This window comes from Streptomyces sp. NPDC008137, assembly GCF_042957035.1.
Lineage (GTDB): Bacteria > Actinomycetota > Actinomycetes > Streptomycetales > Streptomycetaceae > Streptomyces.
Genome location: NZ_JBIBHN010000028.1, coordinates 1 through 55350, shown reverse-complemented (window position 1 = coordinate 55350; position 55350 = coordinate 1). Strand labels below are relative to the sequence as shown.

At 71.9% G+C, this 55350-nt stretch carries 53 protein-coding genes and 1 pseudogene; 22 read left to right on the top strand and 32 right to left on the bottom strand.

Annotated features, from left to right (window positions below; all coding sequences use genetic code 11):
- Positions 1-4 precede the first annotated feature (4 nt).
- Positions 5-790 carry an SDR family oxidoreductase gene (locus ACFZBT_RS32175; RefSeq protein ID WP_391111075.1) on the top strand — a complete coding sequence of 262 codons (786 nt, stop codon included), beginning with the start codon at positions 5-7 and terminating at the stop codon, positions 788-790.
- Positions 791-928: 138 nt separating this feature from the next.
- On the top strand, positions 929-2500 hold the full coding sequence (locus ACFZBT_RS32170) for a sodium:solute symporter family protein (RefSeq protein ID WP_391111072.1): 1572 nt from the start codon (positions 929-931) through the stop codon (positions 2498-2500).
- 9 nt (positions 2501-2509) lie between these two features.
- Here ACFZBT_RS32170 and ACFZBT_RS32165 read toward each other — a convergent pair whose 3' ends face one another.
- Complete coding sequence (locus tag ACFZBT_RS32165) at positions 2510-3625, bottom strand: ADP-ribosylglycohydrolase family protein (protein WP_391111069.1); 1116 nt, start codon at positions 3623-3625, stop codon at positions 2510-2512.
- A 155-nt stretch (positions 3626-3780) separates the two neighbouring features.
- On the opposite strand from ACFZBT_RS32165, the gene ACFZBT_RS32160 reads away from it, so the two are divergent.
- Positions 3781-4296, top strand: a complete 516-nt coding sequence (locus ACFZBT_RS32160; protein WP_391111067.1) for a GNAT family N-acetyltransferase — start codon at positions 3781-3783, stop codon at positions 4294-4296.
- Positions 4297-4311: 15 nt separating this feature from the next.
- On the opposite strand, the gene ACFZBT_RS32155 is transcribed toward ACFZBT_RS32160, so the two are convergent.
- The 3 genes from ACFZBT_RS32155 to ACFZBT_RS32145 all read right to left on the bottom strand — a co-directional run bounded on the left by ACFZBT_RS32155 (position 4312) and on the right by ACFZBT_RS32145 (position 6151).
- On the bottom strand, positions 4312-4617 hold the full coding sequence (locus ACFZBT_RS32155) for a hypothetical protein (RefSeq protein ID WP_391111064.1): 306 nt from the start codon (positions 4615-4617) through the stop codon (positions 4312-4314).
- Positions 4618-4636: 19 nt separating this feature from the next.
- Positions 4637-5431 carry a helix-turn-helix domain-containing protein gene (locus tag ACFZBT_RS32150; RefSeq protein ID WP_391111061.1) on the bottom strand — a complete coding sequence of 265 codons (795 nt, stop codon included), beginning with the start codon at positions 5429-5431 and terminating at the stop codon, positions 4637-4639.
- Positions 5432-5695: 264 nt separating this feature from the next.
- On the bottom strand, positions 5696-6151 hold the full coding sequence (locus tag ACFZBT_RS32145) for an ATP-binding protein (RefSeq protein WP_391111058.1): 456 nt from the start codon (positions 6149-6151) through the stop codon (positions 5696-5698).
- Between the two features lie 114 nt (positions 6152-6265).
- Here ACFZBT_RS32145 and ACFZBT_RS32140 point away from each other — a divergent pair, with 114 nt between their 5' ends.
- Genes ACFZBT_RS32140 through ACFZBT_RS32130 form a run of 3 tightly spaced genes read left to right on the top strand, consistent with a single transcriptional unit; the run spans position 6266 to position 7460 of the window.
- Positions 6266-7078 carry a Scr1 family TA system antitoxin-like transcriptional regulator gene (locus tag ACFZBT_RS32140; protein ID WP_391111056.1) on the top strand — a complete coding sequence of 271 codons (813 nt, stop codon included), beginning with the start codon at positions 6266-6268 and terminating at the stop codon, positions 7076-7078.
- Entirely contained in the window at positions 7075-7257 is a 183-nt protein-coding gene (locus tag ACFZBT_RS32135; RefSeq protein WP_391111053.1) for a DUF397 domain-containing protein, read from the top strand. Before ACFZBT_RS32140 ends, ACFZBT_RS32135 begins: the two co-directional genes overlap by 4 nt.
- A gap of 20 nt (positions 7258-7277) precedes the next feature.
- Complete coding sequence (locus ACFZBT_RS32130) at positions 7278-7460, top strand: DUF397 domain-containing protein (RefSeq protein WP_391111050.1); 183 nt, start codon at positions 7278-7280, stop codon at positions 7458-7460.
- Here ACFZBT_RS32130 and ACFZBT_RS32125 read toward each other — a convergent pair.
- Positions 7457-8296 (bottom strand): ABC transporter permease, encoded by an 840-nt coding sequence (locus ACFZBT_RS32125; RefSeq protein WP_391111047.1) that lies wholly within the window; start codon positions 8294-8296, stop codon positions 7457-7459. The genes ACFZBT_RS32130 and ACFZBT_RS32125 overlap by 4 nt on opposite strands.
- Before the next feature lie 7 nt (positions 8297-8303).
- The gene (locus ACFZBT_RS32120) at positions 8304-9242 is read right to left on the bottom strand and encodes an ATP-binding cassette domain-containing protein (RefSeq protein ID WP_391111043.1); all 939 of its coding nucleotides are present in this window, start codon (positions 9240-9242) and stop codon (positions 8304-8306) included.
- Between the two features lie 166 nt (positions 9243-9408).
- Between ACFZBT_RS32120 and ACFZBT_RS32115 the strand changes: the two genes are divergently transcribed.
- Positions 9409-9921 (top strand): DUF2165 family protein, encoded by a 513-nt coding sequence (locus ACFZBT_RS32115; protein WP_391111041.1) that lies wholly within the window; start codon positions 9409-9411, stop codon positions 9919-9921.
- A gap of 9 nt (positions 9922-9930) precedes the next feature.
- Here ACFZBT_RS32115 and ACFZBT_RS32110 read toward each other — a convergent pair whose 3' ends face one another.
- Positions 9931-10497 (bottom strand): hypothetical protein, encoded by a 567-nt coding sequence (locus tag ACFZBT_RS32110; RefSeq protein ID WP_391111038.1) that lies wholly within the window; start codon positions 10495-10497, stop codon positions 9931-9933.
- A gap of 87 nt (positions 10498-10584) precedes the next feature.
- Positions 10585-11568 (bottom strand): glycosyltransferase, encoded by a 984-nt coding sequence (locus ACFZBT_RS32105; protein ID WP_391111035.1) that lies wholly within the window; start codon positions 11566-11568, stop codon positions 10585-10587.
- Positions 11569-11663: 95 nt separating this feature from the next.
- On the opposite strand from ACFZBT_RS32105, the gene ACFZBT_RS32100 reads away from it, so the two are divergent.
- Together ACFZBT_RS32100 and ACFZBT_RS32095 are read left to right on the top strand one after the other, a co-directional pair.
- Positions 11664-12134 carry a GtrA family protein gene (locus ACFZBT_RS32100; protein WP_391111031.1) on the top strand — a complete coding sequence of 157 codons (471 nt, stop codon included), beginning with the start codon at positions 11664-11666 and terminating at the stop codon, positions 12132-12134.
- Between the two features lie 18 nt (positions 12135-12152).
- On the top strand, positions 12153-13568 hold the full coding sequence (locus tag ACFZBT_RS32095) for a hypothetical protein (protein WP_391111029.1): 1416 nt from the start codon (positions 12153-12155) through the stop codon (positions 13566-13568).
- A 4-nt stretch (positions 13569-13572) separates the two neighbouring features.
- Here the strand turns inward: ACFZBT_RS32095 and ACFZBT_RS32090 are convergent, their stop codons facing one another.
- The 3 genes from ACFZBT_RS32090 to ACFZBT_RS32080 form a co-directional block, all read right to left on the bottom strand.
- Complete coding sequence (locus ACFZBT_RS32090) at positions 13573-16158, bottom strand: bifunctional FO biosynthesis protein CofGH (protein ID WP_391111026.1); 2586 nt, start codon at positions 16156-16158, stop codon at positions 13573-13575.
- A 43-nt stretch (positions 16159-16201) separates the two neighbouring features.
- Positions 16202-16408: a hypothetical protein gene (locus ACFZBT_RS32085; protein WP_391111023.1), complete on the bottom strand. Its 207-nt coding sequence runs from the start codon at positions 16406-16408 to the stop codon at positions 16202-16204.
- A 234-nt stretch (positions 16409-16642) separates the two neighbouring features.
- Complete coding sequence (locus ACFZBT_RS32080) at positions 16643-17491, bottom strand: TIGR03619 family F420-dependent LLM class oxidoreductase (RefSeq protein WP_391111020.1); 849 nt, start codon at positions 17489-17491, stop codon at positions 16643-16645.
- A 198-nt stretch (positions 17492-17689) separates the two neighbouring features.
- Here ACFZBT_RS32080 and ACFZBT_RS32075 point away from each other — a divergent pair, with 198 nt between their 5' ends.
- Positions 17690-19219: a CehA/McbA family metallohydrolase gene (locus ACFZBT_RS32075; protein WP_391111017.1), complete on the top strand. Its 1530-nt coding sequence runs from the start codon at positions 17690-17692 to the stop codon at positions 19217-19219.
- On the opposite strand, the gene ACFZBT_RS32070 is transcribed toward ACFZBT_RS32075, so the two are convergent.
- Complete coding sequence (locus ACFZBT_RS32070) at positions 19216-20886, bottom strand: helix-turn-helix domain-containing protein (protein ID WP_391111220.1); 1671 nt, start codon at positions 20884-20886, stop codon at positions 19216-19218. The two genes, ACFZBT_RS32075 and ACFZBT_RS32070, sit on opposite strands and share 4 nt — an antisense overlap.
- A gap of 138 nt (positions 20887-21024) precedes the next feature.
- On the opposite strand from ACFZBT_RS32070, the gene ACFZBT_RS32065 reads away from it, so the two are divergent.
- Complete coding sequence (locus ACFZBT_RS32065; RefSeq protein WP_391111014.1) at positions 21025-21246, top strand: hypothetical protein; 222 nt, start codon at positions 21025-21027, stop codon at positions 21244-21246.
- Between the two features lie 51 nt (positions 21247-21297).
- Positions 21298-21690 carry a nitroreductase/quinone reductase family protein gene (locus tag ACFZBT_RS32060; RefSeq protein WP_391111011.1) on the top strand — a complete coding sequence of 131 codons (393 nt, stop codon included), beginning with the start codon at positions 21298-21300 and terminating at the stop codon, positions 21688-21690.
- Between the two features lie 83 nt (positions 21691-21773).
- Here the strand turns inward: ACFZBT_RS32060 and ACFZBT_RS32055 are convergent, their stop codons facing one another.
- The 9 genes from ACFZBT_RS32055 to ACFZBT_RS32015 all read right to left on the bottom strand — a co-directional run bounded on the left by ACFZBT_RS32055 (position 21774) and on the right by ACFZBT_RS32015 (position 33416).
- The gene (locus ACFZBT_RS32055; RefSeq protein WP_391111009.1) at positions 21774-23237 is read right to left on the bottom strand and encodes an aldehyde dehydrogenase family protein; all 1464 of its coding nucleotides are present in this window, start codon (positions 23235-23237) and stop codon (positions 21774-21776) included.
- 119 nt (positions 23238-23356) lie between these two features.
- Complete coding sequence (locus ACFZBT_RS32050; RefSeq protein WP_391111006.1) at positions 23357-25087, bottom strand: amidohydrolase family protein; 1731 nt, start codon at positions 25085-25087, stop codon at positions 23357-23359.
- An 89-nt stretch (positions 25088-25176) separates the two neighbouring features.
- A complete protein-coding gene (locus tag ACFZBT_RS32045) occupies positions 25177-26295 on the bottom strand; it encodes an LLM class flavin-dependent oxidoreductase (RefSeq protein WP_391111003.1) in 1119 nt (372 codons plus the stop codon).
- Positions 26296-26400: 105 nt separating this feature from the next.
- Positions 26401-27177, bottom strand: a complete 777-nt coding sequence (locus tag ACFZBT_RS32040) for an SDR family oxidoreductase (RefSeq protein WP_391111000.1) — start codon at positions 27175-27177, stop codon at positions 26401-26403.
- Positions 27178-27185: 8 nt separating this feature from the next.
- Positions 27186-28088 carry a TIGR03619 family F420-dependent LLM class oxidoreductase gene (locus tag ACFZBT_RS32035; protein WP_391110997.1) on the bottom strand — a complete coding sequence of 301 codons (903 nt, stop codon included), beginning with the start codon at positions 28086-28088 and terminating at the stop codon, positions 27186-27188.
- A 14-nt stretch (positions 28089-28102) separates the two neighbouring features.
- Positions 28103-29350, bottom strand: coding sequence for an amidohydrolase family protein (locus ACFZBT_RS32030; protein ID WP_391110993.1), 1248 nt, complete (start codon positions 29348-29350; stop codon positions 28103-28105).
- A gap of 131 nt (positions 29351-29481) precedes the next feature.
- Positions 29482-29667, bottom strand: a complete 186-nt coding sequence (locus tag ACFZBT_RS32025; protein ID WP_382580118.1) for a hypothetical protein — start codon at positions 29665-29667, stop codon at positions 29482-29484.
- 231 nt (positions 29668-29898) lie between these two features.
- Positions 29899-32928 carry a BTAD domain-containing putative transcriptional regulator gene (locus ACFZBT_RS32020; protein WP_391110989.1) on the bottom strand — a complete coding sequence of 1010 codons (3030 nt, stop codon included), beginning with the start codon at positions 32926-32928 and terminating at the stop codon, positions 29899-29901.
- A 305-nt stretch (positions 32929-33233) separates the two neighbouring features.
- On the bottom strand, positions 33234-33416 hold the full coding sequence (locus tag ACFZBT_RS32015; protein WP_391110987.1) for a hypothetical protein: 183 nt from the start codon (positions 33414-33416) through the stop codon (positions 33234-33236).
- Between the two features lie 151 nt (positions 33417-33567).
- Here ACFZBT_RS32015 and ACFZBT_RS32010 point away from each other — a divergent pair, with 151 nt between their 5' ends.
- Positions 33568-34497 (top strand): SMP-30/gluconolactonase/LRE family protein, encoded by a 930-nt coding sequence (locus ACFZBT_RS32010; RefSeq protein WP_391110984.1) that lies wholly within the window; start codon positions 33568-33570, stop codon positions 34495-34497.
- On the opposite strand, the gene ACFZBT_RS32005 is transcribed toward ACFZBT_RS32010, so the two are convergent.
- Entirely contained in the window at positions 34440-36089 is a 1650-nt protein-coding gene (locus tag ACFZBT_RS32005) for a FadD3 family acyl-CoA ligase (RefSeq protein ID WP_391110981.1), read from the bottom strand. The two genes, ACFZBT_RS32010 and ACFZBT_RS32005, sit on opposite strands and share 58 nt — an antisense overlap.
- Positions 36090-36185: 96 nt before the next feature.
- Between ACFZBT_RS32005 and ACFZBT_RS32000 the strand changes: the two genes are divergently transcribed.
- The 4 genes from ACFZBT_RS32000 to ACFZBT_RS31985 are packed head-to-tail and all read left to right on the top strand — an operon-like array spanning position 36186 to position 39546.
- Complete coding sequence (locus ACFZBT_RS32000) at positions 36186-37346, top strand: lipid-transfer protein (protein ID WP_391110978.1); 1161 nt, start codon at positions 36186-36188, stop codon at positions 37344-37346.
- A 10-nt stretch (positions 37347-37356) separates the two neighbouring features.
- On the top strand, positions 37357-37770 hold the full coding sequence (locus tag ACFZBT_RS31995; protein WP_391110975.1) for an OB-fold domain-containing protein: 414 nt from the start codon (positions 37357-37359) through the stop codon (positions 37768-37770).
- A complete protein-coding gene (locus tag ACFZBT_RS31990) occupies positions 37767-38540 on the top strand; it encodes an enoyl-CoA hydratase-related protein (RefSeq protein WP_391110972.1) in 774 nt (257 codons plus the stop codon). Before ACFZBT_RS31995 ends, ACFZBT_RS31990 begins: the two co-directional genes overlap by 4 nt.
- A gap of 52 nt (positions 38541-38592) precedes the next feature.
- Complete coding sequence (locus tag ACFZBT_RS31985; RefSeq protein WP_391111217.1) at positions 38593-39546, top strand: alpha/beta fold hydrolase; 954 nt, start codon at positions 38593-38595, stop codon at positions 39544-39546.
- Positions 39547-40311: 765 nt separating this feature from the next.
- Here ACFZBT_RS31985 and ACFZBT_RS31980 read toward each other — a convergent pair.
- Together ACFZBT_RS31980 and ACFZBT_RS31975 are read right to left on the bottom strand one after the other, a co-directional pair.
- A complete protein-coding gene (locus ACFZBT_RS31980) occupies positions 40312-42717 on the bottom strand; it encodes a PQQ-binding-like beta-propeller repeat protein (RefSeq protein ID WP_391110969.1) in 2406 nt (801 codons plus the stop codon).
- 192 nt (positions 42718-42909) lie between these two features.
- Positions 42910-43647 (bottom strand): VOC family protein, encoded by a 738-nt coding sequence (locus ACFZBT_RS31975; RefSeq protein ID WP_391110966.1) that lies wholly within the window; start codon positions 43645-43647, stop codon positions 42910-42912.
- 122 nt (positions 43648-43769) lie between these two features.
- Here ACFZBT_RS31975 and ACFZBT_RS31970 point away from each other — a divergent pair, with 122 nt between their 5' ends.
- Entirely contained in the window at positions 43770-44417 is a 648-nt protein-coding gene (locus ACFZBT_RS31970; protein WP_229873153.1) for a TetR family transcriptional regulator, read from the top strand.
- A gap of 93 nt (positions 44418-44510) precedes the next feature.
- Here the strand turns inward: ACFZBT_RS31970 and ACFZBT_RS31965 are convergent, their stop codons facing one another.
- Together ACFZBT_RS31965 and ACFZBT_RS31960 are read right to left on the bottom strand one after the other, a co-directional pair.
- Positions 44511-44981: a nitroreductase family deazaflavin-dependent oxidoreductase gene (locus ACFZBT_RS31965; RefSeq protein WP_391110963.1), complete on the bottom strand. Its 471-nt coding sequence runs from the start codon at positions 44979-44981 to the stop codon at positions 44511-44513.
- Positions 44978-46159 carry an acyl-CoA dehydrogenase family protein gene (locus ACFZBT_RS31960; protein ID WP_391110960.1) on the bottom strand — a complete coding sequence of 394 codons (1182 nt, stop codon included), beginning with the start codon at positions 46157-46159 and terminating at the stop codon, positions 44978-44980. Before ACFZBT_RS31960 ends, ACFZBT_RS31965 begins: the two co-directional genes overlap by 4 nt.
- Positions 46160-46268: 109 nt before the next feature.
- On the opposite strand from ACFZBT_RS31960, the gene ACFZBT_RS31955 reads away from it, so the two are divergent.
- The 3 genes from ACFZBT_RS31955 (at position 46269) to ACFZBT_RS31945 (ending at position 48649) form a co-directional block, all read left to right on the top strand.
- Positions 46269-47438, top strand: a complete 1170-nt coding sequence (locus tag ACFZBT_RS31955; protein ID WP_391110957.1) for an acetyl-CoA acetyltransferase — start codon at positions 46269-46271, stop codon at positions 47436-47438.
- Positions 47439-47514: 76 nt separating this feature from the next.
- Complete coding sequence (locus ACFZBT_RS31950; protein WP_391110954.1) at positions 47515-47940, top strand: pyridoxamine 5'-phosphate oxidase family protein; 426 nt, start codon at positions 47515-47517, stop codon at positions 47938-47940.
- A 37-nt stretch (positions 47941-47977) separates the two neighbouring features.
- The gene (locus tag ACFZBT_RS31945; protein WP_391110952.1) at positions 47978-48649 is read left to right on the top strand and encodes a pyridoxal 5'-phosphate synthase; all 672 of its coding nucleotides are present in this window, start codon (positions 47978-47980) and stop codon (positions 48647-48649) included.
- Between the two features lie 18 nt (positions 48650-48667).
- Here ACFZBT_RS31945 and ACFZBT_RS31940 read toward each other — a convergent pair whose 3' ends face one another.
- Positions 48668-49345 (bottom strand): hypothetical protein, encoded by a 678-nt coding sequence (locus tag ACFZBT_RS31940; protein WP_391110949.1) that lies wholly within the window; start codon positions 49343-49345, stop codon positions 48668-48670.
- A gap of 33 nt (positions 49346-49378) precedes the next feature.
- Between ACFZBT_RS31940 and ACFZBT_RS31935 the strand changes: the two genes are divergently transcribed.
- Positions 49379-50503: a hypothetical protein gene (locus ACFZBT_RS31935; protein ID WP_391110946.1), complete on the top strand. Its 1125-nt coding sequence runs from the start codon at positions 49379-49381 to the stop codon at positions 50501-50503.
- Between the two features lie 11 nt (positions 50504-50514).
- Here ACFZBT_RS31935 and ACFZBT_RS31930 read toward each other — a convergent pair whose 3' ends face one another.
- The 5 genes and pseudogenes from ACFZBT_RS31930 to ACFZBT_RS31910 form a co-directional block, all read right to left on the bottom strand.
- Complete coding sequence (locus ACFZBT_RS31930; RefSeq protein WP_391110944.1) at positions 50515-51372, bottom strand: GNAT family N-acetyltransferase; 858 nt, start codon at positions 51370-51372, stop codon at positions 50515-50517.
- A 40-nt stretch (positions 51373-51412) separates the two neighbouring features.
- Complete coding sequence (locus ACFZBT_RS31925) at positions 51413-52033, bottom strand: GNAT family N-acetyltransferase (protein WP_391110941.1); 621 nt, start codon at positions 52031-52033, stop codon at positions 51413-51415.
- 103 nt (positions 52034-52136) lie between these two features.
- On the bottom strand, positions 52137-54500 hold the full coding sequence (locus ACFZBT_RS31920; protein ID WP_391110938.1) for an FtsX-like permease family protein: 2364 nt from the start codon (positions 54498-54500) through the stop codon (positions 52137-52139).
- Positions 54497-55189, bottom strand: a complete 693-nt coding sequence (locus tag ACFZBT_RS31915; protein WP_391110935.1) for an ATP-binding cassette domain-containing protein — start codon at positions 55187-55189, stop codon at positions 54497-54499. The genes ACFZBT_RS31920 and ACFZBT_RS31915 overlap by 4 nt, the downstream gene beginning before the upstream one ends.
- Positions 55186-55350 (bottom strand): annotated as a pseudogene (locus tag ACFZBT_RS31910) (PadR family transcriptional regulator); the annotation flags it as partial. The gene ACFZBT_RS31915 and the pseudogene ACFZBT_RS31910, both read right to left, overlap by 4 nt.

Sequence of the window (55350 nt, the reverse complement as noted above, 5' to 3'; positions counted from 1 at the left end):
TTCGATGTCGCTGCTCGCGGGAAAGACGGTCGTGGTGTCGGGGGTCGGGGCCGGGCTGGGGCGGCAGGTCGCGGCGGCCGTCGTACGGGACGGCGGGCGGGCCGTGCTCGGCGCCCGGACGGAGGCGAACCTGGCGAAGACGGCGGCCGAGATCGATCCCGGCGGGGCGCACACCGCCTACCGGGCCGTCGACATCACCGACGAGGCGCGGTGCCAGGCGCTGGCGGGGCTGGCGGCGGAGCGGTTCGGGCGGATCGACGCGGTGGTGCATGTGGCCGCTCTGGACAGCTACTTCGGCGGCGTCGAGGACGCGGACCTCGAGACCTGGCGCTCTGTGCTGGACGTGAACCTGCTGGGCACGCTGCGGATGACCCGGGCCTGTCTGCCGGCACTCAAGCAGGGCGGCGGATCCGTCGTGTTCATCGGGACGCAGTCGGCGGTGGCGGCTCCGTCGCAGGTGCGGCAGGCGGCGTACGCGGCGTCGAAGGGTGCGCTGACGAGTGCGATGTACTCGCTGGCGCGGGAGCTGGGGCCGTACCGGATCCGGGTCAACACCGTACTGCCGGGCTGGATGTGGGGGCCGCCGGTGCAGGCGTACGTGCGGTTCACGGCGCAGACGGAGGGCGTGTCCGAGGCGACGGTCCTGAAGCGGCTGACCGGGCGGATGGCGCTGCCCGAGCTGGCCGCCGACTCGGATGTGGCCGACGCGGCGGTGTTCCTGGCGTCGGACCGGGCCCGGGCGATCACCGGGCAGTCATTGCTGGTCAACGCAGGGGAGTTGATGCGTTGAGTTCAGATAGCTGAACCAGGGCCACCACGCCGAACATTTTTACCCCTCCTTGACCTGACCGTCACTTGTCGTGTTCACGGGGCAGCGCCCACGATGAGCGCCGGGCTGATCGCTGGGCCGACCCCTGGGAGGGCGCGCATGAACGGTCTCGACTGGGCCGTGCTTTTAGGCTATTTCGCCGTGATGGTCGCGATCGGCGTCTGGTCGCACAAACGCGTGGACAACGTCAGCGACTTCTTCACCGCCGGCGGCAAGATGCCGTGGTGGCTCTCCGGCATCTCGCACCACATGTCGGGCTACAGCGCGGTGATGTTCACCGGGTACGCGGGCATCGCCTACACCTACGGCGTCACCTCCTTCGTCACCTGGTCCTTCCCGATCGCCCTCGGCATCGCCATCGGGTCCAAACTCTTCGCGCCGCGCATCAACCGGTTGCGCTCCCGCCTCCATGTGGCCTCCCCGCTGGAGTACCTGAAGAACCGCTACGACCTGAAGACCCAGCAGGCGCTGGCCTGGTCCGGCATGCTGCTGAAGATCGTGGACGTCGGCGCCAAGTGGGCGGCGATCGCGACGCTGCTCTCGGTCTTCACGGGGATCTCCCTGAACCAGGGCATCCTCATCACCGGCGGCATCACGGCGATCTACTGCACGATCGGCGGCCTGTGGGCGGACGCGCTGACCGAACTGGGCCAGTTCATCATCCAGTTGCTGGCCGGTATCGCGATGTTCGTGGCCGTCTTCGTACGGCTCGACGACCACGGCGGCTTCTTCGGCGTCTGGGACTCCCCCGAACTCCAGGGCCACGAGAAGCCGCTGGTCGGCCCGTACGGCACGGTCTTCCTGCTCGCGTTCCTCTTCATCAAGCTCTTCGAGTACAACGGCGGCATGCTCAACCAGGCCCAGCGCTACATGGCCACGCCGAACGCGAAGGAGGCCGAGCGCTCGGCGCGCCTCTCGGCGATCCTCTGGCTGGTCTGGCCCCTGGTCCTCTTCTTCCCCATGTGGATGTCGCCGCTGCTGGTCGAGTCGCAGAAGCCGGACGGCTCCGACTCCTACGCCCTGATGACCGAACAGCTCCTCCCACACGGTCTGCTGGGCCTGGTCATCGTCGGCTTCTTCTCGCACACGATGGCCATGTGCTCCTCGGACGCCAACGCCATCGCGGCGGTGTTCACGCGGGACTGCGCGCCGGTGATCTGGGCCAGGGCGCGGACGTGGAACCAGGGGCAGGGACTTCGGGTCGCCCGGATCGCGACGGTCGTCTTCCTCGGTCTGTCCATGGCGGCGGCGACGCAGGTCAACTCCCCCGCGTTCAAGGACATCATCACCGTCGTCATCAAGTGGGTGGCCGGACTGATGGGCCCGATGGCCATCCCGATGATGCTGGGCCTCCTGCGCGCGTTCCGCCGCTCCGGCCCGACAGCGGCCCTCATCAGCTGGTCGATGGGCCTGCTCGCGTTCTGGCTGGTCAACTACCCGATCAACTGGAACGTCGAGGGCGGCGTCCCGCTCCAGTACCAGGTCTCGATCCCGCTGGCGGTCTCCCTGGTCCTCTACATCCTCGTCGGCTACATCAAGCCGGAGGACACCCCGGAGCGGCTGGCACTGATCGAGAAGCTCAACACGGACGGGGACGGGGCGGCGGCAGCGGCGGTCCCGGCGCCGGCGGGGCCGGCGGACGAGGTGGTGCGGACGACGGTCAAGGACTGAAGCGCGGGCTCAGGCCCGGGGATAGCGGGCGAGCCACCCCGGCGACGACCCCCCGGGCCCGTGCAGGGCGGGTCCCTGGGTCATCTCCATGGCGAAGTCGTCGGCCAGTTCCAGGATGGTGGGGCGGCCCTCCAGCTCGACCAGCCAGGCCGGGGGGAGGGCCGTTTCCCCGTGCAGGGCGCCCAGCAGGCCGCCGGTCAGCGCGCCGGTGGCGGCGGACGGGCCGTCGTGGTTGACGGCGAGACACAGGCCGTGCCGGACGTCGGCGGCGACGAGGGCGCAGTACACGGCGGCGCCGACGAGGCTCTGAGCCGTACCGGCCCCGCACAGCTCGGTCACGCGCTCCGGGCCGGGCATGCCCTGCCGGACGGCGCCCAGCGCGTGCTGGAGGGCATCCGAGACGGGCTGGTGCCCTGGCCGGGCGGCCAGCATCGCGAAGGCGCGCTGCACGGCGGCGTCGAGGCTCTCGCCGAGGGCGAGGGCGTGCACGATCACGGCGTACGCGCCCGCCGCGAGCGAGGCCGCGGGGTGCCCGTGGGTCTGCGCCGCGCACTCGACGGCGAGCTGCGCGACGAGCTGCGGCTCCCATCCCACGAGCAGCCCGAAGGGGGCGGACCGGGTGGCGGCCTCGGGTCCTGCCTCACCGGGGTTCTTGGGTGTGTCCGGGGTGCCCATGATGTCGTCGCCGAGCCCCAGCAGCAGGGAGCGGTGCGGGTCCCGCCGCGCGTACAGCCACTCCTCCCGGGCGAGCCAGCCGTCGTCCTTGCGGCGCTCGTCGGGTCCCCAGTCCCGCTGGGTGGCGGCCCAGCGCAGATACGCCCGGTGCACATCGGTCGGCGGATGCCAGGCTCCGGTGTCTCGGCGCACCTGGGCCCGGATCAGTCCGTCCACGGAGAACAGGGTGAGCTGCGTGATGTGCGTGACAGCACCGCGTCTGCCGTAGGCCGGGGCCAGATCGACCAGCCCCTCGGCCCCGTGCGCCTCCCTGATCCCGTCGATCCCCAGCCCGTCCACGGGCGTGCCCAGCGCGTCCCCCACGGCCACGCCGAGCAGCGTCCCGCGCACCCGGCTGCGGAAGTCCTGCTGCTCCGTACGGCCCCAGACGGCGCCGGCAGTCGCACCCACCTTGACCTCCCAGGGACCGTCCATACGTACGACGCCCAGCACTGTAATCGAACGGGGACGGTGGGTTCAGCGGGCGGAACTCCGCCCTCACGGCAGGCTTACGGACCGTCGCTGTCAGCACTCGAGGCATCGGACAGGTGTGCGAGGATCCTGGCGTGAATGATCTCCACGCCCGCCCGGCGACCGAGGCCGATCTGTCCACCCTCGTACGCCTCCGCGACGACGCGGCCCGCTGGATGCTGACCCGTGGCATCACCGGGCAGTGGCAGCCGGGAGAACTCGACGAGTCCCACTTCCGCCAGGTCATGACCCACGGCGAGGTCTGGCTCGCGGAGACCGGCGGGCACGTCGTCGGCGCCTGGGAACTGTGGTGGGAGGACGAGGCCGCCTGGGGCCCGCAGCCGCCCGTGGCCGGGTACGTGCACCGGCTCATGGTGGATCGCGTCACCGCCCCGCCCGGGACGGGGCGGCGGCTGCTGCGCTCCGCGGAACACCGCGTGGCCGCGACCGGACGGACCCATGTACGCCTGGACTGCCTGGCGGGCAACGCCCCGCTCACCACCTACTACCGGGCCGCCGGGTACCGCGTGGTGGGCCACAAGGAGGGCAAGCCGCAGCCGGGCGGTACGCCCAAGTCGTTCACGCTGCTGGAGAAGGAGCTCGGGGCGTAGCCCCAGGACCAGACGTCACAGCCCTGCCTCCGTCGCTGCGGCCTCCCGGATGGCGCGGATCTCGGCGATGGCGTCGGAAGGGTCCTCTTCGCCGACGTCCACGATCCGCTCCAGCTCCCGCAGCCGCTCGGCCCGCGCCGGGTGTCGTTCGATCGCGACGAAGACCGCCCAGGAGTGCACGAAGGCGCGCAGGGGGGCGAGGCTCTGGGTCTGGTGTGCGTTGGTGCCGGCCTCGAAGAGGTGCTGCGTGAGCGCGGGCAGCCGACTCGGGGCGATCCGGGCGACGGCATCGCGCAGGGCGTCCGGGGTCAGCTGAGGCATGGGGTCGGCGTGCTCCCGCTCAGGCCGCGTCCCGCTCGGCAGGGCGGCAGTCGCGGCATCGGCCGCCGGGGTGCGCTGACCGGAAGGCTCGTTCGCAGCCGTCGCAGGTCTGGAGCGGGTCCGGGCGGAGGGCAGGTGTCGGGTGGGGTGGGGTCGTGGGGAGGGGTGGTGGGAGGAGGGTGGTCAGGCGGTGAGCCAGGAAGGCCGCCGGGTGCTTGATCGGGTCCTGGGGCAGGCCCGACGTCAGGGTCCGTTCCACCGCCGTGGCGGGGACGCCCCGCTCCAGCCAGGCCGACACCTGCGGGGCCAGACGGTGCACGTCGCGTTCGCTCAGCAGCAGGCGGGAGTCGGCCGCGCGCAGGCCGGTGAGGAGGTCGGCGGCGGTGCGGGCGGGCTTCGGGGCCGGGGGTTCCGTCCGGGACGGAGGGGAGGCCGGGCGGTGCTCGGGGATCGTCGTCCGGGGCGTCGTCCGGGGCTTGTTGTACGCGACCGTGCGGGTTACGACTCGGCCGGATTGAAGACGCTCCCTGGCACGCGTGAGGTAACCGTGGGTCTCCAGTTCCCGCAGGGCCGCGGCGATCCGGATCTCGCCCTCCTGGAACTTGGCCGTCAGCGCCTTGATGCCGATCGGGGTTCCGGCGGGCAGCGACTGGATGTGGACGGCCAGGCCGATCGCGGTGAGTGAGAGGTCCGGGTGCTGGGCCAGGTGGTTGCCGACCACCGTGAAGTTGTCCTCGTGGCGTTCCGTCACGTGCTGGACGCCGGAAGTGCCGGACTGCGCGCGGGCGGGCGCGCTAGGGTTCTTGTCAGTCATCGGGAAGGGTTCGCTTCCTAGGTGATCAGGCCCTCGCAGCGGGATGGCAGTCCCGGCGGGGGCCGTATGCGTTTGTGGGGTTGTCTGCGCTGACGCTGCACCATCGACTGCCCTCCACGCCAGCCGAGTTGGTGATGTTCACTCCTGCGGGTGAGCCGCGGGGGCGGTGGGGGTGGGTTGGTTCTTTCCCTGGTTCTTTGGTCTTTGGCGTCGGGACCCGCCGGGTCATGAGGGCCCGCGATCCGGGCCCCGACCTCCGCTGAGTCAGCCTGGATCGCGGTGTCCCGGCAAGCCCCATGCGTCCAGCGCCAGTTCCGCCCATACCGTCTTGCCGTGGGCAGGAGCCTCGGCCACGCCCCAGCGGTCCGCGTACGCCGAGACGATCCGCAGGCCACGCCCGCCCTCCGCGTCGTCCGCCGCCGGGTCCGGGACGCGCGGGATCCGGTCGCCCCGGGCGTCCGTGACCTCGATGCGGAGCATGCGGTCGGAGCGCAGCCTCAGGCCGAGCCGGAAGTCCCTCCCCCGGACGTGTCCGTGCAGCACCGCGTTGGACGCCAGCTCCGCCACCACCTGTGCGGCAGCCTCGTAGGGCTCGCCCCACTCGTCGAGTTGGCGTTCCGTGAGCAGGCGCGCCAGGCGAGCGCCTCTTCGCGTAGCGGACAGCTGGATCGTGAAGTGTCGGGTGAGGAGCGGGGTTTGCGCGCGGGATTTCTGGCTCATGTCACCCAGCGTGGTCGTCCGGTCTCTACTCTGAACAGCCATGACCCCGGTACGGAACGTGACCGTACGGACACCTCACGGGGTCGTACTGCTGGTACGTCAGGAGGGGAAGGCGTGGAGGACGAGGAAGCGGTGGCCGTGCTCAGGACGGTCGGGCGGCAGATCAGGATGTGGCGCGAGGCGGCCGGGCTGAAGCAGGCGGAGTTGGGATCGGCCATCGGGTACGGGGAGGAGATGGTCTCGTCCGTGGAGCGGGCGCGGCGCGTCCCGAAGCCGGACTTTCTCGACAAGGCCGATGAGGTGCTCGGTGCCGGCGGCAAGCTCTCCGTGATGAAGGAGGACGTGGAGAAGGCCCGGTATCCGAAGACCGTCCGGGACCTGACCAAGCTGGAGGACCAGGCTGTTGAGCTGGGGGCCTACTCCGCCCTGCACATCCATGGGCTGTTGCAGACCCCGGAGTACGCCCAAGCCCTGTACGCGATGAGACGCCCCGCGTACTCCGAGGAGGAGATCGAGCGCCATGTTGCCGCGCGCATGGCGCGAAAGGCCGTGTTCGATCGAATGCCCCGCCCCCTGGTCACCTTTGTCCAGGAAGAGATGACGCTGCGGCGGCCACTCGGCGGCAAGATGGTGATGCGCCGTCAGCTCGAGCACCTCATGCGGGTCGCCGAGTTGCGGCACGTCGAGATCCAAGTGATGCCCATGGACAGGGAGGATCACGCGGCGGTCATGGGCTCGTTCCGACTGCTGAAGCTCCAGGACGGCAAGGCACTCGGCCACACGGAGAGCCAGCTGTACGACCGGGTGATCAGTGAGCCGAAGGACGTACAGATCCTCGATATGCGTTATGGCATGATCCGGGCGCAAGCCCTCTCGCCCCGCGAGTCGTTGGCCTTCGTCGAGAAAGTGCTGGGAGAAGAGACATGAGCACCCAACTCGCCTGGTTCAAGAGCAGCTACAGCGGCAACGACGGCCCAGATTGCCTAGAGGCGGCCATATCCCACCCCACCATCCACATCCGCGACTCCAAGAACAGGGACGGCGCCCAGCTGGTCTTCACCAGAAGCAGCTGGGCCGAGTTCCTGGCACTCGCGGCGGAGTGCTGAGACAACCTGAGAGAGGCGGCATGACCACCGAACTCGACTGGTTCAAGAGCAGCTACAGCAGCAATGACGGCCCAGATTGCCTAGAGATCGCCATTTCCCACCCCACCGTCCACATCCGCGACTCCAAGAAGAAGGACGGCGCCCGCCTGGCAGTCGCAGACGGAGCCTGGTCCGAATTCCTGGAGTTCGCGGCGGGACGCTAGCCGACCCTCTGCATCGCCTTCCGCTGCCGTTCCGCCATCGCGGCCCCCGACTCTCGGCGGGCCATCCTGCGCAGGACGCTCGGGGCGAGGAGCAGACCGGCGAGCGTCCACGCGCCCAGTACACCCGCCGCCTCCAGGAGCCGCCAGGACGCGTCGATCTCGGCGGCGACCGCGTCGGCCGGAAGCAGTGCCGAGCGCAGAGCGAGACCGAGCCAGTACACCGGGAAGAGCTGCCCGACGGTCTGCAGCCACTCGGGCATTTCCGACAGGGGGAAGTAGATACCGGAGATCGCGACGAGCCCCATCACCGGGAACATCAACAGCCCGACGGTACGCGGGCTGTTGACGAGCGAGCCGATGACGGCTCCGATCGGCAGGGTCGCCAGGAGTCCCAGCGGGATCGCCCACAGCAGTGCCAGCAACGCTCCGCCGCCCTGCCCGGCGACTCCGTCCACCAGGAGCAGGCCGACGGCGAAGGGGAGTGCCATGGAGGCCAGGGCCGTACCCGACACCATGATGATCTTTCCGACCAGGTATCCGACCATGCCGTTGGGCACGGCCTTGGCCCGAAGCAGCGTGCCGTCCTCCCGCTCGGTGGCGAGCAGCTGCGCCGTGGTCATCATGCCGGTGAACGCGAGTGTCATCCCCAGCATGCTCGGCAGCATGAACGCGCCGGTCGAGATGCCGGCGCCCTTCAGCGGATCATCCCTGAGCAGGAACAGCGGCACCATGAGCAGGAGGGTCCAGAGCACGTAGCCGAACACGTCCTGGCCGGTGGTGAAGGTCTGCCGGAGTTCCGTCCAGCCGCGCCGGGCCCCGCTCCCGCCGCGTACCACACCGGGCTCATCGCGCTGCCTCCAGCTCCAGTTCGCGCACCATCGTCAGGTAGGTGTCCTCCAGGCTCGCCCGGCGCACTTCCAGCCCGCCGATCGCCTCGCCGTGCTCCTCGAACAGCTCACGGACGAACCGGGTGGGCTCTGCCGTGGCCTCCTCGAAAGGCCGCCCGTCCAGCGTCCAGCGCACCGTGGCCTCGGCCGACGCCTGCCGGGACAGCTCCTTGGCCGAACCGTCGGCCACGATCCGGCCACCGGCCAGAATCAGGATCCGGTCGGCGAGCTTCTCCGCCTCGGCGAGGTCGTGCGTGGTCATGAGGACGGTCGTGTTCTCGTCCGCAAGCCCGCGCACCAGGCCGTGGAACTCGTTCCGGGCCTCCGGGTCAAGACCGGCCGTCGGCTCGTCGAGGAACAGCAGCTCGGGTCGGCCGACGATGCCGATGGCCACGTCGAGACGCCTGCGCTGCCCGCCGGACAGAGTCCCGACCCGCTTGTTCGCTTGCTCGGTGAGCCCCACCGCGGCCAGGAGTTCGTCAGCGTCCCAGGGGCGCTGGATGGCGGCGGTGGAGTAGGGAACGTAGTACGAGCCGAGATGGGCCAGGAGTTCCCGCACGCGCCACTTGCCGTGGTCTCGCCAGGACTGCAACACGATGCCGAGGCGCGCCCGCCACCGTTCGTCCCCGCGAGCCGGATCGGTGCCGAGGACGGTCACGTCACCGTCCGATCGCATCCGGAAGCCTTCGAGGACCTCGATCGTGGTCGTCTTGCCGGCGCCGTTCGGGCCGAGCAGCACGATCACTTCACCTCGCCGGGCCCTGAAGCCGACGCCCTTCAGCACGTCATGGCTGCCGCGGTAGCGCATGCGCAGATCGCGTACGGCGATGACGGCGTCGCCGTCCGGTGGCGGGCTGCCGCTCCCGACCTCAGCTAAGGCGTGAGTGTTCGTCATCCGCGTTCCCCCCGTGCGACTTGTGTGCGCCGGGAGCAGCCCCGGTCTGCCTCTCGCTTGACGAACACATTACCGAGCGTTCGTGCGGCTGAGTAACCAAGTCGGCGCTGAGCAGGGCCGGTTATCGGTGTCGCGCCCGCCCCGGCCGCCGGGGAGAATGATCGACATGGCCACCTCCCCAACTTCACGCGGCACGCTGCCTCTTGCCGCCATGCTGCTCACCGCCACCATCGCCCTCTACATGACGCTCGTCGCCTTCGGGAACATCACCGACTTCGGCACCAACCAGCAGTTCGTCCGGCATGTGCTGGCCATGGACACCACGTTCAAGGACGAGGACCTGATGTGGCGGGCCATCACGAGCGAGACACTCCAGGACGCCGCCTACATCGCGATCATCGCGTGGGAGACGGTCGCCGCCTTCGCCCTGATAGCCGGGAGCTGGCTGTGGGCCAGGCGCGATCAGCGGCGCGCGCGGCAGCTGTCGACGTACGGGCTGCTGATGGTGATGCTGCTGTTCGGGGCCGGGTTCATCGGGATCGGCGGCGAGTGGTTCTCGATGTGGCAGTCCGAGAACTGGAACGGGCTGGACGCGGCGACCCGTGTCTTCCTGTTCAGCGGTGTCGTGCTGATCGTCAACCAGTTGTCGGACCGGGGGAATCAGACTCCCGCTACCTGACCACGACCTCTACTTGACGACCGCCACGGTCGTGCCGACCGTGCCGAACGCCCACAGTGCCGTGCCGTCCGCCTTCCGCATCCGGACTCCGCCCGTCTTGGTGCCGGAGGCGGCGGGCGGCGGTGAGGCGCCGTCGACCGCGTTGGAGAAGGCGACGGAGACGCCGTCCTTCGCGGCGAAGTACATGATGTGCTCGATCTGGACGCCGTCCGAGCCGGTCGTGCCCTCGTTGCGCGACGACACCGTGTACGAGCCGGGGTCGGGGCTGACCGTGCCCGGCCACACGGTGAACGTACGGCGGCTGCCCTCGCTCGCGTCGACCAGCCACACCCGCTTCTCGCCGAGGGAGTAGACGACGCGCCGGCCGGTGCCGGAGCCGTCGGGCACCCGGGTCGGGACGGACGCGGTGGGGGTGGGGGTGGGGTCAGCGCCCGCCGACGCCGTACTCCTCGGCTTGGCCGATGCGGCGGTGGGGTGCGGGCCCCGGTCCGCCTGCACGGCCAGGACCGTCACCGCGGCTATGGCTCCCACGGTCAGCCCGGTCGTCCAGGCCCACGAAGGAAGTCGGGCAGGCACGGGCACGCATCTCCTCAGTCACGGGACCCCGTACGGACATGGGGGTTCCGATCATCGTACTGCGCGCATGCCTCTCCCCCGGCGGCCTCAGGGGGTCTTGCGGACCGGTACCGGGCCGGTGCCCGCGCCATGGGCGGTGTGGAGCGGCGAGCGGGCGGGGGCCGGGTAGGAGAGGTGCACGAGGCGGGACTGCTCCTGCCGCATGTGCATGAGGGACTCGAGGATGTAGCCCACGAGCAGGACGAGGGCCGCGATGGTCATGATGGCGGCGGCCAGGATCGCCGTGGGGACGCGGGGCACGGTGCCCGTCTCGATGAAGTCGGCGATGACGGGGATGCCGAGGATGACCGAGACCAGGGCCAGCACGCCCGCGACCACGGTGTGGACGAGGGAGGGGCGCTCGCGCCGCGCCAGGTCGAGGATGACCCGCAGGATGCGCCAGCCGTCCCGGTAGGTGCGGAGTTTGCTCTCGCCGCCGGCGGGCCGTTCCCGGTAGTCCACGGCGACCTCGGCGGTGGGCAGGCGGAGGTGGAGGGCGTGGATCGTCATCTCGGTTTCCGTCTCGAACTCCCTCGCCAGCGCCGGGAAGGACTTCACGAAGCGCCGCGAGAACACCCGGTAGCCGCTGAGCATGTCGGTCACGTCGTTGCCGAACAGGGACCGCACGGCCCCCGTCAGCACTTTGTTGCCGGCCGCGTGTCCCGCCCGGTAGGCCCCGTCGGCCGTCACCCGGCGGGCGCCCACGACCTGGTCGTAGGGCCCCTCGAAGAGCAGGTCCACCAGGTCCCGGGCGCGGGAGGTGTCGTAGGTGTCGTCGCCGTCGACGATGAGCAGGGCGTCGGCGTCGACGTCGGCGAAGGCGCGCCGGATGACATTGCCCTTGCCCTTGCGGGTCTCCTCCCGGACGATCGCGCCCGCTGCCCGGGCGATCTCCACGGTGCGGTCGGTGGAGGCGTTGTCGTACACGTAGACGACGGCCTCCGGGAGGGCCGCGCGCAGGTCGCGGACCACCTTGCCGATGGCCGCCTCCTCGTTGTGACACGGCACGACACACGCGATCGTCGGTTCCACGGCTGCTCCTCCCGGACCGGTGCCGAATAGACGAAAATCATGCGATATGGGCGGGTCTGGGTGGTGAGGGCGCGCCGGGTCGTTACGCTCACCGTGTGCCGGTCCTCGCATCTGCCGCGCTGCGCGCGCGTGACGCCGTCAAGGGCATCTGGCAGGAGGCCGCCAAGTTCGGCGTCATCGGGGCCCTGGCCTTCGTCGTGGACAACGGCGGCTACAACCTGCTCGTCTTCGGCCTGCCCGGCGGCGCGCAGGGCGGGCCGATGCGGGCCGCCCCCGTGCAGGCGTCCGTCCTCGCGACGACTGCCGCCGCGCTCTTCAGCTGGGTCGGGAACCGCTACTGGACCTACCGCGGCCGGCACCGCGAGAAGGTGACCCACGAACTCGCGCTGTTCCTGGTGGCCAACGGCGTCGGGCTCGCCATCACCGCGGGCACGGTCTTCGCCTCCCGGCAGCTGCTCGGGCTCGACTCGGCGCTCAGCGACAACACGGCCCGTATCTTCGGCTGGGTGCTCGCGACGCTGTTCCGCTTCTACGCCTATCGGCGCTACGTCTTCGTCGCACCCTGAGCCGTTAACATCCGACTTATGGGACAAATGGGATGGGCGTCGCGTGCGCGGCGCTGGGTCTGGGTGCTGGCCGCCGTCGCCGCTGTCTGCTGCCTGGGCACGATCCTCGTCTTCGCCCCGGGGTATCTGAGCCCCGACAGCCTCGAACAGCTCCGTCAGGCCGAGGGCAAGCTGCCCCTGACGGACTGGCATCCGCCGGTGCTGAGCCTGGTGTGGCGTGCGCTGATCGCCGTGACCGGCTCGATCGCGTCGATGCTCGTCCTCCAGTGCCTCGTCTTCTGGGGCGCGCTGGGAGTGCTGTCGTGGTGTGTGTGGGGACTGACCGGGAGCCGTGGTGGCTCACTCGCCGTGCTCGGCCTCGGGCTGACGCCGTTCGTGCTGACGTTCGTCGGGGTGGTGTGGAAGGACGTCCACGCGGCGTTCGCGCTGCTCGCCGCGTGCGCGGTCGCGTTCACCGGGCTGCGGCTGCGGGACGAGGACCTTCGTCCTCCCGCCCTGCGGTGGGGGCTGCTCGGGCTGGGTGTGCTGTTCCTCGCGTACGCCATGCTGGTGCGCAAGAACGCCTTCTTCGCCGCGATCCCCGTCTTCGTCCTGCTGGTCCTCGCGCTGTGGCGCGCTCCCGGACGCCGTACGTGGGTGACGTGCACGGCGGCAATCGTGGCCGCCCTGGTCGTGCCGGCCGCCGCCATCTCCCTGTTCGCCCGGCCCCTGGAGACGAAGCAGGGCGCGCAGATCATGCTCGACGACCTGGTCCACGTCCTGAGGGTGGACGAACTCCGCTCGGCGGACGTGTCCCCCGGCCTGCGGGACCGGCTCGTGTCCTCCGCCGAGGAGTGCAGACGCGTCGGCGCCCTCTCGGACGCCTACTGGGCCTGCTACGACCGCCCCGTGGACGGACTGCGCGGGGACTCGGGCGAGATCACGTCCCTGTGGCTGGACGAGATGAGCGGGCACGTGCCCGGCTATCTCCAGTACCGGCTGCGGCTCTTCACGACTCTGCTGTTCGAGACCGGCTACGTCTACAAGGCCGGAATCACCCGCAACGACCTGGGCGTCGGGGTGGCGCATCCCCGTCTGGAGGACATGCTCGGCACGTACGTGCGCGGCATGGCGAGCGACCTGCCGTGGCTGTTCCGCGGCTGGTTCTGGCTCGCCGTGGCTCTGGTGCTGGCCGTCCGGCCGGGCGGGGGTTCGTTCTCGATGCCGGTCCGGGCACTGGGCATCAGCTCGGCGGCCTACATCCTCGGCTATCTGCCGATCATGCCCGCGACGGACTTCCGCTACATCTACTGGCCGGTGATCGCCTGCTCCCTCGGGCTGGTCCTGCTGTGGCTGGGGGGCCGGGGCGCGACGCCCCCGCCGCCGAAGGGCCCCGGCGCCGCCGCCGACCGTGCCGTGACGGCACATCAGCCAGTGGACGCCGGGGGCCAGTGAGGCGTCAGTCGAGCACCGGCAGCAGCTCCGGCAGATGGCCGTCCGAGGCCGCCGCCGCCCGCTGCCGCTCCTGGGGGACGTCCCCATAGAGGGTGTTGCGGGGCTTCGACGGGCGGCCCGCCGCGTCCGCCACCGCGATGAGGTCCTTGACCGACTTGTACGAGCCGTACGAGGAACCCGCCATGCGGGAGATCGTCTCCTCCATGAGCGTGCCGCCGAGGTCGTTCGCGCCGGAGCGGAGCATCTCGGCCGCGCCCTCGGTGCCGAGCTTCACCCAGCTGGTCTGGATGTTGGGGATGTGCGGGTGCAGCAGCAGCCGGGCCATGGCCGTGACCGCGCGGTTGTCCCGCATGGTCGGGCCCGGTCGGGCGATCCCCGCGAGGTACACCGGCGCGTTGGTGTGCACGAACGGCAGCGTCACGAACTCGGTGAAGCCGCCCGTGCGCTGCTGGATGCCCGCGAGGGTGCGCAGGTGCCCGAGCCAGTGGCGGGGCTGGTCGACATGGCCGTACATCATCGTCGAGGACGACCGGATGCCCAGCTCGTGGGCCGTCGTCACGACGTCGATCCAGTCGGCGGCGGGCAGCTTGCCCTTGGTGAGGATCCAGCGGACCTCGTCGTCGAGGATCTCGGCGGCCGTGCCCGGGATGGTGTCCAGGCCCGCCTCCTTGGCGGCGGTCAGCCACTCGCGGATCGACATGCCGGTGCGGGTCGCGCCGTTGACGACCTCCATCGGCGAGAAGGCGTGCACATGCATGCCGGGGACGCGTTCCTTCACCGCCTTCGCGATGTCGAAGTACGCCGTGCCGGGCAGGTCCGGGTGGATGCCGCCCTGCATGCAGACCTCCACCGCGCCGACGTCCCAGGCCTGCTGGGCCCGGTCGGCGACCTGGTCCAGGGAGAGGGTGTAGGCGTCGGCGTCCGTGCGGCGCTGGGCGAAGGCGCAGAAGCGGCAGCCGGTGTAGCAGACGTTGGTGAAGTTGATGTTGCGGGTGACGATGTAGGTCACGTCGTCGCCCACGGCCGACTTGCGTACGTCGTCGGCGACCCGGGCGAGGGCGTCCAGCGCCGGGCCGTCCGCGTGCAGCAGGGCCAGCGCCTCGTCGTCGGTGAGCTTCGTGGGGTCGTCGGCCGCGGTGCGCAGGGCCTCGCGTACGTCCGTGTCGATGCGCTGCGGTGCCATGCCCGGGGCGGCGGCCTCGCGCAGGGCGCCCCAGTCGCCGTACACCTCGTCGAAGTCGTCCCGCCGGTCGGAGGTACGGCCCTCGCTGTCGATCGTGGTGTGCAGGTCCGTGCGGCCGGACGCCGTGAAGACCTCCTCCGGCTCCTGCCACGGCAGGCCCTGCGGCAGCGCGTCGGGGCGGGCAAGACCGGTCTCCGGGTCGGCCAGCGCGGCCACGTGCGGGCGCAGCCGCGGGTCCAGCCAGGGCTCGCCGCGCCGCACGAACTCCGGGTACACGCAGAGCCGTTCCCGCAGCTCGAAACCGGCCGCCCGGGACTTCTCGGCGAGCTGCTCGATCTGCGGCCAGGGGCGTTCGGGGTTGACGTGGTCGATGGTCAGCGGGGAGACCCCACCCCAGTCGTCGATACCGGCGCCGATCAGCCGCTCGTACTCGTCGTCGACGAGGTTGGGCGGGGCCTGGATGCAGCCCGACGGGCCCATGAGCAGCCGGGCGACGGCGACCGTGGCGACCAGTTCGTCCAGTTCCGCGTCCGGCATGCCGCGCATCGCGGTGTCCGGCTTGGCGCGGAAGTTCTGGATGATGAGTTCCTGGACGCCGTGGTAGGCCCGGGTCACCTTGCGCAGCGCGAACAGCGACTCGGCGCGCTCCTCGTAGGTCTCCCCGATGCCTATCAGGACCCCTGAGGTGAAGGGGACGGACGAACGCCCCGCGTCCTCCAGCACCCGCAGCCGGACCGCCGGCTCCTTGTCGGGAGAGCCGTAGTGGGGACCGCCCGGCTCCGACCAGAGCCGGGTCGCGGTCGTCTCCAGCATCATGCCCATCGACGGGGCCACCGGCTTCAGACGCTGGAAGTCGGTCCAGCTCATGACGCCCGGGTTGAGGTGGGGCAGCAGGCCCGTCTCCTCCAGGATGCGGATGGAGATGGCGCGGACGTAGGCGAGCGTGTCGTCGTAGCCGTGCGCGTCGAGCCACTCGCGCGCCTCGGGCCAGCGGTCCTCGGGCTTGTCGCCGAGGGTGATGAGGGCTTCCTTGCAGCCGAGGGCGGCGCCCTTGCGGGCGATGTCCAGGACCTCGTCCGGGGACATGAACATCCCGTGGCCCTCGCGGCGCAGCTTGCCGGGGACGGTGACGAACGTGCAGTAGTGGCACTTGTCCCGGCACAGCCGGGTCAGGGGGATGAAGACGCTCTTCGAGTACGTGATGACACCGGGCCGGCCGGCCGCCTCCAGACCCGCGTCCCGGACCCGGGCGGCCGAGGCCGACATGTCCTCGAGCTGCCCGCCCCGGGCCTGGAGCAGCACCGCCGCCTCGGCGACATCGAGGGAGACGCCGTCCCTGGCCCGTTTCAGGGCGCGACGCATGGAGTTCTCGGTGGGGCCCGTTCCGGAGGTCGCGGAAGTCGTCATCCTTCGAGCATACGAGTGCGCTGATCAACCCGGGTGAGCCCCGTCAGTGGAAGGCCAGCCAGCCGATGCCCAGGGCGGACGTGAGACCCGCGGCGGTCACGGCGAGCGGCCTGTTGCGGTGCAGCGCGCACCAGACCAGCGCGGCGGTCACGAGCACGGCCAGCGTGCCGATCGCGGCGGGCAGCAGCCCTTTGCTGTAGCCGTACTCGTCGAAGTGGCTCGCGAGCCTCGCTAAGAAGGCGATCCTCATGAAGCTCCCCCCCCATGGGCGACATGAATCCGGCCCGCAGTTTAGCCAGCTGCGCCGGCGCGGGTGGGCGGTGGTTGCTCGCGCAGTTCCCCGCGCCCCTGAAGGGAGGCCTGCGGCCTCCTTCAGGAAAGCTCGGGGCGGAGCCCCGGGTTTCAGGGGCGCGGGGAACTGCGCGACCAGCCACGACGGAGCCGCGGTCGGCCACACACCCCCGCCCGGCAGACGAGACGCCGACTACCCCACAAACGCCCCGTACTGGTCCAGCGCCTTCAGCACCTCCCCCTCCCCCGCCGGAGGCAACTGCACCACGACCTCCTCGATGCCGAGGCCGGCGTAGTGGGCGAGCTTGCCCGGGGTCGGGTGGACGGCGTAGGGGACGACCTGGAGGGCCTCGGGGTCGCGGCCCGCCTCGGTCCAGGCGGTGCGCAGCCGGGGCAGGGATTCGGAGAGGCCGCGGCCGCCGATGGGCAGCCAGCCGTCGGCGTACTCGCAGATGTGGGCGAACAGCTTGGGCCCGGCGGCCCCGCCGAGCAGCGTGCGCGGACCGACGACCGGGCCGCGCGGCCTCCGCACGGGCTTGGGGTGCGCGTGACTGGCCCGGACACCGCCGAACTCCCCCTCGTACGCGACCGGCTCCTCCGACCACAGCGCCCGCATCAGCGCCATCCGGTCCCGGCCCAGCTCGCGCCGGGTGCGCCACCGTACGCCGTGGTCGGCGGCCTCCTCGACGTTCCAGCCGAAGCCGACCCCGAGGGTGAACCGGCCGCCGGAGAGGTGGTCCAGGGTCGCGACCTGCTTGGCCAGGTCGATCGGATCGTGCTGGGCGACGAGCGTGATGCCCGTGCCGAGACCCAGCCGCTCGGTGACGGCGGCGGCCTGGCCGAGCGCCACGAACGGGTCGAGGGTACGGCCGTACTCGCGCGGCAGCTCGCCGCCCGCCGGGTACGGGGTGGTCCGCTCGACGGGGATGTGCGTGTGCTCGGGCAGGTACAGCCCGGCGAAACCGCGGCCCTCCAGCTCCCGGGCGAGCCGGGTCGGGGTGATCGTCTCGTCGGTGAGGAAGATCGTTACGGCGATGCGCATGACGCATCACTACCCGGGGGACGGCCGACTGTACATACCGAGCGGTCGGCAATTCTCGGGTGCCGTATCGGCGAAAGCCGCCGATCCCCTTCCCGTGCCCGGGAGTTCACGGCTGAATACAAGGGTTGCACGGCACCACCCCCGCATCACCCATGCCACGTCACCGACGACACCTGACGACACCTGGGGAGCAGCAGCATGTGCGAGGACCATCAGGAGGACAGTCACGACGACGGCCACGGCGGGCTCGCCCGGCGGGCTCTGTTCGTGACGGGAGCGGCCGCCGCGCTTACGTTGGGAAGCGTGAGCTTCGCCGCAGCCGCCGAGGGCGGTCAGGAGAGCAGGACGCTGCGCGGCACCCTGCCGCCCGGCTCCCCCGACTTCGTGTACGTGCCCGTCGAGGTCCCGGCCGGGGTCCGGGAGATCAAGGTCGCCTACACCTACGACCGGCCGTCCGTCCCGGCGGGCACCACCGGCAACGCCCTCGACATCGGCGTCTTCGACGACCGGGGCACCGACCTCGGCGGCCGGGGCTTCCGGGGCTGGTCGGGCGGGGCGCGCACCGAGTTCTTCCTCCGCGCGGACGACGCGACGCCCGGCTACCTCCCGGGCCCGGTGCGCGAGGGCACCTGGCACATCGCGCTCGGCCCGTACACGGTCGCCCCGCAGGGCCTGTCGTACGAGATCACGGTCACGCTGACGTACGGCGAGCCGGGCGAGGCCGCCCGGCCGGTGTATCCGCCCGAGCGGGCCAAGGGGCGGGGGCGTGCCTGGTACCGGGGCGACTGCCATCTGCACTCCTGGTACTCCGACGGCCGCCGCACCCCCGCCGAGATCGGCGCCCTGGCCCGGGCGGCGGGGCTGGACTTCATCAACTCCTCCGAGCACAACACGCACTCGGCGCACGCGCACTGGGCGGATGTGGCCGGGGACGACCTGCTCGTCATGCTGGGCGAGGAGATCACCACCCGGAACGGGCACGTCGTGGCGCTCGGCACCGACCCGGGCACCTTCGTCGACTGGCGCTACCGTGCCCGCGACAACCGCTTCGGCCGGTTCGCCCGCCAGATCCGCCGCGCCGGCGGCCTGGTCGTCCCGGCCCACCCGCACGCGACGTGCGTCGGCTGCAACTGGAAGTTCGGCTTCGGCGAGGCGGACGCGGTGGAGGTGTGGAACGGCCCCTACACGCCCGACGACGAGGTGACGCTGGCCGACTGGGACAGCATGCTCGTGGCGTCCGTACGGGACGGGCGTGACTGGATCCCCGCGATGGGCAGCAGCGACGCCCACCGCGACCCGGACCCCGTGGGCAGCCCCCAGACGGTCGTCCTGGCCGACGACCTGACCCGCCGGGCGATCCAGGAGGGCATCCGGGCCGGGCGGTCGTACGTCGCCGAGTCCGCGAGGCTCGCGCTGTCGTTCCGGGCCTCCGGCGGGCGCGGCGAACACGCCGGCATCGGCGAGCGGTTGCGGGTGGACCGCGACACCCCGGTCACGGTCCGCCTGGAGGTCACCGGCGCACCGCGCTGCACGGTCCGCTTCGTCACCGACCAGGGCGTCCTGCACACGAGCCCACCGCTGCCGGTGGCGGGCGCCGGGGTCGTGGAGTGGCGCACGACGCCGTCCTACGCGGCGTACGTACGGGCCGAGGTGCGGCACGAGGCGGCGGCGGGGCCGCTGCCGGGGGCGTTGGCGGGGTTCACGAACCCGATCTTCCTCGGGCGTTAGGGGGCGTCGGGAGCGTCAACGGGCAGGGATTGCCCGGGCGGCAGCCCCCGCCCCCCGCTCCAGCGCGTCACGACGTACTCGAACAGGTCGGGGCTCCAGCGGCTCATCATCGCCGCGAGCAGGTCTTGGAGTCTGGCTCCCAGCTCGTTCAGCAGCCGGTCGAACAGGGAGCGGTCGCCGTCGGCCCCGAAGTACATCATCACGGCGACCGCTCCGACCAGCCTGTCGTCGGCCTCCTCGACGAGGAACGCGAACAGATCGCGCAGCGCCTGTTCGTCCAGTTCTCGCAAGCCGAGGTGGAACCGCTGGGCCACGGGGGCCGCGGGCCTGAGCTTCGGGCTGTCCTGGCGGCTGACCCGCACCATGACGGCCCCGGCCATGTCGTTCATACCGGCTTTGAGCAGCCCCGCCATCACATGGAACGGGAAGCCCGGGTCGACGGCGACGCGATAAGGCGCGGCCACCGCACCGATGGTGAGGGGGAGCGCGGCGCCGGACGGCTCCTCGCCCGCGAGGGCCGCGGTGATCAGTCCCAGGGCCTCGGAGGGTGTGGTCGCGCGCCGCACCGCGGCGTTCAGCATCCGGTCGCCCAGCGGCCCGCTGGGACCCTCGAGGGCCAACAGTTCGTGGTAGTAGCCGGCGACATTGCTCTCCGTGATGCGGGACGCCACCGCCATCACCCACGCGTCCTGGACCACGGTGTCGCCCAGCACCGCTCCCGGCGGGCCCGAGGCCCCGGCCAGCAGCTCCGCGGCGATCCGCAGGACGTCCCGGGCCGGTCGCAGGCGGCCGACGTCGGAGACGAGAGCGCTCACATGCTCCCGGTCCTTCCTCCGCGACAGCCACGTCATCAGGTCCAGCACCTCGTCCAGGGGCCGCGACCACGCCGCCTCCGTCAGATCCCGCGACGCCTCGGGAAAACTCTCCTCTTCCCACATCGTCAGCAACTGGCCCTTGAACACCTCCAGCGGGACCCCACCCGCCGACCCGCGCTCCGCCAGTTCCTCCTCCAGGCGCAGTACCCGCTCCCGCAGCTCGCGGCTGTGCTCCTCCGCCTCGGAACGGAGTCGCTCAGCTTCCAAGAGGTCCCTCTTCAACTGCTCGATCTCGCGCAGCAGCACCTCACGCGAGGCGGACAGGGACGCCTGCTCTCCGCCCGACGCGTCCCGCGCACCGGCGGCCTCGGCCCGCTCGGCACTCCAGTCCAGCTGGAGCTGGGCCAGCTCCCTGGCGGCGTCCTGGGCCTGCGCCTCCCGCTGCTGCAGCAGAAGGTGCAGCGCCTCGACATTGCGGTTCGCGCGCTCGGTGTCACGCCGGGACCTCGCCAACTCCACGCGCAGACTCTCCAGTCGGAACTCGGAGGGGTCGGTCTCCTTCAGCGCCGTAAGCCACTTGGCGTGGATCGCCTCTCTGGCCGCCGGAGTGACGGAACCACCGCGTTCGGCCTCGACCTCGGAGATGAGCTGCTCGATGAAGTGCTTGGTGGGCATCCGCCGGCCGCCGAAAGCGCGCGAGACCACCGACGGATCGACACCGATCCGCTTCGCGTACTGCCGCTGGCTGATGCCCAGCGTGTTGAACAGCTCCCTCAACGTGGTGCCGAGCTCGGCAAGTTCGGGCACCTCACCGCGTTCGAGCTCCGACGAGTTCCCGGAATTGCGGGCCACAACGGTCAAGGCGTCCCCCCGAAGTGTTGACTCGGTACTGGCACCATGGTGCGCCTTTCGCAACGTACCCGACCGGGCGGAGGGTTCCGTCATCGATCGCTCGCCGGCTTCTCGCCGCGACTCGAAGGGAACCCCCACATGCCTACCCGCTGGACCGGTCTCCTCGTCGGCGCCCGCTGGGCGCAGCGCGTCCTGCTCGTCCTGTTCGCGCTCGTGCCCGTCCTCGTCGTGACCCTGGCGCTCGTGCCCGCCCTGCTCGTCCTGCCCTTCCTCCGGTCGCGTACGGCCCACGCGCTCACACTGGTCGGCCGGCTGGCAGCCTGGACCCGGGCACTGCTGGTGGCGAGCCGGGAGCGGTGATCAGATGGACACCTGCCCTGCACGCAGCCTTGCGCGAAGGAGACCCCGCCCATGTCCCGACTCGCCGACGTCAGGTTCCGCGCCGCCACCGCCTTCCAGCGCCGCATCAATCCGCTCCTGCGCCGACTGCCCCTCCAGACGGTCGTCGAGACGAAGGGCCGCGTGTCCGGGTTGCCCCGGCAGACGCCGGTGGGCGGGCGGCGGGTCGGGGACTGCTTCTGGCTGGTGTCGGAGTTCGGCGAGCGGTCGCAGTACGTCCGCAACATCAAGGCCGATCCGCGGGTGCGGGTGCGGATCCGGGGGCGGTGGCACACGGGGACCGCCCGGCTGGTGCCGGACGACGACCCAGTGGCGCGGCTGCGGCGGCTGCCGCGCCTCAACGGGCTGGGGGTGCGGGCGTTCGGGACGAATCTGCTGACCGTGCGGGTGGACCTGGACGCGTGAGGGGCGCCGCACGGCTTCACGCCTCACCCCGGCGTGAGGGGCCTCACCCGGGCGTGAGGGGCTTCACCCGGGCGTGAGGGGCCTCACCCGGGCCACACGATCGCCTGCACCTCGCTGTAGGCGTGCAGGGCGTACGAGCCGACGTCCCTGCCGACCCCGCTCCTCTTGAACCCGCCGAAGGGAGCCTCCATGTTGCGGCCGACGGTGTTCACCCCGACCCCGCCGGCCCGCAGCCGCCGGGCCACCCGGAAGGCGCGGGCCACGTCGCCCGACCAGACGTAGTCGATGAGGCCGTAGTCGGTGTCGTTGGCCAGTTCCACACCCTCGTCCTCGTCGTCGAAGGGGATGACGACCACCACCGGGCCGAAGATCTCCTCGCGGGCCACGCGCATGTCGTTGGTGCAGTCGGCGAGGAGGGTGGGGGCGACGTAGAAGCCCGTCGGGAGGGCGGGGCGCTCGCCGCCCGCCACCACCACCGCGCCTTCCTTCCGGCCCAGTTCGACGTACGACTCCACACGGTCCCGGTGCGCCGCCGAGATGACCGGCCCGACCACCGTGTCCCGCTCCCTCGGGTCTGCCACCTTCAACCGGCCCGCGTAGACGGCCAGTTGCTCGACGAGACGGTCGTACACCCCGCGCTGCGCCAGCACCCGCGTCGGTGCCGTGCAGATCTGGCCGCTGTAGAAGGAGAAGGTGGTCCCGATCCCGGCCACGGCCGAGCCCAGGTCCGCGTCGTCGAAGACGAGCGCCGCACCCTTGCCGCCCAGCTCCATCAACTGCCGTTTCATACCGCGCCCGCACACCTCGGCGATGCGCTGCCCGACCGCCGTCGAGCCGGTGAAACTGACCATGTCGACGTCCGGCGACTCCACCGCCGCCTCGCCGACCTCCGTACGCGATCCGCTGACCACGTTCACCACGCCCGGCGGCACACCCGCCGCCTCCAGGGCCTCCGCCATCCGGTAGACCGACAGCGGGTCCTGCGGGGCGGGTTTGACCACCACCGTGTTGCCCATGGCCAGGGCCGGGGCGATCTTGCCGGCCGGGTTGGCCCAGGGGTTGTTGTACGAGGTGACGCAGGTGACGACCCCGACGGGCTGCCGGACGGCCAGCGCGCCCATGACCCCGGCCCTTCCCATGGGCCCGGCTTCGTTGATCTGCGGCGGGATCGCCCACTCGGCGGGCTCCACGCGCGCGTAGCGGCGGAAGCGGGCGGCGGCGACCCCGACCTGCATGGCGCGTGCGGTGCCTGTCGTCGCGCCTGTCTCGGCCTGGGCGATTTCCGCGTACTCCTCAAGACGGCCGCCGATGATCCGCGCCGCCCGGCCGAGGACCGCTGCCCTCTCCTCGGGGGACGTACGGCACCACGGCCCGAAGGCCTCGCGGGCCGCGGCACAGGCCGCGAGCACCTGATCCCGCGAGGCCTCCGGCGCCCACCCGACGGTCTCCTCGGTCGCCGGGTCGGTCACCGCGTAGTGCCCGCCGTCCGGCTCCACCCAGGAGCCGCCGACGAACAACGCCTGGCGTGCGGTGGCCCGTGCCGTCACCCCTGCCGCCCCCGCTCGCTCGCCTCTGTCGTCTCCCGTGCCGCCGCCTCGATCGCCCCCGGTGCGGCCTCCCGCGTCATCACCCGTACCGCCGCCCCAGTCGCCCCGGCCCCGTGCCGTCACCGCGTGCTCACCGTCTCCGTGTCCCGCCCCGAGCGCAGCACGCGTCCCGGCACCGCACCGGTCACCACGTCGTCCCGGATCGCCTCGACGCCGTTGACCCACACGGCCCGTACGCCGAGCGCCCGGGAGTCGAGCCGCGGGCTGTCGCCCGGCAGGTCGTGCACGAGGGTGGCCGGGCCCGCGTCGATCCGGTCCGGGTCGAACAGGACGAGGTCGGCGTGCCAGCCCTCCCGTATCCGCCCCCGCTCCCGCAGGCCGAAGAGCCGGGCCGGGTCGTCGGTCAGCATCCGCACGGCCTGCTCCAGACCCACCAGCCTCCGGCCCCGCAGACAGTCGCCGAGGAACCGGGTCGTGTACGGCGCCCCGCACATCCGGTCCAGGTGGGCGCCCGCGTCGGACCCGCCGAGCAGCACGTCCTCGTGCTGCCAGGTCTCCGCCCGCAGCGCCCAGGAGGCCGGGTCGTTGTCGGTCGGCATCGGCCACAGCACCGTGCGCAGCTCGTCGGCGGCGCAGATCTCCACCAGGCACTCGAAGGGCTCCTGGCCGCGCTCCTCGGCGATGTCCTTCACCACGCGCCCGGTCAGCCCGTCGTTCGCGTCGCTGTAGGTGTCGCCGATGACGTACCGCCCGAAGTTCGCCAGCCGCCGGAAGACACCCGCCTCCTTGGAGGTGGCCCGGCGCAGCAGCTCCGCCCGCACGGCCGGATCGCGCAGCTTCTCGATCCGCTCCGGCACGGGCAGCGCGAGCACCGGCCCCCACCCGGGGATGAGGTTGAGCGCGCAGAACGTACCCAGCGACATGTTCATCGGCGTGAGGATGGGCATGGTCAGCGCCACGACCCGGCCGCCCGCCTTCCGCGCCTGCTCGCTCGCGAGGAGCTGCCGGGGCACGCGCTCGGGGACGGACGCGTCGACCGTCAGCACGTTCCAGTTCAGCGGTCGCCCCGCCACCGCGCTCATCTCCGCGAACAGATCGATCTCGGCGTCGCTGAACTGATCCAGACAGCCCGCGACGATCGCCTCGATCTGCGTGCCCTCGTGCTCACCGACGGCCCGGGAGAGCGCCAGCAGTTCGGCCGGTCCGGCATGCCGGGAGGCGACCGGCTGCCCGTCCCCGTCGGAGTGGCTGGTCGACTGGGTGGTGGACAGCCCCCAGGCGCCGGCGTCCATGGCCTCCCGCAGCAACCGCACCATCTCGGCGAGCTGCCCCTCACTCGGCTGCCCGCCCACCGCCTCCGGCCCCATCACATACCGCCGCAGCGCACAGTGCCCCACCATGAACCCGGCGTTGACGGCGATCCGCCCCTCCAGGGCGTCCAGATACTCCCCGAACGAATGCCAGCTCCACGGCGCCCCCTCCTCCAACGCCACCAGCGCCATGCCCTCGACCTTGGACATCATCCGGCGGGTGTAGTCGGCGTCCTCGGGGCGTTCCGGGTTCAGCGGCGCGAGCGTGAATCCGCAGTTTCCGCCGGCGACGGTGGTGACGCCGTGGTTGAGGGAGGGGGTGGCGTACGGGTCCCAGAAGAGCTGGGCGTCGTAGTGGGTGTGGGGATCGACGAAGCCGGGCGCGAGGACGAGGCCGCTGGCGTCTTCGGTGGTGCGGGCTTCCTCGGTGACCCGACCGATGACGGCGATACGCCCGTCGTGAATGCCGACGTCGGCGGTGAAGCCGGGCGTACCGGTCCCGTCGACGACGGTCGCCCCTTTGATGACGTGATCGAGCATGACCACTCAACTCCTTGAGCTGCATGTCCCTTCAGGGGCGCGGGGAACTGCGCGACAAGCCACACACGGCCCGCACCCGCCAACGACGCTCAGGCCCCTCGACGGAACCGCGAAGTCCGATGCACAGGATCCGTATCGATCTTCGGAATCACGTACTCCCCGACCAGCCGGATCGTCTGCAACGTCTCCTCCTTCGGCACCCCCACCGGCAACCCGAAACTCAACTGATCCGCACCGGCCCGCTCCCACCGCTCACACTGCCGCAGCACCTCGTCCGGATCCCCGCAGATCAGCAGCTCCTCCTCGATGAGCACCTCCACGAACTCCTCGGTGTACTCCGGCAGCGTCTCGGGCCACACCGGGAACCCCTCCGGCCGGGGGAACGTGTCGTGGTACCGGAACACCAGCGAGGGCAGATAGTGCAGCCCCCCGCTCGCCGCGATCCGCACCGCCTCCGCGTGGGTGGGCGCGCAGATCGCCGTGGTCGTCACCATCACGTTGTCGTTGACGAAGTCGCCCACCGGCTCCGCGTCCACGATCGCCGACTTGTACTGCTCCAGCACCCACTCCATGTCGGAGACCTTCTGCACGCTGAAGCCGAGCACGCCGAGCCCCTTCTTCGCGGCCATGGCGTACGACGGCGGCGACCCGGCCGCGTACCACATCGCCGGGTGGGACTTCCCGTACGGCTTCGGCAGGATCTTGCGCGGCGGCAGCGACCAGTGCTTGCCCTGGAAGCCGGCGTACTCGTCCTGGAGCCACATCTTCGGGAACTCGGCGATGGTCTCTTCCCAGAGTTCCTTGGTGTGGTTCATGTCGGTGATCCCCGGCAGGAACCCGAGGATCTCGTGCGACCCGGCGCCCCGCCCACTGCCGAACTCGAACCGCCCCTCGCTGAGATGGTCGAGCATGGCGACCTTCTCGGCGACCTTCACCGGGTGGTTGACCGGCGCGAGCGGGTTGAAGATCCCCGAGCCGAGATGGATCCGCTCGGTCGCGTGCGCCAGGTACCCGAGGAAGACGTCGTTGGCGGAGAGGTGCGAGTACTCCTCCAGGAAGTGGTGCTCGGAGGCCCAGGCGTACTTGAAGCCGGACCTGTCCGCCTGGATGACGTACTCGGTCTCCTCCATCAGCGCCTTGTGCTCCGCGAGCGGGTCGGTCTCGGCCCGTTTGCCGACGTATCCCTGTACGAAGATGCCGAATTCCAAGGAGGTTCACCGCCCCTGTACCGATTCTGGCGATCTGACGCACCGTCAGATAGATGCCTCCGACTGTTCCATCCACCCCCGGGAGCGTCAATAGCTGATGGAGCGTCAGATAATGGTCACCCCGGCCAGCCACCCGCCGTCGATCACGAAGGGCTGCCCGGTGATGTACGACGAGTCCTCCGAGGTGAGGAACAGGGCGAGCCTGGCCACCTCCTCCGGCTGCCCGACCCGCCCCAGCGGCACGAGCTTGCGGTACAGCCGGTCGAGCCCCCGCGCAGCCTTCTCGGCGTCGGCGCCGGCGTCCGGGTCCAGCCGGGCCGGGTTGGACATCGCCGTGTCGATGGCGCCCGGGCAGACCGCGTTGACGCGTATCCCCCGCCCGGCCAGCTCCAGCGCGGCGACCCGGGTCAGCCCGAGCACGGCGTGCTTGCTCGCCGCGTACGCCCCCACCGCCGCCATCCCGGTCAGGCCGGTGTAGGAGGAGGTGTTGACGATCGTGCCCCCGTCGGCCATCTCCGGGGCGACCGTCCTGATGCCGAGGAAGCAGCCCACCTGGTTGACCTGGACGACCTGCATGAACTCGTCGAGGGGCGTGTCGAGGAGGGAGTTGAAGCGCAGGATGCCGGCGTTGTTGACGAGCCCGTCGACGTGCCCGTAGGCCTCCTTCGCCGCCGCGACAGCGGTCTGCCAGTCGTCCTCCCGGCCCACGTCCAGGTGGACGTACCGGGCGCCGATCTCCTTCGCGAGGGCCTCGCCCTGGTCGTCCAGTACATCGGCGACGACCACGCGTGCCCCCTCGGCGGTGAACAACCGGGCCTCCTGTTCGCCCTGGCCGCGCGCGGCGCCGGTGACGATGACGACCCGTCCGTCGAGCTTGCCCATGGCTCTCCTCACAGGTGGGGGGCGACCTCGGCGCCGAACGCCGTGATCTGGTCGGTGAGTTCGGCCCGGCTCCGGCTGCGGAACCGCACCTGGATCTGGTGCACGCCCATCGCCCGGTACGCCCGCAGCGACTCGGCGAGCTCCTCCGGGCCGCCGGTGAGGGTCCTGCGGCCCACGTCCCAGCGGGGCGTGCCGACGTACAGCGGCTCGGTGATGGCGCCGACGGTGAAGGCGCCCCGCCTGTGGGACTTCTCGCGCAACTCCCTGATCCGGGCGATCTGCGCGGGCAGCCGGTTCCTCGGATCCCCCTGCGGCAGCCAGCCGTCGCCCTTGAGCGCGGCCCGCCGTACGGCGGCGGGCGAGGAGCCGCCGACCCACACCGGCACCAGGTCCCGCGCCGGGCGGGGCCGCTGGCCGAGCCCCTCGAAGTCGTACAGCTTGCCGTGGTGCTCCGGGAACTCCTCCGGCCCCAGGGCGGCGCGCAGGGCGTCGATCGACTCGTCGAGCACGGCCCCGCGCTGCCGGAAGTCCACGCCCAGGGCCTCGAACTCCTCCTGGACGTGCCCGGCGCCGACCCCGAGCACCAGCCGGCCTCCGCTGAGGTGGTCGAGGGTGGCGTACTGCTTGGCGGTGAGCAGGGGGTGCCGCAGTCCGACGATCGCCACATGGCTGAGCAGCCGGACGCGTTCGGTGGCGGCGGCCAGGAAGGAGAGTGTGGCGACGGGGTCGTACCAGATGGTGCTCATGGCGGCGGCGAGCCTGCGCGGGATGCCGACGTGGTCGCAGCTCGCGAGGTAGTCGAAGCCGGACCGGTCGGCGGCGCGGGCGATCTCCAGCAGGTCGTCCGGTCCGGCCTCCGCCTCCCAGCCCTCCGCGTAGAGGGTGCTCTGCGACTGGACGGGAAGCTGCATCCCGTACCGCAGGCTCACCGCGCACCACCGCCGCCGCCCGGCCACAGCCCCTCGTCCGTCAGCCCGAGCAGTTCGATGGCGTTGCCGCGCACGATCCGCTCGACGACCTCCGGCTCCAGGTGTCCCATCTGCGCCTCGCCGACCTCACGGGACTTGGGCCAGGTGCTGTCGGAGTGCGGGTAGTCGGTCTCGTAGAGCACGTTGCCGACACCTATCGCGTCCAGGTTCCTCAGTCCGAAGGCATCGTCGAAGAAGCAGCCGTAGACGTGCTCGGCGAAGAGCTCCGACGGCGGCCGGTGCACCTTGTCGGCTACGCCGCCCCAGGCCCGGTTCTCCTCCCACACCACGTCCGCCCGCTCCAGGATGTAGGGGATCCAGCCGATCTGCCCCTCGGCGTACATGACCTTGAGGCCCGGGAACCGCTCGAACTTGCCGCTCATCAGCCAGTCGACCATCGAGAAGCAGCAGTTGGCGTAGGTGATGGTGGAGCCGACGGCGGGCGGGGCGTCGGCGGAGGTGGACGGCATACGGCTGGAGGAGCCGATGTGCATGGCGATGACCGTGCCGGTCTCGGCGCAGGCGGCGAGGAAGGGGTCCCAGGCGTCGGTGTGGATGGAGGGGAGCCCGAGGTGCGGGGGTATCTCGGAGAAGGCGACGGCACGGGCCCCGCGCGCGGCGTTGCGCCGGACCTCGGCCGCCGCGAGCTCGGCGTCCCACAGGGGGATGAGGGGCAGGGGGATGAGCCGCCCGTGCGCCTCCGGGCCGCACCACTCCTCCAGCATCCAGTCGTTGTAGGCGCGGACGCAGAGCAGGCCCAGTTCGTGGTCCTCGGCCTCGGTGAAGGTCTGGCCGCAGAAGCGCGGGAAGGTCGGGAAGCACAGGGCCGACTGGACGTGGTTGACATCCATGTCGGCGAGGCGGGCGGCGACGTCGTACGACCCCGGCCGCATCTGCTCGTAGGTGATGACCTCCAGCTTGATCTCGTCCCTGTCGTACCCGACGGCGGTGTCGAGGCGGGTCAGGGGCCGATGGAGGTCCTCGTAGACCCACCAGTCCCCGACCGGGCCGTCGTCGCCGGGCTGTCCCATCACCGGTTTGAAGCGCCCGCCGAGGAACGTCATCTCCTTCACGGGCGCCCGGACGATCCGGGGCCCGACGCCCCGGTACTTCTCCGGAAGCCGGTCCTGCCAGACGGTCGCGGGCTCCACGGTGTGGTCGTCCACGGAGATGATCAGCGGAAACGAGCTGTCGTGGGTGTCCATGGCGCTCACGGTAGCGCCGATCTGACGGATCGTCAGCTACGCGGAGGGCACCGACAACTGGTTGCGGACATGCATCGGCCGCGACGGCTCCCCCTCCGCGCCGCCGCGGCCGAACCCCGTGTGGGTGTGGCTTACTTCGTCGGCTTGAAGGGCTCCGACGTGGCGTGCAGGTCCTTCGTCTCGAGCGGCTCGTCGGTGGCGTGCAGGTCCTGCTTCTTCACCGCGCCCTCGTCCGTGGCGTGCAGGTCCTCCGTCGACAGCTCGCCGGCCTTCGCGTCCGTCGCGTGCAGGTCCTGTGGCTTGAGCTCGTCGCCCATGATCGTCAACTCTCCTTGGCGTGGGTCGAGTAGTGGGGTGCGCGGGGCCCGCCCGGTCACTCCCCCGAGTCCGACCGGACGGGCCCACCCGGGCCGCTCACCCTAGTCAGCCGGTGTGCGACCCAGTGCTGCGACCCGTCTGCCCCCCGACGCGACGGATCGACTACGTCCAGCTTGGCGTGCGGCGATAAACGAATGATGAACGCGTCGACCGGCCCCCAGGAGCCGTCGTCAGGCCGCCCGCACCGGGGACAGCAGCGCGCGCACCTCGGCGGCCTCGGGCGAGCCGAGTTCCTCGTAGATCCCGGCCGCTTCCTGCCAGCAGACCTGGGCCCTGCCCGTCTGCCCGATGCCGCTGAGCGCGCGGCCGAGGACGGTGAGGACGTTGCCGCGCCGCCACTCCCCGCCGATGCCGCGGAGCACGGTGAGCGCCATCTCGGCGTTCGAGGCGGCCTGCGCGGGACGCCGGGCGGCGAGGTCCAGCTCGGCCAGCCGGAACAGGCTCATGCCCTCCCAGAGGCGCTGCCTGCTGTCGCGGAACACCTCCAGCGCCTCCTGGAGCCGGCCGGCCGCGCCGCCCAGGTCGCCGCTCTGGGTGAGCGCGAGGCCAAGGGCGTAGCGGGCGTTGGCCCCGCGCAGGGAGTTGCCCATGGCGTCGTAGATGGCGAGGCCCTGCTGAGCCAGCGCGACCGCGCTCTGGGTCCGCCCGGTCGCGAGCTGGATCCGGGACAGGTTGCACAGAGCGGCGGCCTCGCCGGGCCGGTCGCCCAGGGCCCGGAAGTGCTCGATGGCCCGGGAGAGGTGTTCCTCGCCGTCCTGGTGCCGGTTCTGGTACAGCGCGATGATGCCCCGCGCGTTGCGGGCCCAGCACACGGGCAGCAGGTCGTCGGCCTCCTGTGCGAGGAGGATGACCCGTTCCGCCTCCTGGTCCGCCCGCTCGAAACGGCCGCTCACGTGGTGGACGGTGACGAGCGTCGTCAGCGCACGGGCCTCCGCCCGCCCGATGCCGTGCATCCGGGCCGCGTCCAGGAGAGCCGTGGCCGTCGCCTCGTACTCCCTGGAGTTGGCGCCCGACTCGGAGAGGTCGTGCGCGGCCCACAGCAGGTCGATCGCCCGGGGGAGCGTCTCCGGCTGCCCCGCGCACTGCCGTACGCAGGCGAGGACGCAGATGGCCTCCGCGTACAGCCAGTCCTGCGCCGCGTGCCGGTTGTCGAACCGCAGCCCCGGACGGGCGGTCGGCTCCAGATGGTCCACGAGCCGGTCACCGGGCCGCTCGATCGCGTACACCCCTGCCGCGGAGGAGAGGTAGAAGTCCAGCAGCCGCGACACCGCCGCCGTGCGCTCGCTCGGCGGCCACTCGTCGCGTTCGGCGCACGCACGCGCGTAGAGCCGTACGAGATCGTGGAAGCGGTAGCGGCCGGGGGCCGCCGACTCCAGCAGGGACGTGTCGACGAGGGACTCCAGCAGGTCCTCCGTGTCCTCCACGGGCAGGTCCAGGACCGCGGCAGCCGCCGGGAGGGACATGTCCGGGCCGTCGGCCAGGCCCAGCAGGCGGAAGGCGCGGGCCTGGGCGGGCTCCAGCTGGCCGTAGCCCAGCTCGAAGGTGGCCTTCACGGCCAGGTCACCGGCCTGGAGTTCGTCCAGGCGGCGGCGTTCGTCGGCGAGCTTCGCCGCGAGGACCGACACCGTCCAGGTACGGCGGGCCGCCAGGCGGGACGCCGCGATGCGGATCGCCAGCGGCAGGAAACCGCAGGCCGCGACCACGTCCAGGGCGGCCTTCCGCTCGGACGCCACCCGCTCCTCGCCGACGATCTTCGTGAACAGCGCCAGCGCCTCGTCCGGGGACATCACGTCCAGGTCGATGAGGTGGGCGCCCGCCAGGTCCACCATCCGCACCCGCGAGGTGACCAGCGCGGCGCAACCGTCCGTGCCGGGCAGCAGGGGGCGGACCTGGGCGGCGTCGCGGGCGTTGTCCAGCAGCACCAGGACACGGCGGCCGGCCAGCACCGAGCGGTAGAGCGCGGCCCGCTCCTCCAGGGAGTCGGGGATCGCCGAGTCGGCCGTGCCGAGCGCGCGCAGGAACGAACCGAGGACCGTCTCCGGCTCCGCCGAGCGGGCGCCCGCGCCCTGGAGGTCGACGTACAGCTGCCCGTCCGGGAACGCCGCGCGCGCCTGGTGGGCCACGTGCACGGCGAGGGTCGTCTTGCCCACGCCGCCGATCCCGGCCAGGGCCGAGACCGCCATGACACGGCCCTCGGCGGCGGTCAGGATGTCGCCCAGCTCGCGGACGAAGCCGGAGCGTCCGGTGAAGTCGGGCACCGTCGCCGGCAACTGGGCCGGGCGCACCGGGACGGAGGCGGGCTCGGCGGCCGGGGAGGAGGGCTCGGCGAGGCTCGGGTCGGCCTGGAGGATGCGCTGCTGCAGCTCGCTCAGGCCGGGGCGCGGGTCCACGCCCAGTTCGTCGGCGAGCAGGCGCCGCGTGTCGGCGTACACCGCGAGGGCCTCCGCCTGACGGCCGCTGCGGTACAGCGCCAGCATCAGCAGCTCGCGGAGCCGCTCGCGCAGGGGATGGTCGGCGGTGAGGGCCGTGAGCTCCGAGACGGCCTCCGCGTGGCAGCCCTGCTCCAGGTCCATGTCCAGGCGGGACTCGATGAGCTGGAGCCGCCACTCCTCCAGACGGACGCGCTGCGCCTCGGCGTACGGACCCGGTACGCCGGCCAGGGTCTCCCCGTCCCACAGGTCCAGGGCGCGCCGCAGGGTGTCGCGGGCGTGGCAGAGGTCGCCCGCCGATCTGGCCTTCTCCGCCTCGGTCGCGAGGTCCTGGGCGACGGCCAGGTCGAGGGCGCCCTCGGCGAGGCCGCGTACCGCGTAGCCGCCGGACTCGCTGACCAGGACGCCCGGGTCCAGCACCTTGCGCAGCCGGGAGGCGTACGTCCGCAGCGCCGCCAGGGCCTGCGAGGGCGGTTCCTCGCCCCACAGGGCGTCGATCAGCTCCGCCGCGGTGGCCGTACGGCCCTCGCGCAGCAACAGGGCTGCGAGCAGGGCGCGTTGCTGGGGGGAGCCGGTGGTGATCGGCTCGTCGCCGCGCGAGGCGCGCACCGGTCCGAGCACGCTGAAGCGCAGCGTCGTCGAGGTCACCGGTTCCGCCGACTCCGGTGACTTCGGTGACTTCGGTGACTTCGGTGACTTCGGTGATTTCGACGAGGCATCGGGACGCCGCTGCTCCGGTACGCGCGGCACACCGTCCGGTACACCGTCCATGCAGTCCCCCTAGACATCCTGAGCAACCACGCCAGTCTGCCTTGTGTACGGGGATACGTCAGCTGTGGGGGACACCGATCACAGCCCGACGCACGGGAGTCCACAAGGTCCGCACACTCTCTCCGCACGTGAAGGAGCAGGGGCCGTTTCTGAAGGGGAGTTGGAGCCTTTGGGCGCGCCGGCCAAGCGCCGTGCCCAGGTCAGGAACGGGCAGGAGTGCCCAGATGCTCCAGTTGGCGTTCTCGTCGTCCGGCCCGGTGTCCTGGAGCAGGCAGCGCGCTCTTCGGAGCTGATCGCGGGCCTGCTCACTCCTGCTCCGTGAAGTGGCGCTCGAACTCTCCACGCTCAGCCTCAGCCGCCGCGCGTTCCTCTCCGGTGACGGGGCCGTACTCCTCCTCCAGCCAAGCCACCAGCTCACCGAGCCCGCCCTGTTCAGCCTCACGATCCAGCTCCCCAGGCGGCGTGATGGTGCACTTCCTCGTTGCCATACCGCAATCATGTCCGCCCTGGGCATCTCCGTCCTGGCGGAGATCCGCGCCGCTTCAGCCGTCGGGTGTCAGTACGGACATGGACCGCCGCCGCGCGCGATAGTGGGTCCGGCAGATCAGCCCCAGCCCGCTCAACCCCGAAGGCGGCCGCATGCCCGGCGAGCAACCCCACCTCTACGAGACCCTCGACGAGCGGTTCCGGACAGGCCGGTGTCAGGCCGGGGACTCGCGGCTGGAGGTGTTGTACGAGGGGTGCCGGTGGGCCGAGGGGCCCGTGTACGTGCCCGCCGGGCGGTATCTGCTGTGGAGCGACATTCCCAACGACCGGCTGCTGCGGTGGGACGAGACCACCGGGGCCGTCGGCGTCTTCCGCTCCCCGGCCGGGTATCCGAACGGCAACACGCTGGACGGGCAGGGCCGGCTCATCACCTGTGAGCAGGGCAATCGGCGGGTGACCCGGACCGAGCACGACGGGTCGGTCACCGTGATCGCCGAGCGGTTCCGGGGGCAGCGGCTCAACAGCCCGAACGACGCGGTGGTGAAGTCCGACGGGTCGGTGTGGTTCTCCGACCCCGAGTTCGGGATCTCGTCCGACTACGAGGGCCATCGGGGCGAGAGCGAGATCGGCGCCCGGAACGTCTACCGCGTCGATCCGGGCAGCGGGGAGGTGCGGCTGGTGGCCGACGGGTTCCAGGGGCCCAACGGGCTCGTGTTCGGCCCCGGCGAGCGGCGGCTGTACGTGTCGGACAGCCTCGCCAACCACATCCGCGTCTTCGACGTCCAGGACGAGGGGACCGGCCTGACCGGCGGCGAGGTCTTCGCCGAGTGCGCCAACGGCAGCTTCGACAACATCCGGTTCGACGACGCGGGGCGGCTCTGGGCCGGTGCCATGCACGGGGGCGTGCACTGCTACGACCCCGACGGCACCCTCCTCGGCCGCGTCCTGGTACCCGGCACCGTCGCCAACATCCGCTTCGGCGGCGCCCGGCGGAACCGGATGTTCATCGCCGCCGACACCACCCTCTACTCCCTCGTCATGTCCGTGACCGGGACCCCGGCCCTGCCGCCGGCCGGCCCCTGAGCCCGCAGCACCCCCTTCACCACCTTCCCGCTCGCGTTCCTCGGCAGTTCCGCCACGAACTCCACCGACCGCGGGACCTTGTAGTTCGCCATCTCCCGGCGTGACCAGGCGATCAGGTCGTCGGCCGTGACCAACGCCCCCGGGCGCCTGACGACATACGCCTTGCCGACCTCCCCGAGCCGGGCGTCCGGTACGCCGATCACGGCCACGTCCGCCACGTCCGGGTGGAGGCCCAGGAGCTGCTCTATCTCGGCGGGGTAGGCGTTGAAGCCGCCGACGATGAACATGTCCTTGAGGCGGTCGGTGATGCGCAGGTTGCCCTCGACGTCCAGGACGCCGATGTCGCCCGTGCGCAGCCAGCCGTCCTCGGACACGACCTCGGCGGTGGCGGACGCGTCCTCGTAGTAGCCGGTCATGACGTTGAAGCCGCGGACCAGGACCTCGCCCGGGACATCGGGTCCCAGCGACCCGCCCCCGGGGTCCACGACCCGTACCTCCGTGCCGGGGATGGCCCGGCCCGACGTCGAGGCGATCACCGTCGGGTCGTCGCCGCGCCGGCACATCGTGACGACGCCGCCCGCCTCGGAGAGGCCGTACGCGGTCAGGACCGTGCCGATGCCGAGTTCGGCGCGCAGGCGCTCGACCAGCCGCAGCGGGACCACCGCCGCCCCGGTCACCACCAGGCGCAGGGCGGAGAGGTCGTGCGCGTCGCGTGCCGGGTGGTCCAGGAGGGACTGGAGGAGGGTCGGCGGGCCGGGGAGCACGGAGACGCGTTCCGCGGCGATGTTGGCCAGGACCGTGTTCACGCCGAACACCGGCTGGGGGATCATCGTCGCGCCCCGCATCAGGCAGGCGATGACCCCGGCCTTGTAGCCGAAGGTGTGGAAGAAGGGGTTGACGATGAGGTACCGGTCGCCCTCGGCCAGGCCGGCCAGCTCGCTCCAGATGTCGTACGCCCGCAGCGTCTGGGCGTGGGTGATGACCGCGCCCTTGGGGCGGCCCGTCGTGCCCGAGGTGAAGATGATGTCGGAGGAGTCCGTCCCCTGGACCGACTCCGCCCTCGCGCGCACCTCCGCCGACCCCACCCCCTCCCCGCTCGCCAGGAAGTCCTTCCAGGTGAGGAAGGAGGCCGGGGCGTCCTCGGCGAACACGACCACGCGCTCCAGGGCCGGCAGGCCGGGCAGCGGGCCGGTGCCCGGGCCCTCCCCCGCCGCTCGCCGCAGCGACGCCACGTACGACGTGCCGAGGAACGTGCCCGTCACGAACAGCAGCCGTGCCCCGCCGCGCCGCAGGACGTCCGCCGCCTCGGCGCCCTTGAAGCGGGTGTTGAGCGGCACGAGGACCGCGCCCGCCGAGACGGCGCCCAGGGCGCTCAGGATCCAGTCGAGGGTGTTCGGCGCCCAGACGCCGACCCGGTCACCGGGCCGCACGCCGTTCGCCAGGCAGGCCGCGGCCGCGCGCTCCACGCGGGCGCCCAGCTCGGCGTAGGTGATCCGGGTGCGGCCCTCGACGACCGCCTCGGTGTCCGCGTACCGCTCGGCCGCAGTCCTGACCAGGTCCGGAACGCTTCCCCATGCCGTATCCGCTCGCACCGCACGCCTCCCGAGGACATAGGAGCTGACTACCCGTCAGATTATCGGTAATCTGACGCTCTGTCAGCGACGGCTCGGCCCGGAGGTGCGCGCAGCATGGCAGCAGGATCGGGTGGCCTCAAGGACGCCACCGCCATCGTCGGGATCGGCCAGACCCCCTTCGCCAAGCGACTCCCCGAGGACGAACGCACCCTGGCCTGCCGGGCCGTGCTGGCCGCCCTCGACGACGCCGGGATCGCCCCCGGCGAGGTCGACGCCCTCGCCTCCTACACCATGGAGGAGACGGACGAGGTCGAGCTGGCCAAGGCCTGCGGCTTCGGGGACCTCACCTTCTTCAGCAAGGTCGGGTTCGGAGGCGGCGGTTCGTGCGCGACCGTCGCCCATCTCGCCGCCGCGATCGCGGCCGGGCAGGCGAGCGTCGGGGTCGCCTGGCGGTCGCGCAAGCGGGGCAGCGGGCCCCGGCCGTGGACCAACACCACCGTCCAGCTGCCGACCCCGGCCCAGTGGACCCGGCCGTACGGGCTGCTCAGGCCCGTCGACGAGATCGCCATGCTCGCCCGGCGCTACCTGCACGAGTACGGGGCCACCCGCGACCATCTGTTCAACGTCGCCCTGGCCTGCCGCAACCGCGCCAACCAGAACCCCGACGCGATCATGTACGACCGCCCCCTCACCCGCGAGATGTACATGACGTCCCGCTGGGTCAGCGAGCCGCTCTGCCTCTTCGACAACTGCCTGGAGACGGACGGGGCGCTGGCCTGTGTGGTCGTCTCCGCCGAGCGGGCCCGGGACTGCCGCCGCGAACCCGTCTACGTCCACTCCGTCGCCCAGTCGCTCCCCGCCCAGCACCACGGCATGGTCAACTACTGGAACGACGACCCCCTCACCGGCCCCGCCTGGAGCGCCGCCCGGCATCTGTGGAAGCACTCCGACCTGGCCCCCGAGGACGTGGACGTCGCCCAGATCTACGACGCCTTCACGCCCCTGGTGCTGCTCTCCCTGGAGGGCTACGGCTTCTGCGGGCGCGGCGAGGGCGGGGCGTTCACCGAGGGCGGCGCGCTGGAGACCGGCGGGCCGCTGCCCGTGAACACCGGCGGGGGCGGTCTGTCCGAGGCCTATGTGCACGGCTTCAACCTCATCAACGAAGGGGTGAAGCAGCTGCGCGGGACCAGTACCGCTCAGGTGCCGGGGGCCTCCACCTGTCTGGTCACCGCGGGTGAAGGGGTGCCGACCTCCGCCCTTCTGCTGAGGAGTTGAGAAGCCACCGATGCTGCGTCCTGTCACCGACCCCGACGGCGCCCCCTTCTGGGAGTACGCCGCCCGGGGCGAGCTGCGCGTCCAGGCCTGCGCCGGCTGCGGCGAACTCCGCTTCCCGCCCCGGCCGTGCTGCCCGCACTGCCAGTCCTTCGCGTCCGAGTGGCGCCCGGTCTCGGGCGGCGGCCGGATCTGGTCGTACGTCGTTCCGCATCCGCCGCTGCTGCCCGGCTACGCGGAGCTGGCGCCGTACAACGTGGTCGTCGTCGAGCTGGACGAGGCGCCGCGCGTCCGGCTCGTCGGCAATCTGGTCGCGGAGCCCGGCGCGGCGATCGACTCCGTGCCCGCCGGGCGGCTCCGTATCGGTGCCCGGGTGCGGGTCGTCTTCGACGACGGCCTGCCGCGGTGGGTCCTGGAGCGGTCATGAGCAGTGTGCTCGTCAGCGCGGACAAGGACAGCGGGGTCGCCGTCGTCACCCTGAACCGGCCCGGCCGGCTCAACGCGATCGACCTGGAGATGGCGGACCGACTCGCCGACGTCTGGCGGGAGTTGCGGTTCGACGACACCGTACGGGCCGTGGTGCTCACGGGGGCCGGGGAGCGCGCGTTCTGCACCGGCATCGACCGGGACGCCGTGGTGCCGCAGCCGAACTCGCCGTTCGCGCAGGACGATCCGCTGCTCGGGATCGGACCGAAGGCGAACGACCTGTGGAAGCCGGTCGTCGCCGCCGTACGCGGGATGGCCTGCGGGGGCGCCTTCTACCTGCTCGGCGAGGCGGAGTTCATCGTCGCCGACACCACCGCCTCCTTCTTCGACCCGCACACCGCCTACGGCATGGTCAGCGCCTACGAGTCCGTCCTCATGGCGCAGCGCATGCCGTACGGGGAGGTCGCGCGGATGGTGCTGACAGGGACGGCGGAGCGGATCTCGGCACGGCGGGCGTACGAGGTCGGGCTGGTGTCCGAACTCGCCCCGGAAGGCGGGGCACCGGCGGCGGCGATCGCGTGTGCGGCCGTGATCGCCGGGCATCCGACGGAGGCCGTGCAGGGCACGGTGCGGGCGTTGTGGGCGGCGAGCGCGGCGGGGCGGGAGCAGGGGTTCGCGCAGGCGCCGCATCTCATCGCGCTCGGGAACGCGACGGGTGAGCGGCAGGCCCGGCTGTTCGCCGGGCGGGGGCGTGCGCACCGGTTGCGGTAGTAAAAGTCGTTTACTCATACACGCGTATGCTCGACCCGTGGTTGAGCATCGGATGATCGACGTGAACGGCATACAACTGCACATCGCGGAGCAGGGCGAGGGCCCGCTCGTGGTGCTGCTGCACGGTTTCCCGGAGTCCTGGCACTCCTGGCGGCACCAGTTCGGTCCGCTGGCCGAGGCCGGTTTCCGGGTGGTCGCGCCCGACCAGCGCGGTTACGGCGGCAGTGACCGGCCCGAGGACGTGTCCGCGTACAGCATCTTCCACCTGGTGGGCGATGTGGTCGGGCTGATCCACGCGCTGGGCGAGGAGCGGGCGTTCGTCGTCGGGCACGACTGGGGGGCGCCGGTGGCCTGGCACACCGCGCTGCTGCGGCCCGACGTGGTGCGCGGGGTGGCGGGGCTGAGCGTGCCGCCGCCCTTCCGTGGTGCGCAGCCGCCGCTCAAGACCATGCGGGAGCGGTTCGGCGGGCACTTCTACTGGAACTACTTCGAGGAGCCCGGCGTCGCGGACGCCGAGTTCGCCGCCGACACCCGCACCGCCCTGCGCAAGCTGCTGTACTCCGCCTCCGGTGACGCGCCGGACGCCGGCCGTCCCGAGCAGGCCCTGGTCGAGGACCTGGGGCGCGGCTGGCTCGCGGACGCCCCGAACCCCGAGGTGCTGCCCGACTGGCTCACCGAGCAGGACCTCGACACCCTCACCGAGAGCTTCGAGCCGGGCTTCACGGGCGCCCTGAACTGGTACCGCAACCTGGACGTCAACTGGGAGCTGACGGCCCCGTGGCAGGGCGCGGTCGTGTCCCCGCCCGCGCTGTACGTGTACGGCGACCGCGACCTGGTCCCGGCCTTCCCGGGCACGCCCGAACTGATCGAGGCCCTGCCCCGGTTGATGCCCAATCTGCGGCGCGAGCCGGTCGTGCTGCCGGGCTGCGGCCACTGGACGCAGCAGGAGCGGCCCGCCGAGGTGAACAAGGTACTGATCGACTTCCTGACGGAACTGCGGGGCTGAGAGCCCGGGGCGCGGGTCAGGCGGCCGGCCTCGTCGTGGCCGACCGCCGGGCCCGAACAGCCGGAGCCAGGGCCCGGACCGCCGGGGCGACCGCCACCTCCGGAGCCGGGGCCCGAACCGCCAGGGCAAACGCCACCTCCGGACCGCGGCATCCCGACCGCCGGGGCAAACGCCACCTCCGGAGCCAAGGCCCGGACCGCCAGGGCAACCGCCACCTCCGGAGCCAGGACCCGGACCGCCAGGGCTCCACGTCCGGACCGCGGCATCCCGACCGCCGGGGCAACCGCCACCTCCGAACCGCACTGCCCGAACCGCCAGGGCGACCGCCACCTCCGGAGCCAGGGCCCGAACCGCCGGGGCTCCACCTCCGAACCGCGGCATCCCGACCGCCGGGGCAACCGCCACCTCCGGAGCCAGGGCCCGGACCGCCGGGGCAAACGCCACCTCCGGACCGCGGCACCCCGACCGCCAGGGCAACCGCCACCTCCGGAGCCAGGGCCCGGACCGCCAGGGCGACCGCCACCTCCGGACCGCGGCATCCCGACCGCCGGGGCGACCGCCGGCGCCCGGACCGCACGGCCCGGACCAGCGGGCCCGGACCGTCCGTCACGGGCGGCCACCGCGTGGCGACCGTTGCGCACCCGGCGTAACGTCTTGGGTGAGAGCGGTGATCGGGCCGCCTTCCCGAAGCGAACCGCTCCCCGTAGCGACGGCCGCCGTCTGGAACCCTTCCGTGCGCCGGTACGACGGCCGTCCCGGGCGTGTTCACGCGGTGCGTGCCGTGCCCGTGCCCTTCTCCGCGTCCAGCGCGTACACACAGCGGTCCTTGCTGCACGCGTACACCACCCCGTCCCGCACGACCGGTGAGCCGGTGATCTCGCCGCCGGTGGCGAGCTTCCAGCGCAGCCGGCCGTCGTCGGTCTTGAGGGTGTAGAGGAGATGGTCGGTGGAGCCGAAGTGGATGCGGCCCTCGGCCACCGAGGGGGCGCCCACGATGTCGCCGCCCGCCTGGAAGCGCCACTTGGGCGTGCCGGTGACCGCGTCGAGGGTGTAGAGGCCCTTGCCGCTGCCCACATGGACATGGCCGGCGGCGACCAGGACGGGCTCCACGGAGGCGCGGGACTCGGTGGCGATGCGCCAGCGGTCGCGGCCGTCGGTGGCGTCGAGGGCGTAGACCGTGCCGAGGTAGTCGGCGAGGTAGACGCCGCCGCCGGTGACGGCCGGGCCGGGGACGAAGGTGGGCGGGGAGAGGAAGGCCGCCGGGGCCTCGAAGTGCCACTTCACATGTCCGGCTGCCGCGTCGAGGGCCAGGACACGGGTGCCGGCGCAGACGTACACGTAGCCGTCGGCCGCCGGGGTGACCCTGACCGGGACTCCGCCGCAGGAGGCCGCGTCGCCGATCGGGTACGACCAGCGCTCGTCGCCGGTGCGGGCGTCCAGGGCGCGCAGCCGGGCGTCCTGCCACACGTAGACCGTGCCGTCGTGCAGGGCGGGTCCGGCCTCGGGGGACTCGAAGTCGGTCTGGCAGCCGGTGATCTCCCAGAGCTTCTGTCCGGCCGAGGCCTCCCAGCCCTGGACGCCGCCGCCCCGGGTGCCGGTGACGACGGTGCCGCGGCCGGCCTGGAGCGCGTAGACCCAGGCGTCCGTCTGCAGGCGCCACAGGTCGGCGCCCTCGCGGGCGTCCAGGGCGAACAGCGTGGGCCCGTCGGAGGCGTGGATGCGGCCGTCGGCGACCGCCATGGACCAGGCGACGTCGCGGGTCTTGAAGCGGCGGCGGCCGGTGCCGACGTCCAGGGCGTGCACCTCGAAGGAGGTGACGTAGACGAGGTCGCCGTCGACGGCGGGGGTGCCCCAGACGTCGTTGGACATGCGGAAGCGCCAGGGCCGCCAGCCGCTCGCCTCGGGCGGCGCGACGGGGGCCGGGGGCGCTGCGACGGCGGGGCCCACGGCGGGGTCGGTGCCGTTGACGCCGGGGCGGGGCTTGGACCAGGAGGCGGTGAGGGCGGCCTCCGGAGGGGGTGCCTTGACGGCGGCGGCACGGACGTCGGCGACGCGCGGGCCGGGGCCGATGGGCACCTGGGCGCCGGCCAGCCGGACGGGGCCGGTGTCGGGGCCGCCGCCCGCGGGAGCCGCCACGGACGCGGCCACGGAGGCGGGCGCCGGGACGACGGGGTCGTGCGAGGGCGGGGGCGGGATGGGCGCGGGACCGGGGGCCGGGACCGGGGCGGGGCGGCCGCCGCCGCTGCGGCCGGCGGGGGCGGGCTTGCCGGCCGGGCGGCCGTTGCGGCGGGACTCGATCAGGCCCACGGCCCGCTCGGGCAGCCACGCGGAGGCGGTGCCGCTGTCGTCGGAGCCGGAGCCGAAGAGGTGGGGGGCCAGCTGGGCCTGGAGGTCGGCCGGGTTGGGGCGGCCCGTCGCCTCCATCTGCATACAGGACTCGATGAGCGGACGCAGCTCGTCCGGGAGTCCCTCCAGGTCCGGGCCCTCGCGCAGCAGCATGAAGACCGTCTCGACCGGGTTGGCGCCGTGGAAGGGCGGGTGTCCGGTGGCGGCGAAGACCAGCATGGAGCCGAGGGAGAAGACGTCGGAGGCGCCGGTGACGCTGCGGGAGTCCTTGGCCTGCTCGGGGGACATGTAGGCGGGCGTGCCGACGGCGACGTTCGTCATAGTCAAACGTGTGTTCGATACGCCAGAGGCGATACCGAAGTCGATCACCCGGGGGCCGTCCTCGACGACGAGGACGTTGGAGGGCTTGAGGTCACGGTGGACGAGCCCGGCGCCGTGGATGGACTGGAGCGCCTCGGCCACGCCCGCCGCGAGCCAGCGCACCGCCTGGGCCGGGAGCGGCCCGCAGTCGTTCACTATCTCCTCGAGGGAGGGCGCGGGGACGTAGGCGGTGGCCAGCCAGGGCACGGCGGCGCGCGGGTCGGCGTCCACGACCGCGGCCGTGTAGAAGCCGGAGACGGCGCGGGCCGCCTCCACCTCACGCGTGAAGCGGACCCGGAACAGCTGGTCCTCGGCCAGCTCCGTGCGGACGGTCTTGATCGCCACACGCCGGCCCGACGCCGAACGCGCGAGATAGACCAGCCCCATGCCGCCGGCACCCAGCCGTCCCAGCACCTCGAACGGCCCGATCCGCCGCGGATCGTGCTGCGTCAGCTGATCCACCACTCTGCCTGCCACCTCCCCGTACGAGCCGCGCCAAGCCACATGTTCCACGCGACCCCGTGCAGCGTCTCACCACCGCACCGCCATGGCGGCACGCACCCCGATTCTTCCTGGCCAAAGCCGTGGTGGCGAACCCGGCGACGAATGGGGTGTCTCCCTGCATACAGGGGCAAAAGATGACCATAGGGCGCCTGGTCAGGCGCCTGTTCGGCGGCGCAGCAGCGCGAAGGACGCCCCCTGATCGTCCGTGACGACGGCGACCGTGCCGTACGAGGTCTCGAACGGCGGGACCTGGACGCGCCCGCCGAGCCGGGTGACGTCCTCCAGCGCGGCGGTCACGTCCTCGACGGCGAAGTGGACGAGGAAGTGGGGCGGCATCTCGGCCGGGAAACGGTCGGAGACGGGGGCGCGGCCGAAGTCGGGCTCGGCGTCCGGCCCGAACAGGGCCTCCTGGAAGAGAGCGCCGTAGAAGTCGTTGGCCGCCTCGGTGTCCCGCGTGTACAGCTCGGCCCAGGCGAAGGTGCCCGGCTCGTGCCGCGCGCCGAAGCCGGGGTGCTCGTCCGGCTGCCACAGGGCGAAGACGGCCCCCTCAGGGTCGGTGACCAGGGCGGTGACGCCCAGGTCACCGGCCGGCACCGGCGCCGACACGATCTGCCCGCCCGCGTCCCGGATGCGCCGGGCCAGGGCCGGGGCATCCGGGGTCGCGAAGTACACGGTCCAGACGGTGGGCAGCCGGCCGTCCACCTTGCGGACCAGGGCGGCCACGGGTTCGCCGTCCTTCAGCGCCTCGGTGAAGGAGCCGAACCACTCGTCCTCGAAGGTCCACCCGAAAAGCTCACCGTAGAACCGCTTGCCCGCCTCGACGTCGCGAAGCTGCGCGTCCACCCAGCAGGGGACGCCCTCTGCGTACACCGATGCCCTGTTTTCGGCCATGCCGCCAACGTAACCGCGACGGCCGCAGCCCGCAGACCAGGCACACCAGCCTCCGCGCTCCCTCACACCCCATTTGCAGTCGGCCGAATCGCGCCTCGATCCCGCCTCGGTAAGCTGACGTCATGACAGGACAAGTGCGTACCGTCGACGGCCGTGTGGCCGGCCGGCGTGGGCAGGCGACCCGGCAGAAGCTGCTCGACTGCCTCAGCGAGATGCTCAGCTCCTCCCCGTACCGGGATGTCAAAGTCATCGATGTCGCCCGGAAGGCGGGCACTTCGCCCGCGACCTTCTACCAGTACTTCCCGGACGTCGAGGGCGCCGTCCTGGAGATCGCCGAGCAAATGGCGACCGAGGGCGCCGCGTTGACCGAACTCCTGGAGGGCCGCTCCTGGGCCGGCAAGGCCGGCTGGCAGACGGCGCAGGAACTCGTCGACGGGTTCCTGGAGTTCTGGCGCAAGAACGACGCGATCCTCCGGGTCGTCGATCTCGGCGCCGCCGAGGGCGACAAGCGCTTCTACAAGCTCCGGATGAAGATCCTCAACTCGGTGAACAACTCCCTCGCGGACGCCGTCGCCGAGCTCCAGGCCAAGGGCCGGGTCGACAAGGACGTCAACCCGGCGGCCGTCGCGGGCTCGCTGGTCGCGATGCTCGCGGCCGTGGCCTCGCACCAGAAGGGTTTCACCTCCTGGGGCGTGAAGCAGGCCGAACTGAAGCCGAACCTGGCGCTGTTGGTGCACCTGGGTGTCACCGGCAGAAAGCCGACGAAGTAGCCGCCCCAGGCGGCCCTCTTTCCTTCTTCCCTTTCGCGAGTCCTGTCTTGCGGGCGGTGGTCCACTCTCGTGGGCCGCCGCCTGTCGCGCTTTCTAACGCCGCACGATCCGGAACAGCCGGATCTCCCGGTCCACCCGCGCCTGGTACGCCGCGTACGGCGGCCAGAACGCCAGCACCGCGTTCCAGGCGGCCGTCCGCTCCTCGCCCTCCAGCAGCCGGGCCGTGACCGGGATGTCCTCGCCCTTCCAGCTGATCTCGGCGTCGGGAAGGGCGAGCAGGTTGTGGCTCCAGGCGGGATGGCCGGGCCGCCCGAAGTTGGACCCGACGAGGATCCAGCCGCGCCCGTCCCGCTCCGGCATACAGGCCAGCGGCGTACGACGGGGCAGCCCGCTCCTCGCCCCGGTCGAGGTCAGCACCACCCCCGGGAGCAGTCGCGCGCTGAGCAGCACCTTCCCCCGGGTGGCCCGGTGGACGAGCCGGTCCAGAGCGGGTACGACGTACGGCGCCACCCGGGCGAAGCCCCTGGTCGACGACACCTTCTGCACCACGCGCACGCCCCTCATCGGCCGGCCTCCTCGAAGACATGCGCCGCGTCGGCGGCCCGCGCCCGCAGCCGGTGCACCGGCCCGAACAGCAGCTCGTCGCCCGCGGCGCGCTTGAAGTACAGCTGCGTGTCGTGCTCCCAGGTGAAGCCGATGCCGCCGTGCAGCTGGATCCCCTCGGCGGCGGCCCCGCGCAGGGCTTCGAGCGCCTGGGCGAGGGCCAGGCCACCGGCGGTCTCCTCGTGGGTGGCGGCCCAGGCCGCGTAGTACGCCGCCGAGCGGGCCGCCTGCACCTGGACGTACGCGTCGGCCAGCCGGTGCTTGACCGCCTGGAAGGAGCCGACCGGCCGCCCGAACTGCTCGCGCTGCCCGACGTACTCCACGGTCCGCTCCAGCACCCGGTCGGCGGCCCCCACGGCCTCGGCGGCGAGACAGACGGCGGCGGTGTCGCCGAGCCGGGCGAGGGCGGCGGGGACGTCGTCGCCCTCACTCCCCAGCAACTCGGCTTCCACATCACGGAGTTGAACGCGCGCCTGCGGGCGGGTCGCGTCCAGCGCGGTCTGCCGTGTGCGGGTGAGACCGTCGGCGTCCGCCCGTACGAGGAAGAGCAGGACGCGGGAACGGGCGAACCCCCCGGTGTGCGCGGCGACCAGGAGCAGCCCCGCGCTGTGCCCGTCGAGGACCTGCCCGGCCTCCCCGTACAGCCGCCAGCCGCCGTCCGCCCGCCGGGCCTGCACTCCCCCGGCGCGTCCGCCGCCGGCCCACGTCCCGTGCGGGTCGTGGCCGGTGAGCGCGAGGGCGGTGGTGAGGACGCGCCCCGGTACGGCGAGGGCCGCGGTGAGGGCGCCGGAGGCGATGCGCGGGAGGAGGCCGGCCCGCTGGGCGTCGGTGCCGAGGGCGAGGAGCAGCGGGGCCGCGAGGACGGCCGTGGCGAGCAGGGGCGAGGGGGCGAGGACCCGGCCTGTCTCCTCGCAGGCGAGTGCCAGCTCGGTGACCGAGCAGCCGACCCCGCCGTAAGCCTCGGGGAGGGCCAGCCCGGGGAGGCCGAGCTGCTCGGCGAGGGCGGTCCACAGGGCCGGGTCGTGTCCGGCCGGGGTGTCGAGCGCGGCCCGCAGTTCCACGGGTCCGCACCGCTTGCGGAGGAGTTCGCGCAGGGTGCGGCGGATCTCGTCCTGTTCGGGGGTGAAGCGGGCGTCCATGAGGGAACCACCTCCGCATCTGACGGTGCGTCATATTAGGGCGCTGGAGCGGGGATGCCCAGAGCCCCGGCGCTCCCCCGCGCGGATTATCTGATGTACCGTCAGATTCATGGTTGCCCGGAGGAAAGTGGCCGTCGTCGGCGTGGCCCTCTCGGACTGCGGCCGCGTGGACGACGCGACCCCGTACGCCCTGCACGCCCAGGCGGCCCGCCGCGCCCTGGCCGACGCGGGCCTGGACCGCTCGCTGGTCGACGGCTTCGCCTCGGCGGGCCTGGGCACACTGGCCCCCGTCGAGGTCGCCGAGTACCTGGGGCTGCGGCCGACCTGGGTCGACTCCACCTCCGTCGGCGGCTCCACCTGGGAGGTCATGGCGGCCCACGCGGCCGACGCGATTGCGGCCGGGCACGCGCGCGTGGTGCTGCTCGCCTACGGCTCGACGGCCCGCGCGGATGTGAGGGCGGGCCGCCGCACCGGGACGCTGTCCTTCGGCACCCGCGGCCCCCTGCAGTTCGAGGCCCCCTACGGCCACACCCTGATCGCCAAGTACGCCATGGCGGCCCGCCGCCACATGATCGAGTACGGCACGACGATCGAGCAGCTCGCGGAGGTGGCGGTTCAGGCCCGGGCCAACGCGGCACTGAACCCGGAGGCGATGTTCCGCACCCCGGTCACGGTGGACGAGGTCGCTTCCGGCCCGATGATCGCGGACCCCTTCACCAAGCTGCACTGCTGCCTCCGTTCCGACGGCGGGGCGGCGGTGCTGCTGGCGGCGGAGGAGTACGTACGGGACTGCCGTACGGCGCCGGTGTGGGTGCTGGGGAGCGGGGAGTCCGTGTCGCACTCCGCGATGTCCGAGTGGCCGGACTTCACGGTGTCCCCGGCGGCGGTGAGCGGACGGCTGGCCTTCGAACGCGCGGGCGTACGTCCGTCGGAGATCGACTTCGCCGAGATCTACGACGCGTTCACCTACATGACCCTGGTGACCCTGGAGGACCTCGGCTTCTGCGCCAAGGGCGAGGGCGGGGCGTTCGTGGAGAAGGGTCGGCTGCGGGTCGAGCGCGGCGAGCTGCCGGTGAACACCGACGGGGGCGGTCTTTCGGCCCAGCACCCCGGGATGCGGGGTCTGTTCCTGCTGGTGGAGGCGGTACGGCAGCTACGGGGCGAGTGCGGCGACCGCCAGGTCCGGCGCCCCGACGGCTCCCTGCCACGGCTGACGGTGGCGTCGGGGACGGGGGGCTGGTTCTGCTCGTCGGGGACGGTTGTGCTGGGGACGGGGTGAGGGAAGGGAACACGTGCGCCGGGGCCGGTGTTGGGTTCGTCATAAGGATCTGAGCGAGCCGCTGGAGGAGACCGGAATGGCCCTGACCCGCGAAGAGCGCGAACAGTTCCTGGCCGAGCCGCATGTCGCCGCGCTCGCGGTCGACGCGGGGGCGGGCCGCGCCCCGCTCACGGTGCCGATCTGGTACCAGTACGAGCCCGGCGGCGACATCTGGATCATGACCGGCCTCGATTCCCGCAAGAACGAGCTGATCGGCGCGGCGGGCCGGTTCTCGCTGATGGTGGACCGGCTCGAACCCACGATCCGGTACGTGTCGGTCGAGGGCCCGGTCGTCGACACGGCCCCCGCGACCCTCGACCTGCTCCGGGAACTCTCGGCCCGCTACCTCCCGGCCGACAAGGTCGACGGCTACGTCGACTTCGCCTGGAAGAACCACGGGGAACAGCTGGTGCTGCGGATGCGGCCGGAGCGGTGGGTGTCGTCGGACCTCGGACAGGTATGACGACACCCACGAGCACCCCCGGGTGACAATCAAGCCCATGGCACCCGATCTTCACGAGCTGCTGAGGTCACTTCGCGTCTGGGACCCGCAGTCCACGCACCTGCCCCCCTTCGACCCGACGGCCGCCCCCGCGACCCCGCTGCCGCTCTTCACCGAGTGGTTCGCGGCGGCGGTGGCGGCCGGGCAGAGCGAGCCGCACACCATGTCCCTGGCGACCTCGGACGAGTCGGGCCTGCCCGACGTACGGATCGTCATGCTGCACGGCGCGGACGAGACCGGCTGGTCCTTCGCGTCCCACGCCGGCAGCCGCAAGGGCCGGCACCTCGCCGCCCGCCCCTACGCCGCCCTCGGCTTCTACTGGCCCGTGCTGGGCCGCCAGGTCCGGGTCCGCGGCCCGGTGACGGCCGCCCCCTCCACCGACGCCCAGGGCGACCTGCACGCCCGCTCGACGGGCGCCCTGGCCGCCGCGCTGACCGGCCGCCAGAGCGAGATCCTGGGCTCGGTGGAGGAGCTGGCCCGGGCATCCGAGACGGCCTGGGAACGGGCCCGGACCGAGCCGGAGGCTCCCGTACCGTCCTGGACGCTGTACCGGCTGCGGGCCGAGGAGGTCGAGTTCTTCCAGGGGGACGAGCGGCGGCGGCACGTACGGCTGCGCTACCGGCGCGGGGAGGAGCAGGAGGAGTGGGTGCGGGAGCTGCTCTGGCCGTGAGGGCGGCCGGGTTCTCCGTCAGACCGTGCCCAGGGCGGAGAACAGGAAGTAGACGGAGAACGCCATGGCCGTCACGAACAGTGTGACGCCCGTCCAGATGTACCGGTCGAGGAGACGCAGCCGCCGGTCGCGGAACTCGCGGAAGCCCCTCTCGTCGCTCACGGTGGCGAGGGTGGGCACCAGTGCCAGGATGAACGCCACGCTGGCGAGCAGGAAGAGGATCATGGGCAGCACGCTCAGCCGACCGCTGAGGGAACCCGAGATCCCCTTGATTCCCACGTAGTTGAGCACGGCCGTGTAGACGGGGATGGCGCCACTGCTGGTGGCCAGCATGGTCCGGCAGAAGTCGAGTGCCGTCGTACGTGACCCCTTCTGCCACTCGGCCCGTTCGCCACCGCCGTCCTGAGCCACCGCTTCCCCCGCGGCCGCCGGCTCGGGGAGTGCGACGGCCCCGGTGGCACCCGCCGAAGGGTCGACAGGACCCAAGTAGGTCTCGTTCTCGCGGAGTTCCAGCTCGACGACGATCGGCCCACCCGTCGTCGGGCAGGTCAGGCCGGCGCCGGCCGCGGCACCTCCGAAGGTGAGAACGGCACGTCGGCCGAAGCCCAGCGCGAACCGGTGCCGCTCGGCGCAGTGGGGGCACCGCTCCACGGTGTACTGCTGAACGCGGGAGATGGGAATCGTCGGATCTGACACCCTTTCATGCTATCTGCTGGGTAACGTATTTCGATGGAAGAAATTCTGTTCTCCGGCGCCGGACCGGGCCGACAGGAGCCGGGTCAGCGCGACTTGATCCAGCCGGACGAGACCCGTGCCCGGGCCGTGGCCCGGCCGCCGGAAGTCGAGATCCTGGAAGCGGCGTTCGCGCAACTGACCAGCACCCCGGAGGGGCGGGAACTGTACGGCGACCCGCACCGGGGCGCCACCCTGGAACAGAACTGGCGCACTTTCGGTCTGTTCTCCGGCATGCATCCGGTCTGCCTTCTCGCGACCGGGCGACCCGAGGTGCCGACCTCCGCGATCGACCGCGTGATCGCCTTCTCCCCGACCGCTCTGGTCGACCTCCTGGCCAGGGGCCTCATCACAGGGAACGTCAAGGGGACGGCCGTCCAGGTGTACGACGGCCGCTCCGGACACTGCGTCAACCTGCTGGCCGCCGACGACGATTCAGTCCTCTTCCACGACCCCTGGCCGGGTCGCTCCCTGCTGTGCCGCGAGCACAACGCCGCGGGCGTGGACGCGGTGGAGCACGGGAACGGCTGGATCATCTCCAGGGCCGATCTCGCCAAGGTCGTCTTCTCGGCCTTCCTGTGGCCGTCGGAGTGGGGCGACCTCTCCGGGGAGCCCACCCTCGTGCCGTACGCGGACCTGCGGGGCGGCGACTTCTTCGGCTTCTTCCACGTGGAGGAGACGGCGGGCGGCCGTACGGCCGAGGCGGACAGGACGACGGTGCGCCTCAAGACCGGCGGCTTTCAGGAACACGTGGACCTCACGCTCGACCTGGACCCGCGTGAGCGGGTGAGACGTGCGGAGTTGTGGCTGCGCAGGGAGTGGATGGCGGACCTCAACCCGTTCGCGAGGGACATCGCCAAGAGCTTCGTGGGCGGTTTCGTCACCGAGCGCGGTGGCGAGCGGGCCGCCCCGATCGTCGAGCTGCTCTGGAATCTGGGCGGACTCGACGAGGCCACCGCCGATCGCGTACTCAGGGACGACGCCCCAAAGTACGCGATCGTACGGGCCTACCTCGGACTCCAGGAGCGGGCTTTCGCCGTACTGGCGACCGAGACGCTGGACGCCGAGAACACCGACCGGGAGGGCGCCGCCTGGTTCAAGCTGACGCTCACCTTCTGGTGAGACCCGTGGCGCTATCCGAAGTCGTACACCGCGAAGTCCGCCACGGGCCGGTAGCCGATGCGCTGGTACAGGCCGTTGCTGGTCGGGTTCGCCAGGTCGGTGAAGAGCAGCACCTCCTGCGCCCCGGAGACGAGGGCGGTGCGGCTGATCTCGGCCGTGGCCGCGCCCGCGTACCCGCGGCCGCGGAGGTGGGGCGGGGTGTAGACGGAGGCGACGCGGATCTGGCCGGCGATCCGCGGGGTCACGCCGGCCATGGCGACGGGCGTGCCGTCCGGGGTCTCCCAGAAGGTGACGCCGCCCTGTTCGATACGGGTATCCGCCCACTCGTCGGCCTCGTGGACGGTGCCCATGCCGATCGCGGCGCTGAACTCCGTGTGCCAGCGGACGAGCAGGGCGCGGTCCGCCTCGACGGCGATCCGGGGGCCGCCGGGCGGTGCGGGGCCGGGCGCGGTCAGGGCGCCGAGCCGGTAGAGCCGCTGGCGCTGGCGGAGCGTGGCCGTGGCGCCGGTGTGCCGCTGCCAGGCCTCGGTGAAGGCGGCGGCGGTGTCGCGGTCGGCGTTCACTCCGGGCGGCCGCTGCCCGAGGGCGGCCAGCCGCGCCGCGAGGGTGTCGGCTTCCTCGGGGGTGAGGGCGGTGAGGTTCAGCCAGTGGGGCGGAGTGCGGAAGAACGACGCCCGGACGGCGCCGTCCCGCTCCAGTACACCGAACTCCGGCAGCCCGGCGCCGTAGACGTGCGCTCCGCGGGTGCGCAGCGTCTCCGTGACGGTCAACGGGACGGTGTGCAGGGCAGGTTGGGAGCGGAGGAACGACCCCGCGCGAGCCAGGAAGTCGTCGAGGTCCTGGGTGAAGTACCAGTCGTCGGTGCGCATGCCCCATGGTGCCGCCCGCGCCCCCTCCGGCACCTCCGAATTACGCCCGGGCCCCTCGGCCCGCGTCCGCCTCCGGTTCCGGATCCGTCGCCAGCCGCGCGTGCAGATGGGCGTCCCGGAACGCGTCGTGCCGGTCCTCCTGGAAGATCGCCCCGCGCAGGGTTCCCTCGTACGCGAAACCGCATCTCCCGGCTATCCGGCAGGACACGTCGTGGCCGACCGCGTGGTCCAGCTCCAGCCGGTGCAGGCCGAGTTCGGCGAAGGCCCAGCGGGTGGCGAGCAGCAGGGCCCGGGTGGCGACGCCCCGGCCGCGGGCCTCGGGGAGCACCCAGTAGCCGACGCGGGCGGTCTTCAGGTGGTACTTGATCTCGTTGACGCCGATGTGCCCGAGGGCCGTGTCGCTGCGCGCGTCCGCGACCCGGAACGACATCGACGTGCCCTCCGCCGCGCTGTGCGCCCGCGCGAGCAGCGACTCCCGGGCGGTCGTAAGGTCCGTGACCGGCCTCACCGGGGTGTTCCAGCGCCGGAACTCCGGGTCCCGCAGGCCGCACAGCCATGTCTCGACGTCGGCACCGGACGTGGCGTCCCAGGGGCGGAGACGGAGGCCGTGGCCGTGGAGTTCGGGGAGAGCAGCCGAGGACTGGTCGCGTATGGGGGCCATGGGGGTATTCAAGCCGGTGGGGCGGAAGGGGTCACCTCTCTTTGTGATGCCGAAGTGGGCTCCTCCTGGCTGGAGGAGCCCACTTCGGGGGACGGGTGAGGGACTATTCCGTGCGCAGGCCCTCCGGGCGCATCATCCGCAGCAGCGGCGGCAGGCTGAGCAGCGTGACCACGCCGACCACGGCCGCGCCCACGCCGGTCATGGTCAGGACGCTCTCCCAGTCCATGGCCACCGGTGTATCGGTCATCTTCAGCAGCACCGAGCCGAGAGTGACACCCACCGTCGTGGCCAGTAGGAGGCCGAGTCCGACCGGGAGGGCCGTCTGCCACAGCACCGACAGACTCAGGGTGCGGCGCCGGGTGCCGAAGGCGACCAGCGCGGAGAGCAGCTTCCTGCGCTCGCGCAGCTGCTCCAGCTGGGAGACCAGCAGACTCGCGCCGATCAGTGCCAGCACGAAGACGGAGCCGACGAACAGGCCGGTGCGGATGGAGGCGTACTTGGTGTCCTCCTCGGTCGCCACCCAGGTGTAGGTGCTTGCCAGGGGGTCGATCCGGGCGGCGACGTTGCGTATGTACTCCCGTGAGTCCGGCACCGACGGGTCCAGACGCAGGTAGACCCCGTCCGAGGCCAACGCGGGCGCGGCCTCGGCGGGCAGGGCCGCGGGGGTGACCAGCACGCTGTGGGACTCCACCAGTGAGTCCTTGCGCGCGTCCACCACCCGCACGTTCGCCGGAACGGTCCAGGGCGCCTCCATGCCGCGATCGGTCGTCGCTTCGCCGTACGACGGGTCGAGGTAGAGCGTCCGTCCGGGCTTGAACAGGGCGATTTCGTCCGCGTTGCCGGGGTCTTCGTAGTGGCTCCTCGTCCGCGTGACGAACACGTCGCCGTCCTTGCAGGAGGGCAGCGTGGCGAGTTCGCGCAGGGCGGTGCAGTTGCCCACGGTCATGCCGCCGCTGTGCTCCGGGTCGCGACGGGTCTGCCCGTACTCCAGGTCGGCCAGGGACACCGCGGCCCGTACCCCCTTGGTGCCGGTGAACTCGCGCTCGACACCGGACAGCGGCTCGCGGTCGCTGAACTCGACCTGGATCCCGACCCGGCCGGGGTCCTGGCCGGTGGCCTTGGTGTACTGGCTCTCCGTTCCCGTGAACAGCATCTGCAGGGCGATGGCTCCGGCCACGGCGACGGCGATGCCGTTGACCATGCGTGCGGCGGTTCCGCTGCTCAGCTGCAGCCGTCGTACCGCGAGCTGCCAGGACAGCGCGCCCTTGCCGAGGCGGACGACGACCGCCTCCACGGCCCAGGGGAGCAGCGCGGTGATGCCGATCAGCAGCAGCAGCACGCCGCCGATGACGTAGTACTGGTTGAAGTCGCCGTTCTCACGCCCCTTGCCGATCATCGGGTAGAGCATCGCGAGGCCGGCCAGCGGCGGCAGCAGCCGCCACCACAGCCGGCGGCGGCGCTGCTTGGCCGCGCGCACGACGCCGAGCGGTTCCACCACCACGCCGCGCATCGCGAGCAGCGTGACGAGTACGGCGGCGACCGGGACCGCCACCGCGACCAGAGCGGCGAGCGCGGGGGAGGGATCGAGGTAACCGGGCCAGACGCTCACGCCCAGCAGCTCGGTGGAGCCCAGCGTCTGACGGCCGAGGAGGAAGAAGCCGGTGCCGACGACCAGGCCGAGCAGGGCTCCGGCGAGTGCTTCGCCCGCCGCGATCCGCCGGGTCATGTGGCTGTCGGAGCCGACCAGGCGCAGCGCGGCCAGCCGGCGGTCGCGGCGCTCGCCGCCGAAGCGGACGGCGGCGGCGATGAACACGGCGACCGGGGTCAGCAGCACCACGAAGACGACCAGGATCATGAGCAGCAGCACCGGGTCGGTCTTCTCGGGTGCCACGTCCGCGTCCGGTCTGCCGTATCCGGTCAGCCGGTGCACGGGGGAGAACTCCATGACCTTCAGCCCCGAGGCGCCCGCGTAGTAGGCCAGTTCGTGGGAGCCGATGAGTCCGCTCTCGCCGATCGTGCCGGTGATCCTGTAGGGCAGCCGCTCCCGCAGCAGCTCGGCGCCGTCCGAGGCGAGCAGGTCCTTGAGCGCGGGGGAGACGACCATCTCGCCGTCGCCGGGGAAGCTGTCGACTCCTGGGGGCAGCGGCGCCCGCTCGCCCTCGGGCTCGACGAGCCGCCCGCGGATGTCGTCGTCGTGCCAGGTGGTGTCGGTGCCGGCGATCAGGAAGGTGTTGTCGGCCTTCGGCGGGGCCTTGTCGGAGTACACGAACGTGTGGTCGTAGCGGGCGTCCTCCACCTTGCCGCGGGCGGCGAACACGTTGGGCAGGGCGGTGCACAGCAGGAGCAGTGCCACGCCGAGGCCGACGCCTACGGCGGTGAGCGTCATCCGGACCCAGCCCTCGCGTCCGCCGGTGAGGGCGAAGCGGGCCCCCATGGCCAGGTCGGTGCCCCACTGGCGAGGACTCATACGGCGCGCTCCATGGCGCGGGACCTGCCGTCGCGGACGACGATCTCGCGGTCGGAGTAGGCGGCCACGCGTGTCTCGTGGGTGACGAGGACGACGGCGGCGTTGGTCGAGCGGGCCGCTTCGGTCAGCAGTTCCATCACGCGTTCGCCGTTGAAGGAGTCGAGCGCGCCGGTGGGCTCGTCGGCGAACAGCAGGCGCGGTCCGGTGACCAGCGCGCGGGCCACGGCGACGCGCTGGCCCTGGCCGCCGGAGACCTCGCCGGGGCGCTTGGTCTTGAGGTCGTCGACCTCCAGGCGCTCCATCCAGCCGAGCGCGGTCCGCTCGGCGTCCTTGCGGGAGGTGCCGTTCAGCCGCAGCGGCAGGGCGACGTTCTCCACGCAGGTCAGCTCGGGCACCAGCTGGCCGAACTGGAACACGAACCCGAACTCGGAGCGGCGGAGCGCACTGCGCTGGGCGTCGCTCATCGTCGTCAGTTCACGCCCGTTGTAGGTGATCGACCCGGAGTCGGGCAGCACGATCCCGGCGAGGCAGTGCAGCAGCGTGGACTTGCCGGACCCGGAGGGGCCCATGACGGCGACGACCTCGCCGGGGTGGATGGAGAACCCGGCGCCGTCGAGCGCGGTGGTCGGGCCGTACGCCTTGCGCAGGTCGTGCGCGGTGAGCAGGGCACCGGGGGGAGAAGTCGTCATCGGGTCAGAGCCTCACGGAGTTTTTCGAGTCGGGCGGCGGTCAGTTCCAGCCAGCGCAGGTCGGCTTCCAGGTGGAACAGGGCGTGGTCGCAGATGAGCTGGTCGGCCAGGTCGCCCTTGCGCTTGCGGTCGGTGAGGATCCGCATGCCGCGCAGGTGCTC

Coding starts and splice junctions, on each gene's coding strand:
- ACFZBT_RS32065 (WP_391111014.1), top strand. CDS start 21,025: ATGCCTACCCGCTGGACCGGTCTCCTCGTCGGCGCCCGCTGGGCGCAG.
- ACFZBT_RS32120 (WP_391111043.1), bottom strand. CDS start 9,242: ATGACGAACACTCACGCCTTAGCTGAGGTCGGGAGCGGCAGCCCGCCA.
- ACFZBT_RS32075 (WP_391111017.1), top strand. CDS start 17,690: ATGTGCGAGGACCATCAGGAGGACAGTCACGACGACGGCCACGGCGGG.
- ACFZBT_RS31975 (WP_391110966.1), bottom strand. CDS start 43,647: ATGGCCGAAAACAGGGCATCGGTGTACGCAGAGGGCGTCCCCTGCTGG.
- ACFZBT_RS32085 (WP_391111023.1), bottom strand. CDS start 16,408: ATGAGGATCGCCTTCTTAGCGAGGCTCGCGAGCCACTTCGACGAGTAC.
- ACFZBT_RS31960 (WP_391110960.1), bottom strand. CDS start 46,159: ATGGACGCCCGCTTCACCCCCGAACAGGACGAGATCCGCCGCACCCTG.
- ACFZBT_RS31930 (WP_391110944.1), bottom strand. CDS start 51,372: ATGCGCACCGACGACTGGTACTTCACCCAGGACCTCGACGACTTCCTG.
- ACFZBT_RS31985 (WP_391111217.1), top strand. CDS start 38,593: ATGATCGACGTGAACGGCATACAACTGCACATCGCGGAGCAGGGCGAG.
- ACFZBT_RS32060 (WP_391111011.1), top strand. CDS start 21,298: ATGTCCCGACTCGCCGACGTCAGGTTCCGCGCCGCCACCGCCTTCCAG.
- ACFZBT_RS31920 (WP_391110938.1), bottom strand. CDS start 54,500: ATGAGTCCTCGCCAGTGGGGCACCGACCTGGCCATGGGGGCCCGCTTC.
- ACFZBT_RS32030 (WP_391110993.1), bottom strand. CDS start 29,350: ATGGACACCCACGACAGCTCGTTTCCGCTGATCATCTCCGTGGACGAC.
- ACFZBT_RS32015 (WP_391110987.1), bottom strand. CDS start 33,416: ATGGCAACGAGGAAGTGCACCATCACGCCGCCTGGGGAGCTGGATCGT.
- ACFZBT_RS32155 (WP_391111064.1), bottom strand. CDS start 4,617: ATGCCTCAGCTGACCCCGGACGCCCTGCGCGATGCCGTCGCCCGGATC.
- ACFZBT_RS31995 (WP_391110975.1), top strand. CDS start 37,357: ATGCTGCGTCCTGTCACCGACCCCGACGGCGCCCCCTTCTGGGAGTAC.
- ACFZBT_RS32090 (WP_391111026.1), bottom strand. CDS start 16,158: ATGACGACTTCCGCGACCTCCGGAACGGGCCCCACCGAGAACTCCATG.
- ACFZBT_RS31970 (WP_229873153.1), top strand. CDS start 43,770: ATGACAGGACAAGTGCGTACCGTCGACGGCCGTGTGGCCGGCCGGCGT.
- ACFZBT_RS32035 (WP_391110997.1), bottom strand. CDS start 28,088: ATGCAGCTTCCCGTCCAGTCGCAGAGCACCCTCTACGCGGAGGGCTGG.
- ACFZBT_RS31950 (WP_391110954.1), top strand. CDS start 47,515: ATGGCCCTGACCCGCGAAGAGCGCGAACAGTTCCTGGCCGAGCCGCAT.
- ACFZBT_RS32175 (WP_391111075.1), top strand. CDS start 5: ATGTCGCTGCTCGCGGGAAAGACGGTCGTGGTGTCGGGGGTCGGGGCC.
- ACFZBT_RS32150 (WP_391111061.1), bottom strand. CDS start 5,431: ATGACTGACAAGAACCCTAGCGCGCCCGCCCGCGCGCAGTCCGGCACT.
- ACFZBT_RS32000 (WP_391110978.1), top strand. CDS start 36,186: ATGGCAGCAGGATCGGGTGGCCTCAAGGACGCCACCGCCATCGTCGGG.
- ACFZBT_RS31925 (WP_391110941.1), bottom strand. CDS start 52,033: ATGGCCCCCATACGCGACCAGTCCTCGGCTGCTCTCCCCGAACTCCAC.
- ACFZBT_RS32040 (WP_391111000.1), bottom strand. CDS start 27,177: ATGGGCAAGCTCGACGGACGGGTCGTCATCGTCACCGGCGCCGCGCGC.
- ACFZBT_RS32130 (WP_391111050.1), top strand. CDS start 7,278: ATGACCACCGAACTCGACTGGTTCAAGAGCAGCTACAGCAGCAATGAC.
- ACFZBT_RS32135 (WP_391111053.1), top strand. CDS start 7,075: ATGAGCACCCAACTCGCCTGGTTCAAGAGCAGCTACAGCGGCAACGAC.
- ACFZBT_RS31945 (WP_391110952.1), top strand. CDS start 47,978: ATGGCACCCGATCTTCACGAGCTGCTGAGGTCACTTCGCGTCTGGGAC.
- ACFZBT_RS31990 (WP_391110972.1), top strand. CDS start 37,767: ATGAGCAGTGTGCTCGTCAGCGCGGACAAGGACAGCGGGGTCGCCGTC.
- ACFZBT_RS32050 (WP_391111006.1), bottom strand. CDS start 25,087: ATGCTCGATCACGTCATCAAAGGGGCGACCGTCGTCGACGGGACCGGT.
- ACFZBT_RS31965 (WP_391110963.1), bottom strand. CDS start 44,981: ATGAGGGGCGTGCGCGTGGTGCAGAAGGTGTCGTCGACCAGGGGCTTC.
- ACFZBT_RS32095 (WP_391111029.1), top strand. CDS start 12,153: ATGGGACAAATGGGATGGGCGTCGCGTGCGCGGCGCTGGGTCTGGGTG.
- ACFZBT_RS31955 (WP_391110957.1), top strand. CDS start 46,269: ATGGTTGCCCGGAGGAAAGTGGCCGTCGTCGGCGTGGCCCTCTCGGAC.
- ACFZBT_RS32170 (WP_391111072.1), top strand. CDS start 929: ATGAACGGTCTCGACTGGGCCGTGCTTTTAGGCTATTTCGCCGTGATG.
- ACFZBT_RS31915 (WP_391110935.1), bottom strand. CDS start 55,189: ATGACGACTTCTCCCCCCGGTGCCCTGCTCACCGCGCACGACCTGCGC.
- ACFZBT_RS32115 (WP_391111041.1), top strand. CDS start 9,409: ATGGCCACCTCCCCAACTTCACGCGGCACGCTGCCTCTTGCCGCCATG.
- ACFZBT_RS32025 (WP_382580118.1), bottom strand. CDS start 29,667: ATGGGCGACGAGCTCAAGCCACAGGACCTGCACGCGACGGACGCGAAG.
- ACFZBT_RS32010 (WP_391110984.1), top strand. CDS start 33,568: ATGCCCGGCGAGCAACCCCACCTCTACGAGACCCTCGACGAGCGGTTC.
- ACFZBT_RS31935 (WP_391110946.1), top strand. CDS start 49,379: ATGGAAGAAATTCTGTTCTCCGGCGCCGGACCGGGCCGACAGGAGCCG.
- ACFZBT_RS32080 (WP_391111020.1), bottom strand. CDS start 17,491: ATGCGCATCGCCGTAACGATCTTCCTCACCGACGAGACGATCACCCCG.
- ACFZBT_RS32145 (WP_391111058.1), bottom strand. CDS start 6,151: ATGAGCCAGAAATCCCGCGCGCAAACCCCGCTCCTCACCCGACACTTC.
- ACFZBT_RS32020 (WP_391110989.1), bottom strand. CDS start 32,928: ATGGACGGTGTACCGGACGGTGTGCCGCGCGTACCGGAGCAGCGGCGT.